The organism is Robertmurraya massiliosenegalensis JC6 (genome assembly GCF_000311725.1).
In the GTDB taxonomy this organism is placed as follows: domain Bacteria; phylum Bacillota; class Bacilli; order Bacillales; family Cytobacillaceae; genus Robertmurraya; species Robertmurraya massiliosenegalensis.
The window spans coordinates 831,214-888,884 of the sequence record NZ_HE978511.1 but is presented as its reverse complement, the minus strand read 5'-3'; the positions used below and the strand labels follow the sequence as shown (position 1 = coordinate 888,884).

The window sequence follows — 57,671 nt, the reverse complement described above, 5'->3', positions numbered from 1 at the left end:
CTTCGAAGCGATAAGGATGTTCAAGAGTTTCTTTTGCCGACGATCTTTGGACCATGGCAAACAGATGTATTTCTTTTTCAGCAAGCATTAACAAAGAAAAAAGACGAATGGAACCTGAGTGCAAGAGAATGGACAGCAGATGCACTGTACGTAGAAGATATGGTTAGGAAAGTATTAAAGCTAGTGGATGACGATAAGGAACGCTATTTATTAAGAAACGATCAGATAAATGGTTGGGAAGAGTGTGCAAACTATTTAAACATTAAGGATGTTCCTGTTAGGGATGTCCGAAGTGATGGTGAAGGAATTGAAGTGGTCGTTCCACTAGAAACATCCATTGAAACTGGTATAAAAAACCAACAAAAACTCGTACATTTTCAATGATTATTAAGAGCAAGAAAAAATTCTTTCCAATTATGTCGGATAAATGTAGAATTAAAGAGATTAAATCATTTCGACTAGGACGAAAGGTTGATCCTCTATTTTATCTGAGAGGCGGAAAAAGAATGCAAAGGATATTAGCTTGTTTCGGGATGATTCTTTTATGCCTTTTTACGCTTTCAGCGTGTGGACAAACATTAGGGACAGGCGAATTAAAAAAAGCAGGATTGTTAGTGCCTGAAACTGTTAATGATCAGGTTTGGGGTACAAAGGGCTATAAAGGTATGTTAAAAATCCAATCGCGCTTCAATGTGGATGTTTACTATAAAGAAGGAATGAATTCAGAAGCAGTCGTTCAAAGAGCAGTCAAAGAATTTGACCAAAAAGGTGTGAATCTTATTTTTGGTCATGGCAATGAGTATGCGGAGTATTTCAGCGAGCTTTCAAGTGACTATCCTCATATTCACTTTGTCAGCTTCAATGGCAACGCAACGCAAAAAAATACGACAAGCTTGAACTTCGATGCATACGCTATGGGCTTTTTTGGTGGTATGCTCGCAGGACATATGACAAAAACGAATCATGTTGGAATTATCGCTGCCTACGAGTGGCAACCAGAAGTAGAAGGTTTTTATGAAGGGGCCATATTTGAGAACAAAGATGTAGAGGTCGATATCCAATACGTTTGGCAGTGGGATGATGTGGAACGGGCACAAATGCTATTAGATGATATGATTGCAAAAGATATTGATGTCATCTATCCAGCAGGTGATGGGTACAATGTCCCCGTCATTGAAAAAATTAAAGAACAAGGTCTCTATGCAATCGGTTATATCTCTGATCAGTCAGATTTAGGTGAATCAACAGTATTGACGAGTACTGTCCAACATGTTGACACATTATATGAACTTGTCGCTGAACAGTTTAACAAAGGGAAGCTAGAATCTGGTAATCTTACTTTTGATTTTCAGGATGATGTCATTTCGTTAGGAGAATTCAGCCCGCTTGTGGATCAAAAGTATATCGATTCTCTCAATGAAAAGATCGAGACGTATAAGCAAACGGGGAAATTACCAAAGTAGCAATAGAAAACTGCCTGTTCAATGGATAGGCAGTTTTTTTATCCACTATTTTTTCGATAAAAAATTTTCTAGGAGTGGCTTTAGCTTAGTTAATAATGGTTTTAACTCCTTTGTTGAAGTCATTAGTGTATCGATATGGTTCATCACTTCCATATAGTCTACTTTTTGTAAAAACTCATCAATCGTTTTATTAAATCCATTTAATGTACTTTTGTTGTTCTGCTCTTCTTCTGTATGACTTTCCCTACTACCAAGAATCCAGTCCCAATCTTCTTTTTCCCTTTTTTCCGGTTCTTCGAAAGAGGAAGTGTGACGTTCTCCAAACATGAATCTTGAGAAACGATCAACTTCTTCACGTTGTACTTTGTCTTCCGCCATTTTAAGGCACCTCCCTCGATATAATTTATTCCTCAAATTAATAATTGTATAGACAAATGTGGAAAATGAAAGAAAGAGAGGGTGTCATAACTCTTAATCATCCACTCAAGATAAAGGATCAAATTAAAAAAGTTGCACGATTGAATCTCTCTTGATAAAATAATTAGTACCAAGTCATAATAATTGATAATAAAAATGATGAGACAAGAAATATCCCATCTAAGTGGGAGTTATTAAAAATCTTACATCTTTTTTTAAGATGAAAGGAGATTAGGGATGAACGCAGGAGTTGTAGGAATAGGTAGGTATCTTCCAGAAAATATCGTAACCAATGCTGATTTGGAAAAGAAAATGGATACCTCTGATGAATGGATCAGAACAAGAACAGGAATTGAAGAAAGAAGAATAGCAGATGATGATATTGACACATCTGATATGGCATACCGAGCTGCAAAAGCAGCAATGAAGGATGCTAACATTTCTCCAGAAGAGATTGGACTTATTTTAGTTGCAACGGTTACTCCAGATGCGCCATTCCCATCTGTTTCTTGCAGGATTCAAGAAAAACTTGGCGCAGTGAATGCAGCAGCAATGGACATTAGTGCTGCATGTGCTGGCTTTATGTATGGAATGGTGACAGCAAAGCAATTTGTTGAAAGTGGAACGTATAAATATGTCCTAGTAGTAGGTGTAGAAAAATTATCGAAGATTACAGACTGGGATGATCGTGGGACGGCTGTATTGTTTGGTGACGGTGCAGGTGCTGCAGTAATTGGCCAAGTTTCTGATAATCGTGGAATTTTAGCATTTGAATTAGGAGCTGATGGCACAGGAGGAAAATTCCTCTATCAAGACGAATATATTATTATGAATGGTAGAGAAGTATTTAAATTTGCTGTGCGTCAGATGGGTGAAAGTAGTGTAAATGTGTTAGCGAAAGCAGGATTAACGAAGGAAGATGTTGATATGCTTATTCCTCATCAGGCTAACATTCGAATCATGGAAGCTTCTAGAGAAAGATTGGAACTTCCGTTAGAAAAGATGTCAAAAACCGTTCATAAATATGGAAATACTTCTGCAGCTTCGATTCCGATTTCAATCGTCGAAGAGCTGGAGAATGGAAAAATCAAGGATGATGATGTTATTGTTATGGTTGGCTTCGGCGGTGGCTTAACTTGGGGCGCGATAGCATTAAGATGGGGAAAATAAATTCCTATTTTTTGTGCAAAGGAGATGGAAATAATGACGAAACGAAGAGTAGTTGTAACAGGAATTGGTGCCGTAACTCCACTCGGAAATGATGCGGAAACAACGTGGAAAAAGATTCAAGAAGGAGTCTCTGGTGTCGGAGTTTTAACAAGATTGAACCCAGATGATTACCCTGCGAAGGTTGTCGCAGAAGTGAAGGACTTTAATGTAGAAGAATATATTGATAAAAAAGATGCTAGAAAAATGGATCGTTTCACTCACTATGCTGTCGCAGCTTCAGTAATGGCTGTGAAGGATGCTGGTCTTGATATTAATGATGACAATTCTCATCGAGTAGGCGTGTGGATCGGTTCAGGGATTGGCGGAATGGAAACTTTCGAGAATCAGTTTGAAACATTTTTAAATAAAGGTTATCGAAGAGTAAGTCCCTTTTTCGTACCAATGATGATCCCAGATATGGCAGCAGGCCAGGTTTCTATCACACTGGGTGCAAGAGGATTTAATTCTTGTACAGTTACGGCTTGTGCAACAGGTACGAATTCCATTGGAGATGCTTTTAAAGTAATTCAAAGAGGTGCGGCGGATGCGATGGTAACCGGTGGCTCAGAAGCGCCAATTTCGAGAATGGCGATGGCTGGATTCTGTGCCAATAAAGCATTGTCAACTAATCCAGATCCAAGTACAGCAAGTCGTCCATTTGATTTAAATCGAGACGGTTTTGTCATGGGAGAAGGAGCTGGAATTGTTGTCCTTGAGGAACTAGAGCATGCGTTAGCTCGTGGTGCAAAAATTTATGCTGAAATCGTTGGCTATGGTGCGACGGGTGATGCTTACCATATCACTGCACCAGCACCTGGAGGAGAAGGCGGAGCTCGCGCAATGAAAATGGCGATCGAGGATGCTGAATTGAAGCCAGAGGATATTGGTTATATTAATGCCCATGGTACAAGCACGGATTATAACGATAAATTTGAAACATTAGCGATCAAAGAGGTGTTTGGTGAGCATGCTTATAAACTAGCAGTGAGCTCAACAAAATCAATGACAGGTCACTTGTTAGGTGCAGCTGGTGGTGTGGAAGCGATCTTCACAGTTCTATCCTTAAGAGATGCAGTATTACCACCAACGATCAATTTGCAAACACCAGATCCAGAATGTGATCTTGATTACGTACCAAATGAAGCAAGAAAGCAGGAAGTCCAGGCAGCCCTAAGTAATTCCTTAGGCTTCGGCGGCCACAACGCAACCATCGTTTTTCGTAAGTATGAATAGTCATCATAGAGAGACAAGAGGATGTCCTATTAGATAGGGCGTCCTTTTTTTGTGTTTAGAGACAGTATGTTTCATGAGTCGTTCTTTTAAATGTATCAAATTTTTATGTTATGTTGATTTTTGTATCGGTTACGATAACACGACTAGCTTACACAGATAGAGCGCAAATCGAAAGGCATCTTAAAAGCGGATATTATGACGGAGGATCCGATAATTAAAGGGACTGCAGTTTACTAAGTCGAGATTCATCAGGCTTAACTGCAGTCTCTTTTTGCATTTTAAATTCATAAACTAAAGAAAAAACGGAGGTGGAGGAATGGGAGTAGTGCGGACAGATAAATGGTTGGAGGAGAATTTTGATGACCCGAAAAAAATATGTCGACAAATCGATTCAAGTAAACCCCTCTTATATTCTTACTTAGTCCAGTTTGGTATGTATAGGCCGAATCGGCGAACATGGGGATATTTTCAAGACATTCAAGAGAACAAGGTTTGGGAAGAAGTAGCAAGGCTTTTCCGCAAATATCAAAAACGGTGGAAAGGACCTGAAGTTGAAATTTATATATTTCCTATTCAAAGCAACTTTGCAGATAAAGGTGGGGTATCTTTTAAAAAAAGCATCTTCCTTTTTCTTTCTCCACTAGAAGATATAAAAGAGATAGAAGCCCTATTTGTCCATGAATATCACCATGTTTGTAGAATCAATAAACATAGAAAAAAAATGAAGGAATATACTTTACTAGATTCGATTATTTTAGAAGGATTAGCTGAACACGCTGTGGAGTATTACTGCGGAGAAAAATATCTGGCAAAATGGTGTCAGTATTATTCTGAAAAAGAATTAGAACAATATTGGGATGAACTCCGAAATGAAATTATCGCAACCAAAAGAGAAGAAGGGCTTCATGACCAAATTTTATTCGGAGGAAGAGGATATCCAAGATTACTAGGATATGCAATTGGATATCACCTTACAAAAGTAATTCCTAAAGATGGAAGTTTTTCCGCAAAAGTAAATTTTTATTCGAATTCCGAATATTTCATAAAGTGAAATAAATGGAATCTATTGGAAATGATTGATTTAAAGGGATTTTAGAAAGTTACCAATTAAGAGAAATTTAATAATTGTAAAAAAACTCTTGCTATTTAAATAAGATTGTAATAATATTTTAATCAAACAAACGAATAAACAGAATAATTTGAATAGCCGGTACACGAAAGATTATAAATGTGCCTTCAAAAAATAACTGTTGGGTCTAAATCTATATTTTACTATTCAAATATAAGTTTCATGTGAAGGGTTAGGGGGATTAATTTGAGCGAGCCAATCTTAAAAATAGATAATCTTAGAACATCTTTTCGAATAAAAGATGACTACTATGCAGCGGTCGATGGAGTATCTTTATCCGTAAATAAAAATGAACTACTCGCCATTGTGGGTGAATCTGGATGTGGAAAAAGTGCTTTAGCTTTTTCAATCATGAATCTTCATAGTAGAGCGAAGATTGAAGGAGATATCCTTTTTAAAGGTCAGAATATTACGAACTTACCGATAAACAAATTAAATAAACTGCGTGGGAAGGACATGGGAATGATTTTCCAGGATCCTTTAACTGCTTTAAATCCACTGATGGTTATAGGGGAACAAATTGGAGAAATCCTACTGATTCACGGTACACAGTCTGCTGAAAAGAGAAAGACTAAAGTAATAGAATTATTGAATAAAGTTGGGATCCCTCGCCCTGAACATGTTTTTAATCAATTCCCTCATGAATTATCAGGTGGAATGAGACAAAGGGTTGTCATTGCCATGGCGATCGCTAATAATCCTGAGTTGTTGATTGCTGATGAACCAACAACAGCGCTTGATGTTACGATTCAATCGCAAATTCTTGATTTAATTAAGGATTTAAAAGAGGAATCAGGAGCGGGCGTTATTCTTATCACCCACGATTTAGGGGTAGTTGCAGAAATGGCTGATCGAGTAGCGGTTATGTACGCAGGTCAAATCGTTGAAATCGCTGATGTCTATACATTATTTGAAAATCCATTACATCCGTATACAAGGTCACTCTTGAATTCAGTACCTACAACGGAAGAACAATCAACACTGCATGTCATTCAGGGAGTGGTTCCAGCATTGCAGAACCTGCCGAGAGAGGGTTGTCGCTTTGGTGCGAGAATTCCGTGGATTCCAGATTCTGCGCATGAAAAGAATCCAGAATTGCACGAAGTAAGTCCTGGTCACTTTGTTCGCTGCACCTGCTATAAGGATTTTCATTTTCCTGATGGAGATAAGGAGGGTAAGCAGCATGTCATATCTTGAAGTAAAGGACTTGAAGGTTCACTTTCCTGTTAAAGGAGGCCTTTTTGGCAGGACGCTAGGCCATGTCAAAGCGGTAGATGGGGTCAATTTATCGATTGAAAAAGGCAAAACGTATGGTTTGGTTGGTGAATCTGGCTCAGGAAAAACAACGACTGGTCGTGCCATTATTGGATTAAATAAGATTACTTCTGGACAAGTTTTATTCGAGGGACAAGATATTACGAATATAGCAAGTGCAAGTAAGGATGTTCGCAGAGATATTCAAATGATTTTTCAGGATCCATATTCTTCATTAAATCCAAAAAAACGTGTAATTGATATCATTTCTGAACCGCTACGAAACTATGAAAAACTTACAAAGGGAGAAGAGACGAAGAGAGTCCAAGAATTATTGGAACTAGTCGGATTAAGTCCTGAAAGTATCCTCAAGTATCCGCATGAGTTTTCAGGTGGTCAAAGACAAAGGATTGGAATTGCAAGGGCGATTGCGTTGAAACCAAAGCTCATTATTGCGGACGAGCCAGTATCAGCACTTGATGTATCGGTGCAAGCTCAAGTTTTGAACTTTATGCAGGAGATACAGCAGGAATTAGGATTGACCTATTTGTTTATAAGTCATGACTTAGGTGTTATCAAACATATGTGTGACCAGATTGGCATCATGTATAAAGGTAGATACGTAGAGGCTGGGACTAAAGAGGATATTTTTAATAATCCTCAACACATTTACACGAAGCGACTAGTTGCGGCGATTCCAGATATCAATCCGAGAAATCGAGACAAGCATTTGCAATTCAGACAAGAAGTAAAGAACGAGTATGAACAGGCATATAATCAATACTTTGATGACGAGGGCTTAGCCTATCCATTGCAGCCCGTATCCGATACACATCTAGTGGCTTTGCCTGAGAAAGGTTGATTGTTATGTGGAAATTTTCTATACGGCGAATCATAATTATGATTCCACAAGTGATTTTACTAAGCCTTATTGTATTTATTCTAGCGAAAATGATGCCGGGGGATGCCTTAACTGGAATGATAGACCCGAATATAGACCCAAATACAATTGCTGAAAAACGTGAAGCATTAGGATTAAATGACCCATGGTATGAGCAATATACTAGATGGGTAGGGGGATTATTTACAGGGGATTTAGGTCAGTCCTTCCATTTTAAAATGCCAGTTACAGAGTTGGTTTGGCAAAGAATTATTAATTCATTCTGGCTATCTGTGTTAACGCTGTTTTTAACATATTTAATTGCAATTCCTCTTGGAATAACAAGTGGTCGTTATAACGATTCATGGGCCGATCGTTTAATTACAGGCTATACGTACATTGGTTTTGCAGCACCGTTATTTATCTTTGCATTGGTGATGTTATGGTTTTTTGGTTTCTATTTGGATTGGTTCCCTACTGGTGGTAGTGTCAAACCAGGATTGGTTCCAGGGACGTTTGAATATGTGATGAGTAAGATTTATCATATGTTGCTTCCTGCCCTTTCTATGGCTTTAATTACTACGGTATCGACCGTTCAATACTTACGTAGTGAAATTATTGATACAAAACAAAAAGATTTTATTTTAACAGCAAGAGCAAAAGGAGCTTCAGAATCTCGAGTATACAATCGTCATATTTTAAGAAACTCACTGTTACCGATTGCTGCTTTTTTTGGATATGAAATTACTGGATTGATCGGAGGCTCAATCTTTATTGAAAATATCTTTGGTTATCCAGGAATGGGACAACTTTTCTATAATTCTATATTAATGCGTGACTATAGTGTTGTAACTTCTCTTGTACTATTATTTGGAATCTTGTCGATTCTAGGGGCATTACTATCAGATATTATTCTTAGTCTAGTTGACCCGCGTATTCGGATTAAATAAGCATCGTAAATTGTGAGGTGATCAAAATGGAAACGAACAAAATAGAACTTGAGAAAGAACATGAAGTGGTAAAGAGTCCTTCTGGTTGGAGAATTATAGGACGAGAGATTGTACGTGATAAATTAGCATTAAGTTCATTAATTCTACTCATTATCATAATGGTTATAGTATATGGTGCTTCGGTTTTACTGGATGTGAGAGAAATCGTAAAGGTTGACTTGTTCTCCATTCATCAACCACCTTCCGAGGAATTTCTTCTTGGGACTGACTATGGTGGAAGAGATGTATTTGGACAGTTAATTATCGGTACACGTAACTCTCTAACAATAGGGATTCTGGTAACGTTAATGACAGGAGTAATTGGTATTATTTATGGATTGGTAGCAGGGTATTTTGGTGGAACTGTTGACAATATTATGATGAGAATTTTGGATTTTTTCCAAGTTTTACCTTTTTTAATGATTGTTATCGTGTTTGTTGCGATTGTGCCAAAGTATAGCATCCTATCATTTTCATTAATCATGACCGCATTTTTGTGGATGGGGATTGCTCGATTAATTCGTTCAAAAGCTCTCCAGGAAAAAGAACTAGATTATGTACAAGCTTCTAAAACGCTTGGTACATCAAATTTGAAAATTATGTTTACGCAAGTCCTGCCAAATTTAAGTTCGTTAATCATCGTAACGATGACATTGAATTTGGCGGCAAATATTGGGTTAGAATCTGGATTATCCTTTTTAGGGTTTGGTTTTCCAGAGAGTACACCAAGTTTAGGGACTCTTGTAAGTTATGCAAGAAACCCGCAAACACTTGAATTTAGATGGTGGGTTTGGGTACCTGCATCATTACTAATTTTAGTCTTGATGTTAAGTATAAATAATGTTGGCCAAGCGCTAAAGCGTGCGACTGACGCAAGACAAAGAAGAGGATAAAAGGGAGGCAACAAGAATGGAGAAAGCTAAATTTAGCAAACTTCTATTAGCGATGATGCTAGTACTTGTACTTGCATTGGCTGCTTGCTCTGGTGGCGAAAAGGATTCTACTAAAGATTCCGGCGACGATACAGAGAAGAAAACAGAAGAAAAAGAGGATGGACAATATTCCATCGATGATTTCAGCCAAGTAAAAACAAATGAAGGAGAAGCTATCGAAGGTGGAAATCTTAACTTCGGATTGGTTTCTGATACAGCATTTGAAGGGACTTTAAACTGGAACTTCTATTCTGGTGACCCTGATGCTCAAATTTTATCTTGGTTTGATGAAGGTTTACTAACTTGGGATGCTAACTATGTGTATACAAATGATGGTGCTGCTACTTATGAGCCATTAGATGAAGTATCTGCAGATGTACTTGCAACATTACCTGCTGACAAGGCTACTGAAGTGGCTGATAAAGGGGTAACCATCAAATTCCAAATTAAAGACAATGTAAACTGGCAGGATGGAGAGCCTGTAACGGCTGAAGATTGGTTATTTGCTCACGAAGTTATTTCTCATCCAGATTATGACGGTCCTCGTTACGGATCCGATTTCACAAATATCGTAGGAGTTGAAGCATATCACGCAGGTGAAGCTGATACGATTTCAGGTATTGAAGTTTTAGATGACAAAACATTACAAATCACATACATTGAATCAACACCTTCTTTAGTAACAGGAAGTATTTGGACATATCCTTTAGCTAAGCATATTTTTGGTGATATGGCAGTAGCTGATATTTCTTCATCTCCAGAAGTGCGTCAAAAGCCAATCGGTTTTGGTCCATTTATTGTTGACAGCATCACTCCTGGGGAAGCGGTTGTCTTAAAGAAAAACCCAGATTACTGGCGTGGAGAACCAAAACTTGACACTGTAACAATTAAAGTAATCAACAACAGTGTTGTTGCTCAAGCTCTACAAAAAGGTGAAGTAGATTTAGTCAGCGCATTTGATGTAGATCAATTCCCAGCAAATGCTAATTTATCAAACGTTGAATGGTTAGGTAAAATTGACCGTGCTTATACGTATATTGGATTTAAATTAGGTACTTGGGATAAAGAAGCTGGAGTAGTTAAACCGAATCCGGATGCGAAAATGGGTGACGTGAAATTACGTCAAGCTATGTGGCATGCAGTAGATAATGATACAGTTGGTCAAAAGTTCTATCATGGTCTTCGTTGGAATGCGACGACGTTAATCCCGCCTTCGCACCCAGAGTTCCATGATGATTCAAATGCTGGTCTTACGTATGACCCAGAAAAAGCGAAAGAATTGCTTGATGAAGCAGGATATGCTGATGTTGATGGTGATGGAATCCGTGAAGATAAAAATGGTGAACCGTTAGTAATTAACTTTGCTTCAATGTCTGGTGGAGATACTGCTGAACCACTTGCACAATACTATATCCAAGCTTGGGAAGCTATTGGTCTTAAGGTTGAATTATTAGATGGACGTTTACAAGAATTTAACTCTTTCTATGAGAGAGTAGGACAAAATGGTGATGATGATCCAGCTGTTGATATTTATCAAGCTGCATGGGGTGTTGGTATCGACGTAGACCCACGGGGATTATATGGCCGTGATGCACTTTATAACTTCTCACGCTATGCAAGTGATGAAAATGATGCATTATTAGCGGATGGTGTTTCTCAAGAAGCATTTGATGTAGACTATCGTAAAGAAGTATACGATAAGTGGCAACAATTAATGGTTGATGAAGTACCAGTATTCCCAACTTTATACCGTTCCATTTTAGTACCGGTGAACAACCGTGTTCAAAATTACTCAATTGAAGAAGGTTGGGCTAATCTTCAGGACCTAGCTGTAACACAAGAAGAAGGTCTTAAAGCCGAATAAACTAATTTGTTCAGAAAGGATCTGCATTTGCGGATCCTTTCTTTTTCTTTTGGGTTGATGAATTATGAAGGGGTGGAAAATGGTTTATATAAGGAAATTGGTTTAAGGTGGGATTTTTGGGAATAAATTGACCTATGACTGCCCATACTGAGTGACAAATAGTTAACTTTATTCAGCATAAGTACTTCACATTTATATGTGTTGGCGTATTTGATTGAAGGAGTGAGGGGTAGATTCATGTTATATCTTCATGATGTTTGGGTCAATTGGTTTGAAGGTGAAGAGAATGGATATAATGTATGTCACTTCCATGAATGGCGTAAGGATGACGGTGTAGAGCTACTCGATCAGGTGCCATTATTGAAAGTTAGTTCGGTGTTATTTAATTACATAGAAAATGACTTAGCAGAATTGCCACAGCAGCTGTTAGATGACATCTATCAAAAGGCGTATTTGCGAAAAAATCATGAGCGGATTCAGCTTGAGTATTGCTTTATTGTAACCGATGGCATGAACATTCTTGTCGTTGATACGATCGGATATAACATTCCGATCCGAAAAAGTAGACTGATTCCAAGGCAGGAGCAATTGGTATATGAAATGATCGAAAATCATGAGCCAATTGATTACTCCTTTAACCTTTCTACATCCTTAAAGGAATTTCACATTTTATCACCGGCGCCTGAATTAATGAACGGCTTAACTAGGAAGGAACGGCAGCTTAAACAACTGTTGTTTATGGCACTTGATCAACTTCGTGCTTGTAACAATGTGGCGGAAATTCGCTATTGGTATACGGAATGGTGTCCAGAGCGTTATGGAGAAATTCAAGAATGGGACTTTGAGGAAGTTTGGCAGCAATTATATGAAGAAACACGTTATGGCTGGACGCATAAACATGAACAGTTTTGTGAAAATATAATTAAGGGACAACCCTTCTTCGAAAAATTATGGGAGATGGAGCACGGTCCTAGGGTAAACTAAAATAACCGCTTGTCCGATTGGGCAAGCGGTTATTTTAGTTATCTTTTTCTTTTTCTCCCAAGACCCATGGCATTCTCCATTTTCTTGAGCATTTTACTTGCAACAGCATCAGCCTTTGCTGCTCCACGATCTAATATTTCATCTAATTGTGGAGAATCAATCAATTCGTAGTATTTCTTCTGGATTGGTTCGAGTGCTTCAACAACAACTTTAGCTAAATCACCTTTGAAATCACCATAACCTTTTCCTTCGTACTCCTTTTCTAATTCAGCGATGCTTTTATTGGAGAAAATGGAGTAAATCGTCAATAAATTAGAGACTCCTGGTTTCTTTTCTTTATCAAATTTTACGACACCTTCTGAATCTGTCACAGCACTTTTAATCTTCTTCTCAATTTGTTTTGGTTCGTCCAATAATGAAATAAAAGCTTTCTGATTCGGATCGGATTTACTCATTTTTTTCAATGGATCTTGAAGAGACATTACCCTAGCGCCTTCTTTTGGAATGCGTACTTCGGGTACGGTGAAAATGTCGTTATATTTTTTGTTAAATCTTTCAGCGATATCTCTTGTGAGCTCTAAATGCTGTTTCTGGTCTTCGCCAACGGGAACTAAATTTGTCTGGTATAGCAAAATATCTCCTACCATTAATGGTGGATATGTAAGTAGTCCAGCTACAACAGCGTCCTTACCTTGTGATTTATCTTTAAATTGAGTCATTCTTTCTAATTCCCCGATATATGTGACGCATTGGAGCATCCAGCCTGCCTGTGCGTGAGCTGGTACTTCTGATTGGATAAAGAGCGTCGCTTTTTCTGGATCGATTCCAACTGCTAAGTAAAGAGCTGCAAGGCTTCTGATGTTTTTTCGTAGTTGTACTGGGTCTTGGGGTACGGTGATGGCATGTTGGTCGACAATACAGAAATAACAGTTATATTCTTCCTGTAATTCAACGAATTGCTTCAACGCCCCAATATAATTTCCAAGCGTAATTGTACCACTTGGTTGTATGCCTGAAAAAATGGTTTCCATTCATGTTTCCTCCTATTACTCGATTATTAAATTATACCATTTTTATTTTCGTCTTAAAACTATAGAAGGAGTTAATCAGTTTCTTTTAAAGCTGACTAAAAATTGTAGTGAATGTATAATGCTGCCATCATAAAAGCGAGGATGATGAGTCCGTTCATTAGAAAAGGAAGGACCTGAATTGAAATGCTCTGCGACGGCAATGTCATTTCTTCAATCTCTTTCTTTGTCGTGTTTTTCCCTGCAAACACCTTTCGAAAGGACTTTGTCACTTGATCGAAAAAACCGCTTTTTATGGTTAATAATAGTAAAGATACAAATATGAATAAAGCACCTATATAAAAAGAGATATTAATATAGAGCAACAAAGAGATTGACCGATACATTAGCAAGGAAAGAAGGAAGATAATCATATTAGATATTAAAAATAATTGAAGAACTTTCGTGATTTGATTTTTCAAAATATCAACTCCGGAATTAAATACTATTCAATTTATGATAATATTTATACAGCGATCTGTAAAATGAATTGTTAAAAACCATATAAACTCTTATATAACAGTATTTGTAAAAAAATACAAAAAATTATAAACATAAAATACAGATATTTCTGTAATGTAAAATTTTTTTACAAAAATAATTTACAAAAATAATATTATCTGTATAATAGTCATTGTAACTATTTTTCTGAAAATATAGAAGGGGAGGTCTACTAGTGAAAAAGTCGAAATTTTTTCTACTTTTATCTTTAGTACTCGCAATTAGCACATTTTTAGCAGCTTGCGGTGGCGGAGATAATGCTGGTAAAGAAGATGAAAAGGCTGCTGATGAAACTGTAGCTCAAGAATTAACAATGTTGGAGTCACAAGCTATTCCTTCCATGGATAGTGTAATGGCTCAGGATACAGTGAGTTTTACGACATTAAACAATGTGAATGAAGGTTTGTACCGTCTTGATCCAAATCAAGAAGTAGTTGAAGGTATGGCTGAAGGTGAACCTGAAGTAAGCGAAGATGGTACTGTGTATACGTTCAAATTAAGAGATGCAAAATGGTCTAACGGTGATCCTGTTACAGCACATGATTTTGTCTATGCTTGGCAGCGTGCGATTGACCCAGAAATGGCATCTCCATATGGTCCATATATGATGGATGGCAAGATTAAAGGAGCAGCTGATATTACTGCAGCAGCGGCAGAAAAGAAAGAGTATGACATTACAACTTTAGGTGTTAAAGCCGTAGATGATAAGACACTTGAAGTAACTTTAGAAATACCAATTCCTTATTTTAAATCTTTAATGGCTTTCCCGACGTTCTATCCATTAAATCAAAAATTTGTTGAAGAACAAGGTGAAAACTACGCTACTACTGCAGATACAATACTATACAATGGTCCATTTGCTCTAACTGAGTGGGATGGAAGCACAGATTCTGAATGGTCTTATGTGAAGAATACAGAATATTGGGATGCAGACTCTGTAAAATTAGAAAAGCTTACATGGAACGTATTAAAGGATTCTCAAGCTGCAGCTAATGCATTTGAGACAGGTGAAGTTGATATCACAGGAAAGCTTTCATCTGATGTTGTACCTCAATATGAGGGTGACGAAAACTTAGTTAAATGGTTAGAGCCTACTATTTTCTGGTTAAAAATGAACCAAAAAAATAGCGATGCTTTAAAGAATGTAAATGCCCGTAAAGCAATTGCTCAAGCGATTAATAAAGAAGACTTTGTTAATGGTGTATTAGCAAACGGTTCGATTGTTGCAAATTACGCTGTGCCAAATGAATTTGTTACAAATGATGAAACAGGTGAAGATTTCCGTGCGATCAACGGAAATGAATTACTACCTTACAATGTTGAAGAAGCAAAAAAATCTTGGGAGACTGCTTTAGCAGAACTAGGTACTGATACTGTTGAGTTAAGATATTTAACTGATGATACTGAAACGGCTAAGAAATCTGCTGAATATGTAAAAAATCAGCTAGAAACAAATCTTCCTGGAATCACAATTACAGTTGAAAGTGTACCATTCAGTGTACGTTTAGACCGTGAAAATGCCCAAGATTATGATCTGCAAATGGCTGGTTGGGGACCTGACTATTTAGACCCAATGACATTCTCAGATCTTTGGTTAACTGGTGGCGGAAATAATAAGATGGATTACTCGAACGAAAAGTATGACCAACTTATTAAAGATGCCCAAACTACTTTAGCTCAATCACCAGTAGAGCGCTATGAAGCTCTTGCAGAGGCTGAAAGAATTCTTCTTGAAGAGGACGCAGCAATTGCACCACTTTATCAACGTTCTTCAAACCTACTTGTAAGTGACAAAGTGGATAACTTTACTTATCACTTAGTAGGACCTGAGTACAGCTTTAAGTGGACTTCAGTTAAATAATAGGGTTTATAACAATATTTTAAATTGTTGTAAAAAGAGAGTATATTGTTCTTCAATATACTCTCTTTTCCCTTTGCGTGAAAACTATCAAATTTTTTTGAGATTTTGAAATATTAGGGGGTGCACAAGATGGCGAAATATTTAATTCAACGTATTATTTACATGGTGATAACTCTATTATTAATTGCCTCGTTTACCTTTTTCCTCATGAAAATTATTCCGGGTACGCCTTTTGCTAATGCGGACAAACTGTCTGATACACAGCTAAGCATTATGATTGATAAGTACGGCTTAAATGAGCCAGTGCCAGTTCAATATGCGACCTATATGCTGAACCTTTTAAAAGGAGATCTAGGTGTTTCCTTTCAATTTAACAATGTTGGGGTAACAGATATTTTAATGAATAGCATTGGACCTTCCGCTACACTTGGATTACAAGCCATGATTGTTGGAACGGTGTTAGGGATCATTTTAGGGGTAATTGCAGCATTATATCAAAATACATGGCTTGATTACGGTTCGACCTTTATTGCTGTGCTCGGTAAATCAATTCCATCATTTGTATTTGCTGGGTTGCTCCAATATTACATTGCCGTTAAACTTGGCTGGTTCCCGGTTGCTTTTTGGCGTGGGCCTGAATACACGGTACTGCCAACAATTGCACTTGCGATGTTCCCACTCGCAACTGCTGCACGATTTGTGAGAACGGAAATGATTGAAGTATTAGAGTCGGATTATATTATGCTAGCGAAAGCCAAAGGGGCAAGCTGGTTTGAAATAGCCTTCAAACATGCACTAAGAAACGCACTTATTCCAGTTGTGACCGTTTTAGGACCATTGGTTGTTAGCTTAATGACAGGATCACTTGTTATTGAAAAAATCTTTGGGATCCCTGGTATCGGTGAACAGTTCGTTAAATCGATTCAAGTAAATGATTACCCAGTTATTATGGGTACTACTTTATTATTTGCTGCTTTATTTGTAGCAGTTATTCTAATCGTAGATCTCCTTTATGGTGTGATTGATCCGCGAATTCGTCTAGCGGGAGGGAAAAAGTAATGGCGCAAGAAAAAATTGCAAAAGAAATGTTTTCACCCGTTGAAATGGACGCGACGAAAAGTGAAGTAATTTCAAAGCCAAGTCTAAACTATTGGCAGGATGCTTGGCTAAGAGTGAAGAAAAATAAAGGCGCAATCGTCAGTATGATTATTTTAGCGATCTTAACGATTATGGCGTTAATTGGCCCGCACTTAAATGGTCACACGTATGATGCGCAAAATATTAAACACAACAATTTACCACCGCGTGTACCAGCTTTGGAAAATGTAAGTTGGTTGCCGTTTGATGGTGAATTGGAGAGAAAAAACGGCGATAAGTATGATGCGTATGAAGCAAAAGGAGTAGATGCTTATTATTGGCTTGGGACGGACAGTCTTGGTCGTGACATCTTTACTCGCCTTTGGAAAGGTACACAAGTATCTTTATATATCGCTTTCTTAGCAGCTGCCATTGATATGGTCATTGGTGTTATTTACGGGGCTATTTCAGGATTTGTTGGTGGAAGAACCGATAATGTCATGCAGCGGATTACAGAGATTTTAGTCGGAATCCCGAACTTAGTTGTCGTGATTTTGATGATTATTGTACTTGACCCTGGTATTCTTTCGATTACGATCGCTTTAACGATTACCGGATGGGTCGGAATGGCCCGGGTGGTGCGTGCCCAAGTACTAAAGCTAAAAAACCAAGAATATATTTTGGCGGCACGTACGTTAGGGCTTTCCAATGGAAAAATTATTAGTAAGCATTTAATCCCGAATTTAGCGGGTGTTATCATTATTAATACGATGTTTACGATACCGAATGCGATTTTCTTTGAAGCATTTTTAAGCTTTATTGGTCTAGGATTACAAGCACCGCATGCTTCTTTAGGAACATTAATAGATGATGGATTTAAGGTGTTGCAGCTTTATCCATATCAAATGGTTATACCAGCGATTGTCATCAGTTTAATAATGGTTTGTTTCAATTTAGTTGCTGATGGTTTACGTGATGCGTTAGATCCGAAAATGCGTGATTAGAAAAGGTAGGTGAAAGAAAATGAAAAAAGTACTAGAAGTGAAGGATTTGCATATCTCATTCCATACTTTTGCTGGAGAGGTCCAGGCAATCCGCGGTGTCAATTTTGATTTACACAAAGGGGAAACTTTAGCGATTGTTGGAGAGTCAGGTTCAGGAAAGTCAGTCACGACAAAAGCGATAATGCGTTTATTGCCTGAATCCAACTCAAAAATAAAAGAAGGCGAAATTCTTTTTGAAGGTAAAGATCTCACCAAGCTTTCAGATAAATCGATGCAAAAGGTACGTGGAAAAGACATTTCAATGATCTTCCAAGATCCAATGACATCATTAAATCCGACGATGAAAATTGGCAAGCAAATCATTGAGCCGATCGTTAAACACCAAAAGCTTAGTAAAGCGGCAGCGAAAAAAAGAGCTATTGAAATATTAGATCTAGTTGGAATTCCTAACCCTGAAGAGCGCTTTGAACAATATCCGCACCAATTCTCAGGTGGAATGCGTCAGCGTGTTGTTATTGCGATTGCTCTTGCTTGTAATCCGAAAGTATTGATTGCTGATGAACCAACAACAGCACTCGATGTAACGATTCAAGCACAAATCCTTGAATTAATGAAGGAATTACAAAAGAAAATTGATACATCGATTATTTTTATAACCCATGACCTTGGGGTTGTAGCAAATGTTGCTGATCGGGTCGCTGTTATGTATGGTGGGAAAATTGTTGAAATTGGGACTGTTGATGAGGTGTTTTACAACCCACAACATCCATATACATGGGGACTAATTAGCTCGATGCCTACCCTTGATACAGAGGAAGAAGAGTTATATGCAATTCCTGGTACGCCACCAGATTTACTTCATCCACCAAAGGGTGATGCGTTTGCACCTCGTAATGCATACGCGATGAAAATTGATTTGGAAGAGCAGCCACCAATGTTCAAAGTATCAGATACACATTATGCTGCTACTTGGTTATTGCATCCAGATGCTCCTAAGTTTGAGCCTCCTGCAGCTGTACAACGACGTCAGCGGGAATTCCTTGAAATGAAGGAGGGAAACTAAATGGCGACACAAGAAAAATTAGTTGAAATCAAAAATTTAAAGCAATACTTCAATATTGGAAAAGCAAATGAGGTTAGAGCGGTTAACGATATTTCATTTGATATATATAAAGGTGAAACATTGGGCTTAGTTGGAGAGTCCGGTTGTGGAAAATCGACAACGGGCAGAACGATTATTCGTCTCTACGATGCGACTGATGGGGAAGTAATTTTCAACGGAGTGAATGTTCATGGAAAAAAATCAAAAGCAGAGTTGAAGGAATTCAACCGTAGTATGCAAATGATTTTCCAAGATCCACAAGCTTCTTTAAACCCAAGGATGAAGGTATCTGATATCATTGCAGAAGGTATTGATATCCATGGACTAGCAAAAACAAAAGAAGAACGCATGAACCGTGTGGTGGAATTATTAGAAACAGTAGGTTTGAATAAGGAGCATGCAAATCGTTATCCTCATGAATTTTCAGGTGGTCAAAGACAGCGTATCGGTATCGCTCGTGCCCTTGCAGTTGAACCAGAATTCATTATTGCAGATGAGCCGATTTCTGCCCTTGATGTATCGATTCAAGCGCAAGTTGTCAATCTAATGAGAAAGCTCCAAAAGGAAAAAGGGTTAACGTACTTATTTATTGCACACGATCTTTCAATGGTAAAATACATTAGTGATCGAATTGGGGTTATGTACTTTGGAAGATTAGTGGAATTAGCCCCAGCAGATGATCTTTATAACAACCCAATTCATCCTTATACACAATCGTTATTGTCTGCGATTCCATTACCAGATCCAAATTATGAACGCAATCGTAAGCGTAAAACCTATAATCCAAAAGTTCATCAATATACGGAGCAAGATGACGTCCAATTCCGTGAAGTGAAGCCCGGACATTTTGTTCAATGTTCCTTAAAGGAATTTGAACAATACAAAGCTCAATATGCGAAATAATAAAAAACGATCTCACCATTTGAGATCGTTTTTAATTTTGGGGGTAGAAAGCCGTTTTTTTGCAATTTGACAAAAACAAACAATGGAAGGGAAAACAACCACGTTAAAATGAATTAGTTTTACTTAAAATAAGGGTGTAAGGAATCCCACTTTTTAAGCGCTATTTAGCTCTTATGGGAGTGCCCATTCTATTCGTAAAATATACAAAAATGAAAAAAAGTTAGATGATCTAGTCCAAGAAAAGCGTTAAAATAAGAATAGAATGAGAACTCCTCACTTACGGGAAAGTCAGCGAGGAAAAGGGGATAAAAATGAAATTTCTTCGTACTATTTTTGTTTTAACCGTTTTATGTTTTTTTATTGGAAGCAATGTCCCGATGGCAAAAGAGAGAACAGAACATGTTCCAAAGTATCAATCTGTGCGTGAACATGTGTCTTTAGTGAAAAATTTACCCGAACAAATGAAGCGTTTTGAATTCAACAGTGGCTACCATTTTGAGTATCCTGATGCAGTCAGAGGCATTTATGTAACTGGTCACTCTGCTGGAGGGAGTAAGTTTAATCAGTTGGTGAGTCTTACTGAAAAAACCGATTTGAATTCAATGGTGATTGATATAAAAGATGACTGGGGATATCTTACCTATATGCCTGATGATTCATCTTCTTACAAAAACATAGGAAAACCGTATATTAAGAATCCAAAGCAGATGCTTAAAACGTTAGAAGAAAAGCAGGTCTATCCGATTGCTCGCATTGTTGTCTTCAAAGACACAGCGTTGGCAAAACAAAAGCCAGAGTTGTCTTTTAGAGAGGGCTCAAAGGTTTGGACAAACGGACGTGGTGAATCCTTTGTTAATCCATTTTTAAAAGAAGTGTGGGATTATAATGTAGGAATTGCCATTGAAGCAGCAGAAATGGGCTTCCAAGAAATCCAATTTGATTATGTGCGTTTTCCTGAAGGATTTGAAACGAGAGATAATTCTTTGAAGTATTCCATGGGAGATTATGAAAAGTTAGATTTGGATAATTCACAAAAACGAGTACAAGCAGTAACAGATTTTGTCGCATATGCGAAAGAAAAACTTGAACCATATGGAGTAAAAGTATCCGTTGATATTTTCGGTTACACAGCTACATTGCCAGAGGCACCGGGCATTGGACAAAATTTTTCTAAAATTGTAGAGCATATTGATGTTATTTCATCGATGATTTATCCGAGTCACTGGACAGCGTATTTTGGTATCAGTAAGCCTGATTTAGAGCCATATAAATTGGTATCCGAATATGCAAAGGTTGAATCCAATATTCTTTCCAAAGCTGAAAATCCACCCGTATCTAGACCTTGGCTTCAGGATTTTACAGCAACTTGGTTAGGAAAAGGCAATTATAAGAAATATGGAAAAGCTGAGGTTGAAGCTCAGATTAAGGCTTTAAATGACCAAGGAATAAATGAATTCCTTCTATGGAATGCAGGAAATAGTTATAGCCAAAATGTAGACTACACACCGAATAACTAAAATTGTGATTTAGGGCGTTTATGCCAAAAGAGTATCCATTATGATGGATACTCTTTTTTTGAGCATTTGGAGAGGCTGCTAAGTAATGGTATGTATCATGGAGTGCTCATGAGGACAAAGTCGAAGGGTTTCAAAGGAAGTTTGTCCTCATAGAGAGTTCATGAGGACATTATATTTCAAACAAAAAAACTGAAGGCAGCGTAGCCCTCAGCTTATTTCTTAAATCCACCGACACTTTTCCAGCCAGTTTGAATTTTTTCTGATTTATCAACGAACTCCGACTTATTTTTACCACCAAAGATTTTGGTACCGATTCCATTTAAAATAACACCCATCAATGCTGTGATTCCAATAATGAGAACTGCAACAATTGTTAAGTCCATTATGTACCCAGGCATGATAAACCCCCAGTTTTTATTTCACTATTTAAAAAAACAGTGATATCCCCTAACTTCATTTTAAAAGAAGTTCTTATCAATGAAAAGAGAAAAATTCAATAATGACGTAATAAAAAGGGTTTATTGGAAAAATAATAGGGAAAGTTGAAAAAAGGGAAATAATTTAAAAAAGGAGATGAACCATGCATTGGTATGAAAAGCTGAATCAGTACTTTCCGATAGAGGAAATGAAATCAAAGGAACATATGGAGACATTATTGAAAGAACGTTCAGAGGTTTATCATAAGGATGAGAGTCCACTACATGTTCTAATGTATGCTGAGTTTGATTATTTTGTGTTTATCGATTATTTATTCGTTTCCAAGGATGCCAGGGGTCAAGGTCTTGGACATAAACTGTTAGAAAAGCTAAAAAATAAAGGCAAACCGATCATTCTTGAAGTGGAACCTGTAGATTATGAAGATAGTGATTCTGAGAAACGGTTGCGTTTTTATAAAAGAGAAGGATTTCAACATTCACAAGCGATTGGATATCGGAGAAGATCGCTTGCGACGAAAGAAATTAACCAGATGGAAATTTTATATTGGGCTCCGAATGGTGAAAGCGAAGAGATGATTTATGAAGCAATGCGAAAAACATATGAGTGGATTCATACGTATAAAGACAAGGAAATTTACGGTTCCTCTTATCAACCGGTGGAGGAAGTATTAACATTTCAGGACGATAAGGATCGAGAAGATCTGCTAAGGGATCTTTAAAACGATCTTTTTCATTTTCATGAATTTAATTGAGAATAGGCTATTAAGAATGAAACAGGAGAAGGAGTTTCTAGAAAAATTTTTGTTGTTTTAATAAAAAAATGAAACTTTTCAGCAACTCATACGTCTTATATAGAGAGTGCTATAAAACAGGCTTTAAATCAAAAGTTTTCCACAAAAAACTATACCTTTTTAGTGAGAATTAGTGTATAATAAAATAATAGAAATTACTTATTTATAGTAATTTTAATTTAGTACTCAAATGAGAATGAATCTAATATAGATTTTTCGATTTTGTCGAATCTGAAGGAGTGTGAATTAAAATGGTTACATTATACACTTCACCTAGTTGCACATCTTGCCGTAAAGCAAAGGCTTGGCTTGAAGAACATGAAATTCCTTATACTGAGCGTAATGTTTTTTCCGAACCTTTGACGATTGAAGAAATTAAAGAAATTCTTCGTATGACAGAGGATGGAACAGATGAAATCATTTCAACTAGATCTAAAACATTCCAAAAATTAAATGTGAATTTGGAAACAATGCCACTACAAAATTTATTGGAGCTCATTAAGGATAACCCAGGTTTATTAAGACGTCCTATTATTATAGACGAAAAGCGTCTTCAAGTGGGGTATAATGAAGATGAAATTCGCCGTTTTCTACCTAGAAAGGTGCGGACATTTCAACTTCAAGAGGCTAGACGACTTGTTAACTAATAATTAACCTTCGATCATTGGTATCGAAGGTTTTTTTATACATTATTTTTATAAAAGTCTATTGATGAAACATCCAATTATTTCTAAAAATCAACAATATTGCGAACAGTGCTTTTTCCAACAGTATTAACAAGCTAAAATCATTGTGAGGAATGAATTTTTTTGTTAAGATACAACAAATAAGGTTTCTTATTTGATTATTTGAGGAAAACTAGGCATATAATGGTTTTTAGAAATCCATCATATTTTATTTCCCTTTATCTTCTTTTTATCATAAAATATAAGTACAAGGTAACAATTTCATTTGCTGGATAAAGGGTAACATGTTTCTGCATGGGGGTATAGATTCCCTTCCAATAATGCAAGAAGGGAGAGGTTACTTGATGGAAATAGAACGGATTAATGATCATACAGTTAAGTTTTACATTTCATACCTTGATATAGAAGAGCGCGGTTTTGACCGTGAAGAAATTTGGTATAACCGGGAACGAAGTGAAGAGTTGTTCTGGGAAATGATGGATGAGGTTCATCAAGAGGAAGAATTTATGATCGAAGGCCCACTTTGGATTCAAGTACAAGCATTAGATAAAGGACTTGAAGTGCTTGTGACAAAAGCGCAAGTATCCAAAGATGGACAGAAATTTGAACTACCCATTCCAGAGGATAAATTGAAGGATCTTCCGGTTGACGATAGAATCGAAGAATTACTCGATCAACATTTTACAACAAAAAGTACTGAGGGTGATGATAACGACAATTTCGACGGTACATTGGAGTTCTTAATTGCTTTCAATGATTTTGAGGATTTGATTGCTTTAGCAAATCGAAATATACTTGATGAAGTCGTTACTAAACTTTATTCTTTTAAAGGAAAATATTATCTATACGTTGAATTTCACGAGGATGAGTTTGAAGAAGACGAAGTTGATGATAGCTTAAGCATGCTTCTAGAGTATGGAGTGGAAACTCAGGTAACCATTCATCGGGTCGAAGAATATGGAAAGTTAATCATTTCAGAAGATGTTTTTAAAGAATTACGTAAGTATTTTAATTAACTACTACCGATTTCAGTTATGAGATCGGTATTTTTTTACCTTTGCCCCTTCACTTTTTAAACCAAAGCCGGAAGCTAATTGTGATAAAGGCTAGAGTGAAAAGGGTGGAGTTTTCTTGGAGGTGAAGGCACTTGAAAAATACGGTGAGAGTCCTCTTTTTTCTATGTATTCTATCCTTACTTTATTATGTATTTCGTGATCATATTGAAGGAGGAATATTAGGCTATATTAGCATCATTACGACTCTTTCTGTCATTTTTATTGGCTTTGTCATCTTTTTAGAAAATCGTCATCCAAGTCAAACTTTAACTTGGTTAGTGGTGTTGGGTAGTTTTCCGCTTATCGGATTTATTTTTTATTTATTGTTTGGGAGAAACCATAGTAAGGAGAAAATGTTTCGCAAAAAGTATTTACTCGATAAACAGACCTTTCTTAAAATCGAAGGAGATATTGATTATTCGATTGTTGAAAAAGTGGAAGAAATGGCACCTGATGAAAGGAAGCTCTTCTATCTCGCTCATAAATTAGGAAATAGCCCGATTTCCTTTCGAACAGAAACGAAAATTTTAACAAATGGTGAAGAGACTTTTAGAGCGATCATCCATGCTTTAAAAGAGGCGACCCACCACATTCATCTCGAATATTATATTGTTCGTAATGACCAGATCGGGGAAAAGATAAAGGATATCTTAATTTCAAAAGTTCAAGAAGGTGTGAAGGTACGCTTCCTTTACGACGCCGTCGGTTCTTGGATGTTATCAAAAAGCTACATAAAGGAAATGCGTGCAGCAGGTGTTGAAATTATCCCCTTCGGTCCGGTTCGAATACCAGTATTGAACAATAAGTTTAATTTTCGGAATCACCGTAAGATCATAGTTATTGATGGAAGTATAGGGTTTGTAGGTGGTCTTAATATTGGTGATGAATATTTAGGTAGAAGCAAGCATTTTGGGCATTGGCGCGATACCCATTTATGGGTGAGGGGAGAAGCTGTACGTTCCTTACAACTTATTTTCTTGCAGGATTGGTATTATATGACAAATCAGAGTTTGTTGACGGCAGAATATTTGTCTCCGCTTTTAATTGAGAATCACCATGGTGGTGTGCAACTTATCGCAGGTGGCCCTGATACAGAATACAGTGTCATTAAAAATATCTTTTTTTCCATGATTACCTCAGCAAAGAAATCAGTTTGGATTGCTTCGCCCTATTTTATCCCAGACGAGGATATTTTCAGTGCGATTAAAATTGCCGCTTTGAGTGGAATCGATGTTAAATTATTAATGCCAAATAGACCTGATAAACGGATCGTTTTTCATGCCTCCCGCTCCTATTTTCCTGCACTTCTTGAAGCAGGGGTGAAAATATATCAATATGAAAAGGGATTTATGCATAGTAAGTTGATGATCGTCGATGATTCAATTGCTTCCATTGGTACCTCGAATATGGACATGAGAAGTTTTCATTTGAATTTTGAAGTCAACGCTTTTCTCTATCATACAGGGAGCACGCAAAAACTGGTGAAAGAATATGAAAAAGACTTAAAAGAGGCAAGTTTAATTAAATTGGAAGAGTTTAACAAAAGACATCTTGGTTATCGTGTATTGGAATCATTATCACGGCTAATGTCACCGTTTCTTTAGAAAGGATCCCATTTGTTTGGGATTTTTTTTTTGAGAATTTGAAGGGTTTTTCCAACAAATAGAGAAATGCTTATGGAGAAAGGAGAGGAGATATGCGTGCTTACAGCAAAACTCCAGTCGGGTGAAGTAATATCACTAGCTGAAAAAAAGAATAAACGATACTTGCAGAATTTAAGGGAGAAGGAGGTGTTTTATTGTAGAACATGTGGTGAAGAGGTGTTATTGAAACTAGGAGAAAAGCGAATTTACCATTTTGCTCATCTTAAAGATTCTAGCTGTACGGAAGAATATGAACGAGAATCTGAGTATCATATGACTGGAAAATTAAAGCTCTATGAGTGGTTAAAGAAACAAGGGTTATCAGTTGAACTCGAATGCTACTATCATGAGATTAAGCAGCGTGCAGATATCGCTTTTGAATATGAAAATCAAAAGTATTGTATTGAATTTCAATGCTCGACTATTTCTGATGAGGTATTTCGCAAGCGAACGAAAGGATATGAAAAAATAGCGATTGAACCGATTTGGATCTTGGGTGGAAAGAATATTCAGCGAAAACATCGTAATAAGGTATCTTTAACCGCTTTTCACTACCGATTCTTAAAAGAAAATAGACTCCGGCAATTTTATCTTCCAGCCTATTGTCCTCAAACCAATCAGTATATACAAATGGATAATGTATATACGCTCTCCACGCGAAAGGCCTTCTGTCACTTTTCGATCAGTCCGTTGCAGAAAATGAAAATCAGTGATTTATTGAAACCACCCATTCCAAAATTCACACCCATCCATGATTGGACAATCGAATTGTATCGCTTTAAAGCAACTCTCCTAGGTAGTCCTCTTCATAGCCATTTTTTAACAGAACTCTATGCAAATTCTATTAATCCTTATTATCTACCTCCATATGTTGGAATCCCCCTGAAAGGAAGCTTGGCAATTGAGACACCCCCATTGATTTGGCAAACCTATATATTCATTGACCATTTTCACGAACAAGACCGAGGAAAACAAATCTATTTTCATGACATCTATACGACTATTTTAAAAAAACAGAGAGAGGGACACATCATCACTAGAAGTTTACCTACTATATCTCGAAATATGCTACCTTTTGTGATAGAAGAATACTTGGAACAATTGTCGATGAATGGGATTTTAAAGAAAATAAAAAATCATCATTATAAAATAGATAAATCGATGAAAATAGCGAACAATATGGAAGAATGGGTGCAAGCGGAAAAGACATTTTATCAACAGTTTTCGTAAAATTTTACAGCAGGTTTTATTGTGAAATAGCTATTTAGTGGATCGCAACTGGTTTGCAAACCCTTTGTTCATTGTTTTTTCGACCAGTTGTGATACACATTCATTAGTTTTTGCTCCAAAAACAATAAAGTTTAAAAAAAGAGCCTAATGGAAAATCATCATTCAATTTAAAAGATTGGGTTATTATTTGTGAAATGACCTTTATTAAGATAGAATAAAGAAGAAAAAATATTTTTCGAATTGCGAAATAATTGTCGAATGGAGGATGTGCGATGTCGAATGAAACAGCAGTTAAAAAACTTCCAGCACGAAGTGAAATAAAAGTTGAAGATACTTGGAGACTTGAAGATATTTTTCCTACAGATGAAGCTTGGGATAAGGAATTTCAAGAAGTTTCAGCTCTAATTCCTGGGGTTAGTGCTTATCAAGGAAAGCTAGCTGAAAGTGCTGATACCTTATATGAAGCATTGCAAAAGCAAGACCAAATTTTAGAACGAATTAGCAAGCTCTATACATATGCCCATATGCGTTATGATCAAGACACGACAAATTCCTTCTATCAAGGGCTAGATGGACGTATTAAAGCACTATACTCCCAGGTTGCAAGTGCCCTAGCGTATATTGTGCCTGAGCTTCTTTCTATCGAGGAAGACAAAATACAATCCTTTTTACAGGAAAAAGAAGAGCTTAAGCTCTATGAACATGCATTAGATGAAATCAATTTACAACGACCACATGTATTGTCTGCGGAACAGGAAAGTCTTTTAGCAGAAGCTTCAGAAGTGATGGATGCTTCCAGCAATACATTTGGCATGCTCAATAATGCCGATTTAGAATTTCCAAGCATTAAAGATGAAAATGGGGAAGAAGTTGAAGTGACTCATGGTCGGTATATTCGATTCCTAGAAAGCACGGATCGTCGTGTTCGCGAGGATGCTTTTAAAGCGGTGTATGGAACATATGGAAAGTTCAAAAATACGTTTTCAAGCACTTTAAGCGGCCAGGTGAAAAAGGATAATTTTAATGCGAAAATTAGACATTATGATTCGGCTCGACATGCTTCATTAGCTGCGAATAACATACCAGAAGCAGTCTATGAAAATCTTGTTAACACGGTTAATAAATATCTTCCGCTCTTACACCGTTATGTAAAGCTTAGAAAGAAAGTGTTAGGTCTTGATGAACTTCATATGTACGACTTATTTACACCTTTGGTTAAAGATGTAAAGATGGAGATTCCGTATGAGGAAGCGAAAGATCTTATTTTAAAAGGTCTTGAACCATTAGGTGAAGATTACTTAAATGTTCTTAAAGAAGGTTTTGAAAATCGCTGGGTAGATGTTCATGAAAATAAAGGGAAGCGAAGTGGAGCATATTCTTCAGGTACTTATGGAACAAACCCTTATATTCTCATGAACTGGCAGGATAACGTCAACAATCTCTTTACTCTTGCTCATGAATTTGGACATTCTGTTCATAGTTACTATACAAGAAAATCGCAGCCTTTTCCGTACGGAAACTATTCGATTTTTGTTGCAGAGGTAGCATCAACATGTAATGAAAATCTTTTAAATGATTATTTATTAAAAACGATTGATGATGAGCAGAAGCGTTTGTACTTGTTAAATCATTATTTAGAAGGTTTTAGAGGAACGGTCTTCCGTCAAACAATGTTCGCTGAATTTGAGCATTTAATTCATCAAAAAGCGCAAAACAATGAGCCGCTAACAGCCGAAATGTTGACACAGGAGTACTATAACTTAAACGTGAAATACTTCGGTAGCGACAACATGGTGATTGATGAGGAAATCGGCTTAGAATGGTCCAGAATTCCACATTTCTATTACAATTATTATGTCTTCCAATATGCAACTGGCTTTAGTGCTGCCACTGCATTAAGCAAGCAAATTTTAGAAGAAGGGCAACCGGCAGTAGAGCGCTATATTGAGTTCTTAAAGTCTGGAAGCTCCGATTATCCAATCGAAGTATTGAAGAAGGCTGGAGTTGATATGACAAGCTCAGAGCCTATTGAAGAAGCATTAAAAGTATTTGAAGAGAAGCTAAATGAAATGGAAAGCTTATTAGGATAATGAAAAAGAAGATGGCCGCTCTTTTGCAGAGGTCATCTTCTTTTGGTGTGTGAATTTTTTTGTTAGATCGATATCTTTCTAGACCAAAAAAATCCAAAAGACCGATATATGAACTTAAAGTCGATTTTTCAGCACCCGAGGAAGCCTCAGCCAGAAGTAATTGGAACTAATCACTACGCAATCAACATAATTTTCACGAAAAATCTCTATCAGAACCCTCGAAAACGATTTCGTTCGTTTAAGTAAATAACAAATATAAGCAAGGATACAAATAAAAGTGGAGCGGTAATAAAGATAGATACTAAATCCATGAGACCAAGAATATTTAAGCAAAAGGAAAATAAGATAAACATCAGCATGAGTGAAACTTGTACCTTTTTCACGATGAAAACTCCCCTATGTTAGAATGCAGTGAGACAGATCATGCATAGCCTGTACAGACTGATCTATTAAATCATATTCTATAAAATGGAGTAGTATACATAGTTTTTGACAATATTGTGAAAGGAGACACAAACTTATTGTTGAATGGGCGAAAGCGTGTTATATTTATGTCGTGAAGTTAATCACAAGCAAACATACCCCTTGTTTGACCGTGAAAAATTTCTCCCATCCCCTTTGTTCGTTTTATATAGGAAAAGACCGTGTAAACATGAGGTTTACACGGTCTTTTCGTTCTTCATCATGTCTATTTCGAAAGATAGCGCCAAAAGACACCATACTTCGCAGGGAGCTGCTCCACTAATTGCTTGAGTTTCAATTTTTTCATTTCTTTTTCCACTTCTTGAATGGTCATGCTGTAAACGACTGCAATTTCCTTAGATGCTACTAGCTTAAAGTATTTTAAAAAGTCTTCGATCGGTGGTGGATACGATTTTTCGGGTGAGCATGGAAGCATTTCAATTAGAATTTGTTCATATACTTGATAAGGGTAGACCCCAGTAATTTTAATGCCTTCTTCCTCGATATTTTCATTAAAGAAAACGAGTGTGGGGATTTCCTGTACTTCCATTTCTGATGTGATCTTTAAATCACATTGGAATGCTTTTGCCGCACTGTCTGAATGGACATCAGAAATAAATTCCTCCACATCTAAACCAGCATCTTGTGCACAATCTTGTAAAACTGCTAGATCGGATATATTTTGTTTCTCTAAGAAGAGACACTCCTGAACTTTTCGTAAAAAGCGGATACCAGCTCTTCTCCCTTGCAATTCAGCGGACTTAATTGCAACTGAGACAATATGTGGAGAGGAGATGGGATTCTCAAACCATAAAGAGCCATCACAAGACATTCCGGTGCGAGTCGCAGTTTTTTCCCAAAGATCAGCTATGTTTTCATAATGCTGCTTTTTATTTAAATTCAGCATTGCGAGCCTTCCACTTAATACATGTTTAATTGAAAAATAGCGTCCATATTCGATTTGTAGTTTTTTTAGAATTGGTTCAAGGGCCCAACATTCTGGACATAATGGATCAATGAACATATAGATTTCAATTGGTTTTTTTTCGGCTCCATGACAATGATGAGAATTGGATGTCGTAAAAATTTTTTCTTTCACAAGTCTTCACCTTTCATGTCTTCCTTTTCAGGGGTGTTAATCATATGCTGTGCCGTTAAAACAAGCCTTGAGAAAAATGCTTCACGAATCATTCCGTCAAGATTTACTTCGTCCATGGCCTCATTCATACAAGAAAGCCATGCTTTTGCCCTTGACTCCGTTATCTTAAATGGCATATGCCTTGCTCGAAGCATAGGATGCCCATGCTCTTCAGTATATATAGGTGGTCCGCCTAAAAATTGTGTCATAAATTGCTTTTGTTTTCGAGCTGTTTCAGATAAGTCATCCGGGAAAATAGGCGCCAACTCAGGATGGTCACTTACTCGGCTATAAAAGGCATCTATTAGCCTCTCTAATTTTTCTTCACCAATTGCTTCGAAAGGTGTAGGCATATTGTCCATAGTGAAAACTCCTTTTAATTTTGGCTTCATGCCTAAAATGGTTATTTGAAGATGACTTTTGTACCAGCCAAAATTAATCTGTGTTAATCATTTACTCAATGTCAATATAAAAGAAAATATATAGCATATGGTAATGAAAAAAGATAGGTGCCAACGTACTATTCATTTCGTAAGCTTACTTTATTTTAACAATGAGTTTGTCATATCTCAAACAATTGGCTTGAAGAGGGTGCAATAAGGGAACATTTTAAATAAACGTTGTTTTCATCACGCTGTTTTCGTAATGATTGTGGTTTTTTCGTAAATGAGGTTTTAGAATATACATTGTATTTGCGCGGCGCTTCCATAAGCAATAATGTTTGCGAAAGGAGCGTAATGAAAAAAGAGGTTAATCATAAGAAAAACCTGTCTGAAATTCAGACAGGTATGTTTAAGCCAAAAATTGACTTGTAATTTTCTTTACATAGTTTTGTGTTTCTTTAAATGGCGGGATACCACCGTATTTATCGACATTGCCTGGTCCGGCATTATAGGCTGCCAAAGCGAGTTCTACATTGTTATCGTATTTATCGAGCATTTGGCGCAAATATTTACTTCCACCAAGGATGTTCTCTTTCGGGTCAAATACGTTAGATACACCAAGATGTTTCGCTGTTCCAGGCATTAATTGCATTAAACCAGAAGCACCAGCAGAACTTACAGCATTAGAATTGAAATTGGACTCTTGTTTAATGACGGATTTAATCAGATCAACAGGAAGATTATACGTATTTGCTGCTTCTTCAATCAACTCATCAAAATTCGTTTTTTCTCCTGTTGCTTGTGCCAACTTCGTGAGTTGAATGGGTGGAAGGGAAGTTGACATCGTAAAAGGAGACGATGTGCTATTACTGCTGTCAGTCATCCCATTTCCTAAAAGGCTTTGTTGACTATTTATAAATAACTCGTTCATCATTTCTTGAAATATAGAATTTCCAGACGAAGATGAAGACGTATTATTAAAGTTTTGTAATGCTTGAAGTTGAAGCATGATCTTTAATTGTTCTACATTCATCATAACGATTCTCCTCAAGAATGGTTCGTTTTAGTCTTTAAACTTTGCTTGATAAAAGCGGCGAATCTTGTTATCAGTAGGTCTTTGAGGAATATCAAGCTGCTTCAAAAGCCTTTCGAAGCGTTCCTTGCCTAATTGATAATCATGTACTTCATATTCTAACTCATAATCGTATTGATTTAAATAGGTACTATAATCTAAAACGATTAAACCGTCCTCAAAAACCTTTTCAGCCCTTTCAGTCGTGAGTGTGCCAAATAATGTAAGCTGTTCTAAAGGGATGTGTAAGCTTACTAATCGTTCTTTAACAGGACCATCTTTTATATGGAGATTCTCAAGGATCTCTTTCGCTTCAGGGGCGGTCAGAATTTGATTCGTTTCCAGCAAACCTTCTGAATGTGGTTCCTTTAAAGTGAATTCATATTTCCCATTTTTGGCTCTGATCCTTAAAGCGCATCCTCTTTCTTTTAATAAGAATTGAGGCGTATCAAAATAGTGATTGTCCTGCTTTACAAACATCGACTCGTCTATGTTTAAGAACTCTTTTAAAAGGGTAAATTCTGTTTCTGTTAAAAGATTTTTAAATTCAATTTCAATGTTTTGCGACATATCTTTCACCTTTCCTTGCAGATGTAATACAAGAATAACATGTTTGTTCCATTATGTGATAAATCTTCGTTTATGATAGAATATGTTTGTATAGGAGTTGAAGATATGAGAGAAAAAATAAACGTAGTTAGTGCTACAATCAAAAATGAGAAAGAGCTTTATTTGAAGGTAAACCCAGAAATTAAGATTGAACCATTACAGCCTTTAGGGCAAATGCTTGTCGATTCAGATGAGACTTCTTTTATTTACTTGCTTGAAAAAGATGATGAATATACATATTTAGGCATAAAAGAAGAGATTTGGACCTTATTAAAAAAGGGCATGGAAGAAAAGTACACAGTATATTTGACAAATGATTCTGGTCAATGTGAACTCTCCTCTTTTTATGATGAATTGGAATATCTGGTTGAGAATATAAAAGGGAATGGCAACTATGGTGAAGAAATGGTCACGAAGGTAGAAGCTTGTTTTTAAGTCTTCTATTCTTCATCCGTCAAGTAGAGAAAGAGAGTGTCCTATATTAGCACTCCGAGTAGAAAAATATCGGATGAGGTGAGACATACTGTGAAGCACTGGGATCAGTTTTTAGCACCCTATAAGCAAGCGGTGGACGAATTGAAAATCAAATTAAAGGGAATGCGTGGGCAATTTGACTTAACTTCAAATCATTCACCTATTGAGTTTGTTACAGGAAGAGTAAAGCCGATTGCTAGTATACTTGATAAGGCGAACCAGAAGGGGATCCCTTTAGATAAATTAGATACGGAAATGCAAGACATAGCTGGTTTAAGAATGATGTGTCAATTTGTTGATGACATTGAGCCCGTCGTGGAATTACTTCGAAAAAGAAATGACTTTGAAATCGTAGAGGAACGCAATTATATCTCTCATAAAAAAGCGAGTGGCTATCGCTCTTACCATGTCGTGATTCGGTACCCTGTTCAAATGATTTCAGGCGAAAAGAAAATTCTCGTTGAAATCCAAATTCGTACGTTAGCGATGAATTTTTGGGCGACGATCGAACATTCGTTGAATTATAAATATAAAGGGCAGTTTCCAGAGGATATCCTCCATCGCTTACAAAGAGCAGCAGAGGCGGCTTTTCGCTTGGATGAGGAAATGTCTCTTATTCGTGGAGAAATCCAAGATGCTCAAGCTTTTTTTACAAGAAAAAAAGAACTAAAGCACGACGGTAAGTGAGGCAAGGAATAAATGGAATTACCTTGAAATTGACTAAGGCTTTGCGAAAGCACTAATCCTATCAAAAGAGGAGCCAGTAAAAATGAATTTTGCCATTACTTCAAAAGGGGATTCAAAATCAAATACATTGATGCATAAGATGAGATCCTATTTGCTCGATTTCAAGCTCGTCTATGATGAGGATAATCCTGATATTGTCATCTCTGTTGGCGGTGATGGAACCCTATTATACGCATTCCACCGCTATAAAAGTAGATTACATAAGACAGCGTTTGTTGGGGTCCATACAGGCCATCTAGGATTTTACGCTGACTGGTTGCCAGATGAAATCGAAAAGCTTGTGATCGCCATTGCGAAAACGCCATTTCAGGTTGTAGAATATCCTCTTCTTGAGGTGATCATTCGTTATTCCCATGGCGGAAAGGAAAATCGCTACTTAGCTTTAAATGAATCGACGGTTAAAAGTGTGGATGCCACTTTAGTGATGGATGTAGAAATACGGGGGCAGCATTTTGAACGATTTAGAGGCGATGGCCTTTGTTTATCAACTCCATCTGGAAGTACAGCCTATAATAAAGCATTAGGTGGGGCGATCTTACATCCTTCCATACCGGCGATACAGCTTGCGGAAATGGCTTCGATAAATAATCGAGTCTTTCGTACGGTTGGCTCTCCACTTGTGTTACCTGCCCATCATACTTGTATGCTAAAGCCTGTTAACGGAGCAGATTTTCAGATTACGGTTGATCATTTAACCTTGCTTCATAAGGATGTAAAGTCGATTCAGTTTCGAGTAGCAGATGAAAAAATTCGCTTTGCCAGATTTAGACCATTTCCTTTTTGGAAACGGGTGCGCGATTCATTTATTTCAGATTAATGGAAAGTCTTCTTCACGGAGAAGACTTTTTTTTAGATAGGAGCCATTACATTGTCCAGGTTTACCCTTCATTGGAAAATAGAAAGCGTGAATCAAGGAAAGTTAGTGAGAGATTTTTTAAAGGAAAAATCGATCTCAAAAGCGGCCCTAACAGATATTAAATTTGCTGGTGGACGGATTACCGTGAATGATATTGAGGTCACGGTACGTAAGCCGCTTCAAGAAGGAGACCGCCTTACAGTAGAGTTTCCAAATGAAAATAGAAGTGAGTCTCTCGCTGGAGAGGAGATTCCATTGGAGATCGTTTTTGAGGATGAGTATGTTCTCATTGTCAATAAACCGGCTGGAATTGTGACGATTCCATCAAGAGAGCATCCAACTGGAAGTCTTGCCAACGGAATTGTCGGCTATTATGAGAAAATGAACCATGTTGCAACTGTCCATATTGTCACAAGACTCGATCGGGATACGTCTGGTCTCGTTTTAATAGCTAAGCATCGTCATATTCATCATTTATTAAGTACGCAGCAAAAGCAGGGACTTGTCAAAAGAACGTATGAGGCTTTGGCAACAGGTGTGTTTTCACAGAAAAAAGGGACGATAGAGGAACCGATTGGACGAAAAAAAGATAGTATTATCGAAAGGGAAGTACAAGTTGGTGGGCAATATGCCTGCACGCATTATGAAGTATTGCAGCAACAAGAAAGCTTCGCCCATGTAAGACTTAGGTTAGAGACAGGTCGGACACATCAAATTAGGGTCCACCTATCTCATCTTGGTCATCCGTTAATAGGAGATGATTTGTACGGAGGGGCTGTCGGACAAATGTTTCGCCAAGCTCTGCATTGTCGGAGTTTATCTTTTATCCATCCGCTAAAGGAAGAACCTTTGTTTTTTCAATCATCCCTTCCTGAAGATATGACAAAGCTTCTTTAATCGATTTCTTTGAATTTTTCAGCGATATATGGCATTGAAGATGGGACAGATACGATCGACATCTCTGGATATCGTAGAGCCGTAAGTTTGCCACCAAAAACAGCTCCAGTATCGATGTTATATGTATGATTGAGAATACGAGGCTCACGTACTGGAGTATGACCATAAACAATCGTTGCCTCTCCTTGATATAGTTTTGCCCAGTCAAGCCGCACGGGAGAGCCATCTGGATGTTTCTCGCCAGTTATATCCCCATACAAAACAAAGGTTTTTACCTTTGAGTGATATTTCCCGATATAATCAGCACGAATTCCAGCATGGGCAATGACAAGCTTCCCATTATCTAATACATGATATAACGGATTTTCTTCGTATAACTCGATAAACTTCCTGCGAATTTGTTGCTGTTCCTTCTTATCAAGCTCTTCGTATTCAGCTACCGTTGTTTCTAAACCATGGGTGACTTGAACTTTATTGCCGAGAAAATACCGGTATAGTTTATTACAATGATTGCCTGGCGTATAGTAGGCATTTTTCTCCTTCATGACAAGTTTCCAGACGACTTCGATCACTTTTAATGACTCGGGACCTCGATCGGTTAAATCTCCAACAAAGGCAAGCTTTCGTTTGTGAGGATGATCGGGAAATCCTTCCGTCCAATCATATCCCAGCTTTTTTGTTAACTCTTTAAATTCCTGATAGCAGCCATGAATGTCACCAATCATATCAATATTCATCTTCGTACTCCTTTATTTAAAAAAAGCTCTTACTAGATAGTATGAACAAAACGAATAGATACATAAATGAAATAAGAAAATAAGGGTAACTAAACAAGCAATGTAAAATGTAACAACCTAAATAGTTGCATCATCTGTAAAAGCTTTAGTAACATTTATACATGCATCAGTCATATGTTTGAACGTTCACAAGGTTCCATACATTAAAAATTCTTTTTTTAAGAAAGTGGAGAATAAATGGGGGCGCCATTCAATTATTTTAAATGTTTAGGGGGAGTGTAAATGGAACATGGTGCGTCCGTAGCATCTTTAGTTATTGTTATCATTGTCGCATTTTTAACACCGCTGTTTTTACATCGGTTAAAGCTAGCCTTTATACCCGTTGTTGTTGCGGAAATTATAGTGGGACTTGTAATAGGAAAAAGTGGATTTAATCTCGTTCAAGATGATATGTGGCTAGAAACGTTATCAACACTTGGATTTATCTTTTTAATGTTCTTAAGTGGTTTGGAAATTGATTTCTCCGCATTTTCAGGGAAAAAGAAAAAAGAAAAGCTTCCGAATGGAAAAGATGAGCCAAACAGCTTTCTCGTTGCGTCGATTGTCTTTATCGGTATATTCGCTGTGTCTTATGGTCTATCTTATTTATTTGTACTCGCTGGCATTATTGAAAATGCTTTTCTAATGACGTTAATCATTTCTACGATTTCATTAGGTGTCGTGGTGCCAACGCTTAAAGAAGCACATTTGATGAAAACAGGGATCGGACAAATTATCCTTTTAATAGCAGTGATTGCCGATCTAGTAACAATGGTGTTACTGGCTGTCTTTGTTTCTCTTTATGATGGGGGACAAGGGAATACATGGTTATTGCTCGTATTATTTGCGGCAGGAATGTTGCTGTTCTTTGTTGGAAAGAGGTTCAAAAATAATAAGCTACTTGAAGCAATGTCTACAGGTACCATTCAAATTGGGACAAGAGCTGTGTTTACGCTCATTATCTTACTTGTAGCCATTTCAGAAACAGTGGGTGCGGAAAATATTTTAGGAGCCTTTTTAGCGGGTGTGCTAGTATCACTGCTCGCACCAGATCAAGAGTTAGTACATAAGCTTGATTCCTTTGGATACGGCTTTTTAATCCCGATCTTCTTCGTAATGGTTGGGGTAGACTTAGATATTTGGCAGTTATTTGGCGATCCGAAGATGCTGATGCTCATTCCGCTTCTTTTAATTGCTTTATTAGTGTCAAAATTAATCCCAGTTGCTGTATTGAAAATATGGTTTAATACGAAAACAGTCATTGCTGCTGGATTTCTATTAACTTCCACTTTGTCATTAGTCATTGCGGCAGCGACGATTGGGGAGAGAATGGGTGTGATCACATCTGAAATGAGTGGAACGCTCATCTTGGTAGCTGTTATTTCATGTGTCTTAACACCGATTCTCTTTAAAAATTTTATGCCAAAAGAAACAGTTACAGAGAAGAAGTTAAAAATCGCTTTTATTGGGGCAAACCAATTAACATTACCCATTTCACGAGAGCTTAAATCCTCTCTCTATGATACGGTTATTTATCATACAAAGCAGGAAAAATCTGAATCGCAAATTGCAGATTCATTGTTCGAGGTAAATGAAATTGGGGATTTTACCATTTCTGCATTAGAAAATACGGAAGTCTTTTCTGCTGATATTGTGGTCGTTTCAACTGGTGATGATAAAATTAATGCAACACTTGCGATTGCCGTCAAAGAAAAAGGCATTGAACGGGTGATCGTCCGAATCGAAAGCCCAGACTTAGAAGAAGGACTGAGAGAAAAAGGGGTAGAGGTTTACTCTGTTTTTAATTCTTCAAAGGCATTATTACGTGCATTGATTGAGTCACCGAGAGTGATGAATATTTTAACGAATCAAGATACAGCCTTATACGAAATTCGCTTGTTGAACGAAGCATTTGATGGGATGACGGTGAGAAGATTTCCATTTACCGGCGATATCATTTTTGTCCGTATCTTCCGTGGCAAGGATTCTATCGTTCCACATGGAGATACAGAATTACAATTAAATGACCGTCTCATTGTTACTGGGACTAAGGAATATGTCGATGAATTAAAACGAGAATTAGAAATGTTGTAAGGGACAAGAGAAGGGCAGTAATACGAGAAATTGGTATTGCTGCTTTTCTTTTTGGAAAAAATCAGTTAGAATTAGTATCAGGTTCTAATAACTTGTAATAATGATACAGGAGGTAACAAAATGACTCTTTCATTAGAAGGAAAAAATATAGTGGTTATGGGAGTAGCAAATAAACGAAGCATCGCTTGGGGAATTGCTCGTTCATTACACAATGCTGGAGCGAGATTGATTTTTACATATGTAGGGGAAAGACTTGAAAAAAGCGTAAGAGAATTAGTGGACACATTAGAGGGAAATCAATCTCTTATTTTACCTTGTGATGTAACTGTTGATGAAGACATTGCAAAATGCTTTGCAACGATTCATTCTGAAGTAGGAACCATTCACGGGGTAGCTCACTGTATCGCGTTTGCGAACAAGGAAGAATTACAAGGTGAGTATATGAATACAACACGTGATGGCTTTTTACTCGCTCATAATGTTAGCTCCTATTCGCTAACTGCAGTAGCAAAAGTGGCTAGAGAGTACATGACAGAAGGCGGAAGCATTGTTACACTTACTTATTTAGGTGGGGAAAGAGTCGTCCAAAACTACAATGTGATGGGCGTTGCGAAGGCTTCGTTGGACGCAAGCGTGAAGTACTTAGCCAATGACTTAGGACCACAAGCAATTCGTGTAAATTCCATTTCTGCTGGTCCAATCCGTACCCTTTCTGCAAAAGGGGTAAGTGATTTTAATTCAATTTTAAAAGAGATTGAAGAACGCGCTCCATTACGTAGAACGACAACACCTGAAGAGGTTGGAGATACAGCATTATTCCTTTTCAGTGATTTATCAAGAGGAATGACTGGAGAAAACCTTCATGTTGATTCTGGATTCCATATTTTATAATTAAAGGCTGACTGCACCTTATTGTTGGACAAGTTCTGACAAACAGAGGGTGCAGTTTTTTTGTTCATACGAACAAGATGTAACAGCGAAATTGTTACATTCATATCTATCTTTCTTTCTTGGAAACGAAATCAACGCTTTGGCATACATATAAAATGAATCAATTGTATGTGGAGGTGTAATATTTTGAGCAAGGAACAGAAGAAAAAGGATCCTCTACTCTTTATACAGCAGTCACCATTTAAACCGCTAAAAGGGAATATGCAGGAAACGTTCTCTTTAAAACAAGCAATGAAGAATGACTCAAAACCTAGCGGAGAAAAGATGCCAGCTGAAGGTGGGGAAAAGAAAAGAAGAAGTAAAGGTTCGTTTGAGCAAGAAGAGGAAGCCATCTTTGGAGCACCAAGTCATGATGAAGTAGGATTATCAGCTAAGGAAGTACAGCAAACAATCGAAGGCTATGAAAGGAAAGCAAAGGGACATGAACATGGTTTTTCTTTTCAAAGGCTGAAGCCATTTAAAGAAATGGACGTAGAAGAAAAGCTAGATTACTTAGCCAACTTTCCTCGACAATTGCCACCAGTGCCGTGTTTGTTTCAAACGGAAGGGAAAGCAGTACGTGGGATATTGAAGGAGAAGAACAATCGAGAAGTAATCGTTAAGCTTTTTGATCAAACAGAATCTACTATCCTTATTAAAGATTTGGTGGAAGTAAGAATGGTCGGTCTGTAAAAAAACGCATTCAATATGAAATGGAAGAAGTGTCTAGCCTAAAGACTAGACACTTCATTTCAACAAATCCATATGCCATCTTAATCATTAGTCTTCGCAAATGTCTAAGTCAACATCAGCAACGCATTGGATAGCGCAGAAGCAGCTTAAGTCAACAGTAACACAGTCATTTGTTGCTCTAAAGCCTTCTACTTGGCAAATCTTACCTAAATCGATGCAGCTACCATGAGTTAAATCTACTGCTTCTCCGTTTTTAACCGGTTTAATGACACGTAATGTTGCACAGCAGTTGTCAAAGACCTCTTCAACTCGGAAAAAAATGGATACGCATGCACATTCGTCATGTCTGAAGAATGCATGGAAAGGAGACCCATCCGCTGTTTTTAATGAGAAGACACGAGTATCTACTCTTTGTCTTTTACCCGGTTTAATTAAAGAACCAAGTGGTTCCTGGAAACAGTTAGTAGGACATTCACAAACATCTTCGGCAGCATCTTGGATGTCTTTTATAGCGCGGACAACTTCGCATACACAATTGCCAGTGCTAGTGCCTAGTACGTCGTCTTTTTTTCCACAACCCATTCGTTATTCCTCCTTATTTTCTTTAGAAGTAATATTACATTAATAACATATTGCTATAGAGGCATTTGGGTAACGGACAAACGCCTTATTTCCTAAAAATAGGCGGGAAAATATCATGTTGAAGGATGGATGAAATGCTTATATCCTGGATGGAATTAATCGTTATTTCACTTGCTAGCTTTCGTCTGACCCGTTTAATTGTCTTTGACAAAATTACGGAATTTATCAGAAGTCCTTTTTTTGTGGAAGAGGTTGAAGTAAATGAAAATGGGGAGGAAGAACTTTACTATGTTCCAAAAAGTGGGGGAATCAATCACTTTATCGGAGAATTATTAAGTTGTTATTGGTGTACGGGAATATGGTCTGCGGCAGGATTATGTCTTTTTTATCTGCAATGGCCAGCATTTGCCACTCCATTTCTCCTCATCTTAGCAGTTGCTGGTATTGCCGCTATTATCGAAACGATCATTCAGCGTTATTTGTGAAAGAATTCCTAACTTTTTTTCGAAATTAGGTCATGCACATATACAGGCATTGCAAATTTGCATAGATTATCATAGTGGTACCCACATATGCTCGATATAAGGCCCCTTTAGACGTGGTGAAATACATTTATGATGGGAGAGAGAATGAATGAGAATACAAAGTACGAACCCAAATCTTACATTGAAAAAACAGCAACCGAAACCGACGAAAAGAAAAAAAGGTTGTGGCTGTGGAAAGAAAAAAACAAGATAAAACAAGACTTTATTTACAGTCTGCTAATGGATATTAGCAGGCTTTTTTAATGTTACAGATATTGGAAGTGTGCAACGATTCATAAATTAAGGGGAAGTCGTGGAAAATAAAAACAATATAAGATGATGTAGAGGATGGGGATGGAATGAGGAAAATACTGCTTACATATTTTCTCGTTATGGTCACGTTTTTATGTGCATGCAACAATGATGGACCGAAGGGAAGTGGGATTGCATTAGTAAAAACAACAAATCCTGCTCCACTTTCTTTTGAAAGAAATACAAAAAAGGAAATGGATTTGGTCAAGTCCATTGAGCAAGACGTTGAAGGGTTTAAGGAGCTTTATGATGTTTCTGTCTTAAAAGGGGAAAAGGATATCCTCGTCGCCTATAAAGTAAGACATTTACATCGATATCATATGAAGGACATTGAAAAAAGAATGAATAAAAAGCTTGAGGAAAAATACCCTGATGAAAATTTCATTGTCTCAAGTGATTATAAGATATTCCTTGAGGCAGTGGAGCTTGAAGATAATTTAAAAGATCCGAATTTTTCTCAAGAAAAAGCGGAGAAAAAACTTCAAGAAATTATCAAAATGAAGAAAGAGTTAACTTGAAAGGGGCTTAGTTCATGGGGGAGAAGACAAAAGAACAACAACAATATCAATCCCTAGAAAAAAAACATGAAGTAAAAAGACCGGTATTAAAAAATTGTATAAAAGCGTTTATTGTTGGTGGGCTTTTTTGTGTAGTAGGACAAGCGATTACCTATTTTTATATTTATTTCTTCAATTTCACTGAACAAACGGCTGGGAATCCGACTGTGGCAACGATGGTTTTTATCTCCATGCTTCTAACTGGATTTGGCATTTATGATCATATTGGTCAATTTGCAGGTGCTGGTAGCGCGGTTCCTGTTACTGGTTTTGGTAATGCGGTCATCTCGGCAGCTATTGAACATCGTACAGAAGGCTTCGTGTTAGGAGTAGGAGGAAATATGTTTAAATTAGCAGGTTCGGTCATTCTATTCGGTGTTTTTTCTGCTTTTATTGTCGCATTAATCAAAGTCCTACTCATGAAATGGGGGGTGATCTAATGCGTAGAGGAAAGCAGTCTTGGGTGTTTCCGAACAAACCGGTTATCGCCTCTACTGGAGTGTCCGTTGGTCCATTTGAAGCAAAAGGAAAATTGGCAAAAGACTTTGATATTATTCATGATGATCTTTGGATGGGGGAAGACTCCTATGAAAAGGCCCAACGTGTATTGATGGAAGAAGCGGCACAAACAGCTCTTCAAAAAGGCAATAAAACAAAAGAGGATGTACAATTTTTTATTGCCGGTGATTTAATTAATCAGATTACCCCTTCGAGTATGGCGGCAAGAACAATTCAATTACCGTATATCGGGATCTTTGGTGCTTGTTCCACGTCAATGGAAGGACTTGCACTTGCCTCTTTTTTCATTAATTATCAAGGGGCTGATTACGTCTTAACTGGTGCATCCAGTCATAATGCTGCGACAGAAAAGCAATTCCGTTATCCAACAGAGTATGGGGGACAAAAGCCACCAACTGCTCAATGGACGGTGACTGGGGCCGGGGCTGCATTAGTGAAGAAAAACGAAAATGAAAAAGGGATGCCTGTTACGACCTCTGCCACCTTGGGTAAAGTCATTGATTTAGGAATGACAGACCCCTACAATATGGGCGGAGCGATGGCACCAGCAGCGGCAGATACCATTACTGCTCATTTTAATGATCTCAATTTGGATCCTTCTTATTATGATTTAATTGTTACAGGTGACCTTGCAAAAATAGGCAGAGAGGTCACGTTTGAGTTACTGCAAAAAAATGGCTTAAATATCGAATGGGAGAAATTTCAGGACTGTGGCTTAATGATTTATAACGATGAACAGCCCGTTCAAGCTGGAGCGAGTGGAGCTGGATGCTCTGCCAGCGTTTTATATGGACATCTTCTTAATGAAATGCAAAAAGGTACCTATAAAAGAATTCTCATGGTAGCGACAGGAGCGCTGTTATCCCCGTTAACCTATCAGCAAAATGAGAGTATTCCATGTATAGCACATGCAGTATCAATAGAAATGAATGGATAAGAAAAAAAGGAGGTTATCTTCTTGTTACCAATGTTTTTTTGGGCATTCGTGGTTGGAGGGCTCTTTTGTGTAATCGGCCAATTACTATTTGATGTGGCAAAATTAACGCCGGGACATACATTAAGCTTGCTTGTCGTCTTCGGCGCCATACTTGATGGCTTAGGTTTATATGAACCATTGGCAGATTTTGCTGGTGCAGGAGCAACTGTTCCGATTACGAATTTTGGCAATACGCTTGTACACGGGGCATTACAAGAAGCTGAAAAACATGGCTTAATCGGAGTGTTAACAGGGATGTTTGAAGTAACAAGCTCTGGAATTTCTGCTGCGATTGTCTTTGCTTTTATCGGGGCGTTAATTTTTAAACCAAAAGGATGAGCATATTACATCAGCGGAATCTATTAAACAGCCTATACACTTTTTAAGTCCTGTACATATGTTACTAGTGAGACCGTATAAAGCGAGGTGACATATATGGGCTTCGGATGTGGCTTTGGTGGCTATGGCTATGGCGGTGGTTACGGAGGTGGATACGGCGGATCATCTTTCGTTTTAATCGTCGTGTTATTTATCCTATTAATCGTAGTAGGCGCTAGCTTCTATAACTAATGAAAAAAGAAAGAAATGCCGTTTCATACAGAAGCGGCATTTCTTTTATTTGTATTTAACGAATGAATATTATGAATTTTCAGCAAAATAATTGAATAATTTGATGAAAGGAGTATAGTAGAGATACAAAATTGGTTATAAAAGGGGTGCTGGGTAAAATGAGATTTTCTCAAACGATTGCCCTCATTACAGGGGCAGGAAGTGGTATTGGCAAGGAAGTTGCGCTCAAACTGGCAGAAGAAGGAGCAAGAGTTGTATTAGTGGGACGAACGAAATCTAAGTTGGAAGCGGTTGCGGCTGAAATTAATCAAAAGAAGAGAATACCGATGGCTGAAATTTTTCAAGCGGATGTAACAGATGAGGAAGATGTACAAGAGCTTTCTGACTATGTCCGTATTCATTTCGGAGATCTTCATATTCTAGTAAATAACGCAGGTGGTCTGCAAAATTCAAAAATACTAGAAACAACGGAGGATGACTGGGATTATATTCAAAATGCTAATTTAAGGAGTGTTTTTCTTGTTTCGAAAATATTAGGGAATTTCATGGTCACGAAGGCAAAAGAAGAAAATGGTTTACAGGGTCGTGCAATTGTAAATGTAGCATCCCTCTCTGGACATCAGGCAGGTGCTCTTATGCCTCATTATAGTGCAGCAAAAGCAGGAGTGATTAATTTTACAAGGTCACTTGCCTTAGAAGTAGCTCCATATGGGATTCGAGTAAACTCCGTTTCTCCAGGATTTGTCGATACTCCTTTAACAGAGAAAGGCTTGGAAAATGAGAAATTTGTGAAGACGATTAAGGAAAATACAGCTCTAGGGAGAATAGGGAAAGCTTCTGAAATTGCCAATGTCATTGCTTTTGTTGCATCCGATGAAGCATCCTATATGACAGGTAGTGATGTGCTTGTGGACGGTGGCTGGCTTATTAAATAGCTTTTAAGCAAAATGGATGAAATCTATAAATCTATGAAATATGCCTTTCTTTTACTTTTCATATCACCCTTCTGTAACTACATTCATAAAATGTAAGTAGCTTAAAAAGGAGGCGTAGTTTCACAAAATGGATAATCAATTCTTTAAAAATATCGAAAAGAAGACGGGCGTAAATATGAAGGATGTCTTTGACTTAGCTAATTCGTTACAAGGGGCAAACTTCAAGGATGAAAAAACGGTACGTAACGTGATCAGAAGAGTATCACAAATTGCGAATAAACCAGTAAATAAGGAAACAGAGGATAAAATTGTTAAGTCAATTGTCAGTGACGGGAAGCAGTTGGACTTCAATACGATTTCAAAAATGCTTAACAAGAGATAGTACAAAAAAGTCGCTCAAAAATAGGAGCGACTTTTGTCTATTTCACTGGACTTAAAAAACGAGAAGGATGAGCACTTTTGCTGCGCCGTTTTTGTGGGACAGAGAGATATAATTGTTCCATTGCTCTAGTGATGGCGACATATAGCAAGCGTCTTTCTTCTTCTAAAGGAGCAAGATCACCGTTGCGGAAAGAATCGAGTGCGAAATCATGGGGGAGACTTCCATCGACTGTACTAACCACGTAAACAATTTTATACTCCAAGCCCTTTGAACGGTGTATTGTACTCAAAGTAAGAGCATTATTTAGTGTTTTACTGATATTCTTCATTTCTTTATTCATCGCTGTCATATGGTTAACATGGTCTAAAAACTCAAGAATCGTTTTGAAACCACGTGCGGCAACCTTTAAATCACGAACATCGTCAGAACCCTTGTCAAGCTTATTTCCTTCATTGCCTCTTTTCTTAATAAAGTCCCCATAGCCTAGTTCTTTTTCAAGGATTTCCATTGCTGTGAGTGGTGATAGCTGATGCAAAGAACGAATGACAGGAACTAGTTTTTTTAACTTCTTTTCCTGAAAAGCAAAGCCTGTTTTTAATTGACTGACACATTCAAGTAAAGAACAGTCGTTAAGAATGCTCTCAGCCTTTAAATCCTGGAGTACATTATTTTTCACGAAAAGGACGGGAAGGATGGAGCGAATGGCCTCTTGATCATCCTCATTTAAGGCAAGCCTGAGAAAAGAAAGCATTCCTTTGACGATAAAGCGTTCATAAAATGGTTCCACATCCTGATCTATTTTGAACGGAAGACTGGAATTGGTTAATCTTTCAAAAATCGCCCTGCTGCTTGTATTGGTTCGAAATAAAACCGCAAAATCGCGGGGCTCGTAGCCTTGTTCAATTTTTTCTTGAATATCTTGAACGATCATGGTTGCTTCTTCTTCCTCATCATAAGGGAAGAATAAAACAGGGGATCTTTCAGAAGAAAATTGGGCATGCATTTCCTTATATCGACGCTCTTTATTCTTTTTAATGATCGTATTAGCTGTTGTCACGATTTCATGACTTGAGCGATAGTTTTCACTTAAGACAATGAGCTTTGAATTCGGAAAATCTTTTTCAAAATCAAGCAGGTAATGAGGGTCACTGCCTCGAAATGAATAAATAGACTGATCGTCATCTCCAACTGCACAAATATTTTTCGAAGATGATAGCATGCGAATCAATTCGTATTGCACCTTATTGATATCCTGAAACTCGTCAATAAGGAAATAGCGAAAACGCTTTTGGTAACTTTCAAGAAGGGAAGGGTTCTCTTGAAGAAGTTGATAGCAACCAAGAAGCATATCATCGAAGTCAAATAAGCCTTTTTCACGTTTCGTCTGTTCATAAAACTGAAAGAGAAAGGCGACCTTTTCCTCCCATGGGGTTTCAGGCTTAATTTGCGAAGGAAGGACTAATGAATTTTTCCAAAATCCAATTTGTTGCAATGCTAGATCGTAAGCAAATTCCTTTTCATCTAACGCCAACTCCTTACCACCCAATTTTATGATTTGTTCCTTTTGCCACTCTTTTTTTAATAATTTTTCAGAACTCCATTTATTTCGCTCATGAAAAGACAAAATGCGATAAAAAATACTGTGAAATGTACCAGCCAATAAAGACTGACTTTGTTGCTGATTGACGCCTGGATATTGTTTTAAACGGTTTTTCATTTCCAGTGCTGCTTTAGCGGTAAATGTGACAAGCATGATCGAGCGCGGATCGACATTTTTCTCTTGAATCATGAAGGCTGTTCGCGCCGTTAATACTCTCGTTTTGCCACTTCCGGCTCCGGCAAGGACGAGCAATGCTCCTTCCATATGGGAGACGGCCTCCATTTGATTGGCATCTAGGGAAAAACCGTGTTCTTTCAAGGTTTGAATATAAGAACTAGATGTTGAGAGATCAGCTTTCGTTTCTTTTATAAATATTGGAGCCGTTTTGACTTGCTGAGGAGATTTGAACTCTGTTTGCTGTTGGACCGTTGTAATTGTGCGGGAAACGGGAATTTTAAATCCATTCCGCTCTACGTATTCCATTTCATCTTTAGTGGATTCGCGTTCTGGCAGCTCTGGTTCCTGACAGTTTGTATGTTTGGTCATATGGAAAAAGTGAGGCTGCTTTTCAATGCCTAAGTAGAAGCGAACAGGGTCACCACAAATTGGACAGTGGAGCTTCCCTTTTTTTCCTTCATCATGAACCCATTGAAAATGTTCTCTATTTAGTTGTTCTGTGGCGATTAACTTGTTCTCTAATACAGCTGTTCTCATCATTTTCCCCTTTAATCTAACTTTCTTCATGTCCATTTTTATAAAGTACAGACAAAATTTATCATAACAAATCGTATATATATTCTAAAGAGGTTTTCGTGAATTTTATTGAAAGAGGTGATTAATATGGGTTATATCCCTCCTACAACGAACTATCAATATACGCAGTATGCCGAAAGAGAAGTAAAAACGAATTATGATCCGTTTCAGATTTTTCCCGTTGGGAGAACAAGAGCTACAGCCAACACAAGTGAAGAGAAGAGACTTGATAAAGGGAAAAACTTAAGGAAAAGATTAAATAAAAATAGCTCCTCGGTTCAGGAGCTAGCAAAAGAAAATATGGTCGAAGAAATTTATAGCGAACTCACTGGCAAAGGCCGTTATTTTAATGAAGTAGTCTAGGAGAAGTTAGTACTTTTGAATAAGTAATTCTTCTCCTTCTTGCCATTCGGCATAAAGGACTTCCTTTGAGGAGTGAAATCCCAATTTTTTTATTTCAGATAAAAGTTTGTCTTCATCCCATTTAATGAACTGAAGATTATCCTTTTCAATTTCTCCATCTAAAATTAATGTAACGGGCAACTTGACCGGTGAGTGAGGCAGGTTCATGTCTCGAATGGTGACGTTAGAATAGCCAGATTTTTTTAATACACTAATGGAGCCATCGGTTTCTAAAATGGCATACTCGCACTCGCGAATGGAGAAGATCTCTCTTGAGCGAAGCAAATGTTGAAGTTGATTGATATCTAAGCGCGTTTTCTTCAATGCAACGTAATCAATTTTTCCCTTGCGAATGACAATGGTTGGCCGTCCCTCTAATAATTTTCTAAGCCCTTTCTTTTTCTGGGTTAATACTTCTGTTAAAAAAATGAGAAGCCCCCAAACGACGACAGCATAGATGACTTTTTGAAATTTAATGTCATCATCGTAGATAGCATTTCCAACTAACTCTCCCAAAATTAAGGCAGAGATAAAGTCGAAAGGGGTAATTTGTGTAATTTGTGTCTTCCCCATTACTTTGGTCAAAACGAATAGAGCAATATATCCTAGAATCAGTTCAACGAGAATTTGTATATAATCATCCACGAGATTCCCTCATTCCCCATCATAATCATTCATTAGTATGAGAAACAAGAAGGAGAAATATAAAAAAAAAGAGCCTTTTAAGCTCTTTTATGTTCAAAAATGTATTTCACCATTGATTTATGAGGAATACCTGCATCAAGAAATTCTTCTGATACGACATCATATCCTAAACCTTCATAAAAAGGGATGGCATGTGTTTGGGCATTTAGTTTAAGTTTTTCGATGCCTTCTTTTTTTGCGTATGCTTCGATGCCTTCCATGATGGCTCGTCCAGCCCCGCTTTTGCGCTTGTGTTTGAGGACGCAAATTCTTTCCACTTTGCCGTAACCTTCTACGACACGAAAGCGTCCAGCACCAATAGACTCCCTGTCATCCTGAAGAAGAAAATGTGCCGATTCTTCTTCAAGATCATCAATTTCTTCTTCTAGAGGTACATTTTGCTCATCAACAAAAACGACTTTTCGAACTTTATAAACTTCTTCTAATTCTTCATTATTCGTTACATGTATTAAATTCAAGATTCTCTATTCCTTTCCTAAACGAAATGTTTCATATACGGTCCAAGAGCCGTTTTCAAGCTGATAAAGAAGGTGAAAGCGATCCACTGTTTCTTCGTGATTGACTGCTTGAAGTCTTAGTGAACCAAATACATCTGAATGTTCATCATTAGAGAGATTTTGTCCAACCGTGATATGTGGAACAAACGCATATTCAGATGTGCTATTGCCAACGATAGAAGTTACTGCCTCTTGAAGATCGACAATTTCAGGTTCTGGCGTCACTTTCATATAAATGACATTATTAACGGGTTGAAATGAACTAAACTTCGTTACCTTTATTTGAAAAGGTGAAAATCTTTGTGCGGTTTGATGTAATTGTTCAGCAATTTCCTTGATATCCGTATCATTCACTTCGAACGTACTTTTTAACGTGATATGAGGGGGAATCAAGGCGTAATGTGGATCATATCTTTTTCGAAAAGAATTTGCTTTATCTTGTAAAGCTTTGGATGGGAAAATAACAATTCCGTATTTCATTGCATAACCTCCAAAATTTGATCATTTATCAGGAACATACGCTACTACCATTTTCTTGAAAACGTTTCATATTTTTATTATAGCAAACAATGGGGGGCATTTCTCAAATAGAATGTTTGCTCTATTTAAAAATTAGGTAGGAAGCATCAACTTAAGGGCACGTTTTAGATCTGGTTGCCAATAGGTCCAAGTGTGACTTCCTTCGAATTCTTCATAAAAGTATGGAAAGGCTTTACTTTCAATCACAACATTCAAATCCCGATTCGGAGTGAGGAAATCTTCTATTTTGTCTGCTGTTGTTTTCACTTCAGTCTCTTGCTTGCCAATGATATGATAGATCGATAGTAAATGAGGCTGGTCAAAATTTGTCACTTCTTCTAAGACCTTTTCATTGACGTATGGTGACTGCAGCATCACTTTTCCAAATGTATGAGGGAATTTTAATGCCGCTCTTAATGAGACAGTTGCAGCAAGCGAATCTCCGATTAACGCACGCCCTTGGCCCATTTGATAGGTAGGAAACTGTTCGTCGAGAAAGGGCACAAGCTCTCTAGCAAGAAAACGTATGTATGCCTCATTTTGCTCTCCATTTGGATGATACTTTTTGCGTCGGTCTTTTACATCATGATAGGGGATTCCGACAACAATGATATTTTCAATCTCTCCATTCTTTAGAAGTTCTTCAGTTGTTCTTCCAATACGACCAAGCTGGAAGTAATCTCTTCCGTCTTGTGCAATGACTAATGTATATTTATATAAAGGGGAGAATGATGCTGGTAGATAAATTAAGATTGGAATCGTTTCATGTAACTCCTTACTCTCAAATGAAATTTCTGTAATTCTCCCTTTGGCAAATTCCATGCGAGTCCCTCCTTTTTTTACCTTGAACAATTCAGAAGTAATTACAGAAAATTGTACCATAGCTGATAGAGAAATACATTTTTAAAAGAATTAGAGCTGGATCATGAGGGGGGTGTGTTATATAAGTTGACAATAATAGATAATTCTGTGATAAAATAAAATCGATTAACTCTAAATAAAAAAAGGGGGAAAACGAATGAAAAAGAAGCAATTTCTTTTACTGACAGTTTTAATGTTGGCGTTATCAATGTTTTTAGCCGCATGTGGTGGTGGAGACAGTGAAGAAGGTAATGGCACTGATAATGGTGGAACGGATTCAGGTGATCAAGCTGGTGAAGAAAACGCAGATCTTCCAGATTTCATGAGTATTTTAACAGGTGGAACTGGTGGTACATACTATCCACTAGGTGGGGCGTTTGCGAGTATTATTAAAGAAGAAACTGGTATTGATACAAACTCAGAAACATCTGGTGCTTCTGCTGAAAACATGACAACATTAAAAAATGGTGATGCAGAAATTGCCTTTACACAAACTGATATTGCTTCTTACGCAGCGGAAGGAAAAGCGATGTTTGAAGGAAATGCAGTAGAAAATGTCCAAGCAATTGGTACATTATATCCTGAAACCATCCATATTGTTACGACTGCAAAAACAGGTATTAAATCTGTTGAAGATTTAAAGGGTAAGAAAGTTTCCATCGGTGCTCCTGGTTCAGGAACTGCGTTAAACGCAGAACAAATTCTTGAAGTGTATGGATTATCGATTGACGACATCGAAAAGCAAGATCTTGATTTCGCTGAATCTACTGATGGAATCCAAGATGGAGCAATTGACGCTGCATTTGTTACAGCAGGTTCACCTGCTGGTGCTGTTGAAGGTTTATCAGCTACTTCAGATGTTGTTATCGTGCCACTTGACGAAGACAAGATTGAGGCATTAAAGGAAAAATATCCATACTATGTCAATGATGAAATCCCAGCTGGAACTTACGGCTTAGCAGATCCTGTTCCAACGGTTGCGGTTTCAGCCATGCTTGCAGTTGTGGATAGTTTGTCTGAAGATGCTGTTTATCAAATTACAAAGGCCATCTTTGAGAACTTAGATAAAGTACAACATGCAAAAGCGGAAGTAATTGATCCTGCTAAAGCTAAAGAAGGTACTGGTATCGAGATTCATCCAGGTGCTCAAAAGTATTTTGATGAAAAAGGATACTAAAGCTAAATAGGACTTTGTTTAGCAGCTTCAAATAATTTAAAAAATGACCGGCTGTATAATCTCTTTTCGAGGTTCATTAGCCGGTCAACTTATCTTTTAGAGAACAGTTTTCTCTAAAAAAGACACCATTTTATAGGTGGGGTTTACGTGAAAAAGAAACACAGAAAAGGTATCATCTTTTTAGTACCCCTCATAATTTTGTTCATCACAATTCTTGTATTCATTCCATTTAAGCAGGTACTCGTATTTGAATACGAAAATACAAAAGAAGTACTTGCCTACATCCCTTTAAAAAAGGAACAAGCTTTTAAAATTAAATATACCCATTCGATCCATCTTTCTGACGTTCTCGAAAGTTACAAGATTATAAAAAATGGGAATATTCAACAATATGAATTGATGTTCGAAGATTTTGCAATCGGAATGCCGTCTAATGCTTCAGAAGGTGAGACTTTTGAAGAGATTGATGGGAAATATTATATAAGAAATATGAAACAAACTTTTCCTTATATTGATCTTCGCACCGGTCAGGTTCGAGCAAATCATCGAGTGATCTTTCAGTCCAATGAATATTCTCTTTCAGACTATATAGAACCAGGGACATGGGTGCGTATTAAAATGAGGAAGCTGAGCGTTATTCAGCAATTGAAAGGAGTGAACATCATTGAGTCATAATGGGGAAACATTGTCACAGGAAGAACAACAGAAATTACTAGAAAAATATGATCCTGAATCGAATACGAGAAATTTAAGTGGAATATTTAAGTGGATCGTTTTTCTTGGGTTATTATCCTTTTCATTATTCCAGTTGTATACGGGAATCTTTGGTGTGTTAACGGCTCAATTACAGCGTTCTATCCACCTAGGATTTGCTTTATCTCTTATCTTCTTGCTATTTCCAGCAAGAAAGAAAAATCGTGGAATTCAAACAAAACCAGCATGGTACGATATCGTTTTGGCGATTGCCGCCATCGTCGTTGGTGCTTACTGGCCACTGATGATCGATGATTTAGTTTCAAGGGTCGGAATTATTACACAGTTAGACTTTTATGTTGGGGTTGCAGCGGTGCTACTCGTACTTGAAGCAACGAGGCGAGCTGTTGGAATGCCGATTACGATTATCGCAGGACTCTTTTTGTTATATGCTCTTTATGGACCACAAATGCCTGGTTTCTTAGCACATAGAGGGTTGTCACCAGAACGTTTAATTCAAACAATGTTCTATACAACAGAAGGGATTTTGGGAACACCATTAGGCGTGTCCGCTACATTTATTTTCCTGTTCTTATTATTTGGAGCATTTTTAGTGAAAACGGGAGTAGGACAATATTTTAATGACTTAGCTGTTTCGATTGCAGGAAAGCAAACAGGTGGTCCAGCGAAGGTTGCGATTTTCTCCAGTGCCTTGCAAGGAACCATTAGCGGAAGTTCTGTGGCAAACGTTGTTACTTCCGGATCATTTACCATTCCAATGATGAAAAAGCTTGGTTATAAGAAAGAATTTGCTGGTGGAGTTGAGGCAGCTGCTTCAACAGGAGGCCAGTTAATGCCACCAATCATGGGAGCAGCTGCGTTCTTGATGGTGGAATTTATCGGTGGAATTACGTATTGGGAAATCGCTAAAGCTGCTGCGATTCCTGCGCTATTATACTTTACTGGAATTTGGATCATGACACACTTTGAAGCAAAGCGAATTGGATTACGAGGCTTAAAGAAAGAAGAAATGCCAAATCGTAAAGAAGTGTTGAAGAAGATCTATTTATTAACACCGATATTAGCAGTTATTGTTCTTTTAATGACTGGAATGAGTGTCACGCGTGCTGCTCTTTGGTCGATCGTGATCACGATTTTAGTAAGTGCGATTCGTAAGGAAACTCGAATTGGCTTTAAAGATATGATTAATGCACTAGTAGATGGCGCAAGAACGGCCCTTGGCGTTGCTGCAGCCACTGCCGCAGCGGGGATTATCGTCGGAGTCGTGACAAAAACTGGCTTAGGATTAAAGCTTGCGAATGGTTTATTAGACTTAGCAGGCGGTGCCTTAATTCCAACTTTAATGCTGACAATGGTAGCCTGTATTGTACTAGGAATGGGTTCACCAACTACAGCAAACTATGTCATCACATCTACGATCGCAGCTCCAGCTATCATTTTACTAGGAGTTCCTGATTTATCTGCTCACCTTTTCGTATTCTATTTCGGAATCGTCGCAGACATAACGCCTCCAGTTGCATTAGCAGCGTTTGCTGCAGCAGGGGTGTCAGGAGGAGAACCGATCAAAACAGGGGTCAACTCGGCAAAGCTGGCGATAGCCGCATTCATCATTCCATATATGTTTGTGCTCTCACCAGAATTGCTGATGATCGATACGGTTTGGTATCATCTAATCTGGATTGTCTTTACAGCGATTGCTGGTATGATGGCCATTGGTTCAGGGATTATCGGATTCTGGCAAAGAAAGTTACACTGGCTAGAACGAATTCTTGGGGTTGTCGGTGGTCTCATGTTGATTTATCCTGAGGGAATGTCCGATGTTATCGGAATGGTGTTATTTCTGATCCTAGTTGCTTTACAATTTTTTGTTAAAGGAAAAGGTAAAGCAAAACCAGAAATGGCAAACTAATTAATGCAAAGAAAGGAAGTTCTCGATTTGAATGAGAGCTTCCTTTTTAGCTAATTTCTCGTTGAAATGTCCGTACGGGCATCACGGATAAAATCTGCTCTGACTTAAAAATACGAGTTTGCTTTCGTAAATAGCAATATGCTCGGATTTTTGACCCGATTATTTCTTTCACAATAATTTTTCGTTGTGTAATTTGATTGGAAGAAGAAATATAAATCATTTCAACAGGAATCTGCTCATTTAGAGATTTCGTTAGTAAATGACTCATGAAGTTTCACCACTTTCTGTTTAAATGCAAATTGCATCTTCTTGTTCTTATTATATGCGAACTTATGTTCTTTATTCAAGAAAATTAGAATATACGTTCCAGTTTTGTGAAAAATAAAACCTATTGACAAATTATTTTAGACAAGTATAATAATATCTATACTTCATCAAACGATCTGTTAGCTCAGCTGGGAGAGCATCACCTTGACAGGGTGGGGGTCGGGGGTTCAAGTCCCTCACAGGTCATCTATTAAAAAGGCTCAAACCTTTGTGTATCAAAGGTTTGGGCCTTTTAATGTACAGAGAATTTTAGTTCGAAATAAAAATTTCTAAATTAAATGAAGTAGAGAAAACATTAATCCACCGTTTATTTAAATTGCTCAAATTCTTCATACATATAGTTAAAAATTAAAACAACCTCACCTTGTAGCGGTCTGTAGGTTGTTTATGTAGTTATTTTTACATTTCTCGTAAGATTGGGAGTGTACAGCAGCGGAAGGAGCCGCCAGATTTAATGATTTCTGTGATATCCACTTCTATAACTTCAAATCCTCGGTTACGAAGCTGTTTGTTTACATTCCTATTGACCGGCAAACTTAATACCCGTTTGTTGCCAATACTCAATACATTTGTTCCCAGTTGAAATTGTTCTTCTTCCGACACTTCAATTAATTCATATCGTGAAGCAAAAAGTTCGATGTCATCTTTCGTTAAGGCATTTGGATAAATAAGGGCAACTTCAGATGAAACTACATTGAATACACAATCTAAATGCAGGTATTTTTCCTTAAATGGGATGGGAATAACATTGAATTGACTTAAAAGACGCTGTAATTGTTCAACGGCTCTTTGGTCCGTCCGATTGCTCAAGCCTACGTAAATTGTTTCTCGATCAATCACAACATCTCCGCCTTCAATCCGTTCTTCTGCTAAATTATAATAAGAGATTTCTTCATCTTCTAGCCATTGTTTTAAAACATTTTCTTCTCCTGCACGAATATCCGTTGCCATCTTAGCAACAAAGATTGTTTGCCCTAATGTAAATCCAATATCCCGAGTAAAGACCTGCTCAGGATACTTTTTATGATAAGGCAATAATATAACGTCGATGTCATTTTTCTTTAGTGTTTTGACAAATTCCCCGTGCTGTTCGAGCGCACGTTCAATATGGATACCTTCATTCTTAAAATGCTCCTGCGTCTCATTAATTACTTCGCGGATCGTCATGTATTGTGGCTGACAAAGGATTACTCGTTTCAATACGTCGTATTCACTCATGCATAAAGTCTTGTTGTGTGTCTCTGGGTTTTCTGTCATTGTTTTACTTCCTGTCTTCTTTTTTAAGAATAGGTTTTCCTAAACGATCGTTATTATTTATAAACATGAAGATAAAAACGAATAATGGGGAAGGTAAATAGAATGAATTTGAAATCTACTGTTGAATAATGTGAATGAAGATATAGAGGTTGTTGTTTTTCAAAAAGATATCAGTAACAATAAAGGGCAGTACCCATAAGGGCACTGCTCCATCACGAAACGGATTTCTTTTGTATACTAACGGATTCTGTTCTATCTTTTCGTGTCAAATTGCTCGAGGCAATCCCAATTAATATGATGACAACTCCGAGCCATTGTGAAAAACTTACATACTCAACTAAGATTAATGCAGATAATGTTACAGCTACTGGAAGCTCAGAGGCAGTTAAGATTGTGCCAAGCCCTGGCCCGATATGAGGCATTCCAATTGAGAATAAAAGTGGTGGTAAAGCAACTCCAAACAAGCCGAGTAATAAACCATATGGCGCTATCCCCATTAAGACAGGCAAATCAAATAGAAACATTGGTGGATATACTATAAGCACGACCATTAATCCACCAGTAGATAAGAAAGCACTTTTCATGACAGGTGGAGTATTTTTTCCGACAGAACTGCTTAGAAATATAAAAGTTGTAAACGTCAAAGCCGAAAGTAGCCCCCAAACAGACCCTTGCAAAGATAGTACAACTTCACTTTTTGTAATTAAGCCTGCTGCTAGAAGTGAGCCAATTATAAGAATGCAAATTGAGGTGATTTTCCCTTTTGTTGGTTTTTTCTTATTGAAAATCCACTCGAAAAGCGTTCCGATCCAAACAAATTGAAATAAAAAAATGATTGCTAGTGATGCATTTAGCGTCTGTAGCGCTTGATAATAAAATACACCAGTCAAACCAAACGGAATTCCAGATAATAGTAGTCTGAAAGCTTGCTTTAAAGTTATTTTTTGCTTCTTTGTAAACAAAACTAACACCCAGGTAAGTAATACCCCAAATAAATATTGGCTACCAGTTACTACTGTCACCGAAAAATTTGCTGCATAAGCAAGCTTGACAAATGTAGACAACACCCCATAGCAGCATCCACCTAAAAAAACAATTAGTGCATATTGCCAAGTTTTCATTTTTTCTCCCCCTTTTTTACACA

At 37.5% G+C, this 57,671-nt stretch carries 61 protein-coding genes and 1 tRNA gene (1 of these 62 running past the window's edge); 43 read left to right on the top strand and 19 right to left on the bottom strand.

Features of this window, described 5'->3' with window-relative positions; all coding sequences use genetic code 11:
* Both BMSHG_RS04520 and BMSHG_RS04515 read left to right on the top strand, forming a co-directional pair.
* Window positions 1–384: the final stretch of a hypothetical protein gene (locus tag BMSHG_RS04520; RefSeq protein WP_019153252.1), read on the top strand. 396 nt of this gene lie to the left of the window's left edge; 384 of the gene's 780 nt are visible here — the last part of the coding sequence; the start codon falls outside the window, past its left edge; it ends in the stop codon at window positions 382–384.
* Between the two features lie 122 nt (window positions 385–506).
* A complete protein-coding gene (locus tag BMSHG_RS04515) occupies window positions 507–1,463 on the top strand; it encodes a BMP family ABC transporter substrate-binding protein (protein WP_019153251.1) in 957 nt (318 codons plus the stop codon).
* Between the two features lie 45 nt (window positions 1,464–1,508).
* Here the strand turns inward: BMSHG_RS04515 and BMSHG_RS25710 are convergent, their stop codons facing one another.
* On the bottom strand, window positions 1,509–1,841 hold the full coding sequence (locus tag BMSHG_RS25710; protein ID WP_019153250.1) for a hypothetical protein: 333 nt from the start codon (window positions 1,839–1,841) through the stop codon (window positions 1,509–1,511).
* 276 nt (window positions 1,842–2,117) lie between these two features.
* Between BMSHG_RS25710 and BMSHG_RS04505 the strand changes: the two genes are divergently transcribed.
* From BMSHG_RS04505 to BMSHG_RS04465, 9 genes are all read left to right on the top strand, one after another.
* Window positions 2,118–3,050: a beta-ketoacyl-ACP synthase III gene (locus tag BMSHG_RS04505; RefSeq protein WP_019153249.1), complete on the top strand. Its 933-nt coding sequence runs from the start codon at window positions 2,118–2,120 to the stop codon at window positions 3,048–3,050.
* 33 nt (window positions 3,051–3,083) lie between these two features.
* The gene (fabF, locus tag BMSHG_RS04500) at window positions 3,084–4,322 is read left to right on the top strand and encodes a beta-ketoacyl-ACP synthase II (RefSeq protein WP_019153248.1); all 1,239 of its coding nucleotides are present in this window, start codon (window positions 3,084–3,086) and stop codon (window positions 4,320–4,322) included.
* A 316-nt stretch (window positions 4,323–4,638) separates the two neighbouring features.
* Window positions 4,639–5,373, top strand: a complete 735-nt coding sequence (locus BMSHG_RS04495) for a DUF2268 domain-containing protein (RefSeq protein ID WP_019153247.1) — start codon at window positions 4,639–4,641, stop codon at window positions 5,371–5,373.
* Between the two features lie 264 nt (window positions 5,374–5,637).
* The gene (locus tag BMSHG_RS04490; protein ID WP_019153246.1) at window positions 5,638–6,648 is read left to right on the top strand and encodes an ABC transporter ATP-binding protein; all 1,011 of its coding nucleotides are present in this window, start codon (window positions 5,638–5,640) and stop codon (window positions 6,646–6,648) included.
* Window positions 6,635–7,567 (top strand): ABC transporter ATP-binding protein, encoded by a 933-nt coding sequence (locus BMSHG_RS04485; protein WP_019153245.1) that lies wholly within the window; start codon window positions 6,635–6,637, stop codon window positions 7,565–7,567. The genes BMSHG_RS04490 and BMSHG_RS04485 overlap by 14 nt, the downstream gene beginning before the upstream one ends.
* 5 nt (window positions 7,568–7,572) lie before the next feature.
* On the top strand, window positions 7,573–8,535 hold the full coding sequence (opp4B, locus tag BMSHG_RS04480; protein ID WP_019153244.1) for an oligopeptide ABC transporter permease: 963 nt from the start codon (window positions 7,573–7,575) through the stop codon (window positions 8,533–8,535).
* 26 nt (window positions 8,536–8,561) lie between these two features.
* On the top strand, window positions 8,562–9,467 hold the full coding sequence (locus tag BMSHG_RS04475; protein WP_019153243.1) for an ABC transporter permease: 906 nt from the start codon (window positions 8,562–8,564) through the stop codon (window positions 9,465–9,467).
* Window positions 9,468–9,483: 16 nt separating this feature from the next.
* The gene (locus BMSHG_RS04470; protein WP_019153242.1) at window positions 9,484–11,370 is read left to right on the top strand and encodes an oligopeptide ABC transporter substrate-binding protein; all 1,887 of its coding nucleotides are present in this window, start codon (window positions 9,484–9,486) and stop codon (window positions 11,368–11,370) included.
* Between the two features lie 237 nt (window positions 11,371–11,607).
* Window positions 11,608–12,354, top strand: a complete 747-nt coding sequence (locus BMSHG_RS04465) for a YjbA family protein (protein WP_019153241.1) — start codon at window positions 11,608–11,610, stop codon at window positions 12,352–12,354.
* A gap of 38 nt (window positions 12,355–12,392) precedes the next feature.
* On the opposite strand, the gene trpS is transcribed toward BMSHG_RS04465, so the two are convergent.
* On the bottom strand, window positions 12,393–13,385 hold the full coding sequence (gene trpS / locus BMSHG_RS04460) for a tryptophan--tRNA ligase (protein WP_019153240.1): 993 nt from the start codon (window positions 13,383–13,385) through the stop codon (window positions 12,393–12,395).
* A gap of 95 nt (window positions 13,386–13,480) precedes the next feature.
* Complete coding sequence (locus BMSHG_RS27010) at window positions 13,481–13,843, bottom strand: DUF3899 domain-containing protein (protein ID WP_019153239.1); 363 nt, start codon at window positions 13,841–13,843, stop codon at window positions 13,481–13,483.
* A gap of 254 nt (window positions 13,844–14,097) precedes the next feature.
* Between BMSHG_RS27010 and BMSHG_RS04450 the strand changes: the two genes are divergently transcribed.
* The 6 genes from BMSHG_RS04450 to BMSHG_RS04425 all read left to right on the top strand — a co-directional run bounded on the left by BMSHG_RS04450 (window position 14,098) and on the right by BMSHG_RS04425 (window position 21,386).
* The gene (locus tag BMSHG_RS04450) at window positions 14,098–15,783 is read left to right on the top strand and encodes a peptide ABC transporter substrate-binding protein (RefSeq protein ID WP_019153238.1); all 1,686 of its coding nucleotides are present in this window, start codon (window positions 14,098–14,100) and stop codon (window positions 15,781–15,783) included.
* Between the two features lie 129 nt (window positions 15,784–15,912).
* Window positions 15,913–16,842 (top strand): oligopeptide ABC transporter permease, encoded by a 930-nt coding sequence (gene opp3b, locus BMSHG_RS04445; protein WP_019153237.1) that lies wholly within the window; start codon window positions 15,913–15,915, stop codon window positions 16,840–16,842.
* Window positions 16,842–17,864 carry an oligopeptide ABC transporter permease gene (opp3C, locus tag BMSHG_RS04440; protein WP_019153236.1) on the top strand — a complete coding sequence of 341 codons (1,023 nt, stop codon included), beginning with the start codon at window positions 16,842–16,844 and terminating at the stop codon, window positions 17,862–17,864. The genes opp3b and opp3C overlap by 1 nt, the downstream gene beginning before the upstream one ends.
* Before the next feature lie 19 nt (window positions 17,865–17,883).
* Window positions 17,884–18,927, top strand: coding sequence for an ABC transporter ATP-binding protein (locus BMSHG_RS04435; RefSeq protein ID WP_019153235.1), 1,044 nt, complete (start codon window positions 17,884–17,886; stop codon window positions 18,925–18,927).
* Window positions 18,928–19,869 (top strand): ABC transporter ATP-binding protein, encoded by a 942-nt coding sequence (locus BMSHG_RS04430; protein WP_019153234.1) that lies wholly within the window; start codon window positions 18,928–18,930, stop codon window positions 19,867–19,869.
* Between the two features lie 311 nt (window positions 19,870–20,180).
* Complete coding sequence (locus tag BMSHG_RS04425) at window positions 20,181–21,386, top strand: putative glycoside hydrolase (RefSeq protein WP_019153233.1); 1,206 nt, start codon at window positions 20,181–20,183, stop codon at window positions 21,384–21,386.
* 212 nt (window positions 21,387–21,598) lie between these two features.
* On the opposite strand, the gene BMSHG_RS04420 is transcribed toward BMSHG_RS04425, so the two are convergent.
* On the bottom strand, window positions 21,599–21,784 hold the full coding sequence (locus tag BMSHG_RS04420; RefSeq protein ID WP_019153232.1) for a hypothetical protein: 186 nt from the start codon (window positions 21,782–21,784) through the stop codon (window positions 21,599–21,601).
* Window positions 21,785–21,966: 182 nt separating this feature from the next.
* Between BMSHG_RS04420 and BMSHG_RS04415 the strand changes: the two genes are divergently transcribed.
* The 6 genes from BMSHG_RS04415 to pepF all read left to right on the top strand — a co-directional run bounded on the left by BMSHG_RS04415 (window position 21,967) and on the right by pepF (window position 29,318).
* Window positions 21,967–22,542 carry a GNAT family N-acetyltransferase gene (locus BMSHG_RS04415; RefSeq protein WP_019153231.1) on the top strand — a complete coding sequence of 192 codons (576 nt, stop codon included), beginning with the start codon at window positions 21,967–21,969 and terminating at the stop codon, window positions 22,540–22,542.
* 323 nt (window positions 22,543–22,865) lie between these two features.
* On the top strand, window positions 22,866–23,261 hold the full coding sequence (gene spxA / locus BMSHG_RS04410) for a transcriptional regulator SpxA (protein ID WP_019153230.1): 396 nt from the start codon (window positions 22,866–22,868) through the stop codon (window positions 23,259–23,261).
* Between the two features lie 383 nt (window positions 23,262–23,644).
* The gene (mecA, locus tag BMSHG_RS04405) at window positions 23,645–24,316 is read left to right on the top strand and encodes an adaptor protein MecA (protein ID WP_019153229.1); all 672 of its coding nucleotides are present in this window, start codon (window positions 23,645–23,647) and stop codon (window positions 24,314–24,316) included.
* A gap of 131 nt (window positions 24,317–24,447) precedes the next feature.
* Entirely contained in the window at window positions 24,448–25,959 is a 1,512-nt protein-coding gene (gene cls, locus BMSHG_RS04400; RefSeq protein WP_019153228.1) for a cardiolipin synthase, read from the top strand.
* Between the two features lie 96 nt (window positions 25,960–26,055).
* On the top strand, window positions 26,056–27,228 hold the full coding sequence (locus BMSHG_RS04395) for a competence protein CoiA (protein WP_019153227.1): 1,173 nt from the start codon (window positions 26,056–26,058) through the stop codon (window positions 27,226–27,228).
* Window positions 27,229–27,500: 272 nt separating this feature from the next.
* A complete protein-coding gene (gene pepF, locus BMSHG_RS04390; RefSeq protein ID WP_019153226.1) occupies window positions 27,501–29,318 on the top strand; it encodes an oligoendopeptidase F in 1,818 nt (605 codons plus the stop codon).
* A 209-nt stretch (window positions 29,319–29,527) separates the two neighbouring features.
* Here pepF and BMSHG_RS28585 read toward each other — a convergent pair whose 3' ends face one another.
* From BMSHG_RS28585 to BMSHG_RS04365, 5 genes are all read right to left on the bottom strand, one after another.
* On the bottom strand, window positions 29,528–29,701 hold the full coding sequence (locus BMSHG_RS28585) for a hypothetical protein (RefSeq protein WP_019153225.1): 174 nt from the start codon (window positions 29,699–29,701) through the stop codon (window positions 29,528–29,530).
* Window positions 29,702–30,006: 305 nt separating this feature from the next.
* Window positions 30,007–30,879 carry a ClpXP adapter SpxH family protein gene (locus tag BMSHG_RS04380; RefSeq protein ID WP_019153224.1) on the bottom strand — a complete coding sequence of 291 codons (873 nt, stop codon included), beginning with the start codon at window positions 30,877–30,879 and terminating at the stop codon, window positions 30,007–30,009.
* The gene (locus BMSHG_RS04375) at window positions 30,876–31,280 is read right to left on the bottom strand and encodes a globin domain-containing protein (RefSeq protein ID WP_019153223.1); all 405 of its coding nucleotides are present in this window, start codon (window positions 31,278–31,280) and stop codon (window positions 30,876–30,878) included. The genes BMSHG_RS04380 and BMSHG_RS04375 overlap by 4 nt, the downstream gene beginning before the upstream one ends.
* Window positions 31,281–31,710: 430 nt before the next feature.
* The gene (locus BMSHG_RS04370) at window positions 31,711–32,334 is read right to left on the bottom strand and encodes a lytic transglycosylase domain-containing protein (RefSeq protein ID WP_026073326.1); all 624 of its coding nucleotides are present in this window, start codon (window positions 32,332–32,334) and stop codon (window positions 31,711–31,713) included.
* A gap of 30 nt (window positions 32,335–32,364) precedes the next feature.
* Entirely contained in the window at window positions 32,365–32,943 is a 579-nt protein-coding gene (locus BMSHG_RS04365; protein ID WP_019153221.1) for a CYTH domain-containing protein, read from the bottom strand.
* A 105-nt stretch (window positions 32,944–33,048) separates the two neighbouring features.
* On the opposite strand from BMSHG_RS04365, the gene BMSHG_RS04360 reads away from it, so the two are divergent.
* The 4 genes from BMSHG_RS04360 (at window position 33,049) to BMSHG_RS04345 (ending at window position 35,956) form a co-directional block, all read left to right on the top strand.
* Entirely contained in the window at window positions 33,049–33,417 is a 369-nt protein-coding gene (locus BMSHG_RS04360; RefSeq protein ID WP_019153220.1) for a UPF0738 family protein, read from the top strand.
* A gap of 90 nt (window positions 33,418–33,507) precedes the next feature.
* On the top strand, window positions 33,508–34,143 hold the full coding sequence (locus BMSHG_RS04355) for a GTP pyrophosphokinase (protein WP_019153219.1): 636 nt from the start codon (window positions 33,508–33,510) through the stop codon (window positions 34,141–34,143).
* An 82-nt stretch (window positions 34,144–34,225) separates the two neighbouring features.
* Entirely contained in the window at window positions 34,226–35,020 is a 795-nt protein-coding gene (locus BMSHG_RS04350) for an NAD kinase (protein ID WP_019153218.1), read from the top strand.
* A 51-nt stretch (window positions 35,021–35,071) separates the two neighbouring features.
* Window positions 35,072–35,956 carry an RluA family pseudouridine synthase gene (locus BMSHG_RS04345; RefSeq protein WP_019153217.1) on the top strand — a complete coding sequence of 295 codons (885 nt, stop codon included), beginning with the start codon at window positions 35,072–35,074 and terminating at the stop codon, window positions 35,954–35,956.
* On the opposite strand, the gene prpE is transcribed toward BMSHG_RS04345, so the two are convergent.
* Window positions 35,953–36,693, bottom strand: a complete 741-nt coding sequence (gene prpE, locus BMSHG_RS04340) for a bis(5'-nucleosyl)-tetraphosphatase PrpE (protein ID WP_019153216.1) — start codon at window positions 36,691–36,693, stop codon at window positions 35,953–35,955. The genes BMSHG_RS04345 and prpE overlap by 4 nt on opposite strands.
* A gap of 282 nt (window positions 36,694–36,975) precedes the next feature.
* On the opposite strand from prpE, the gene BMSHG_RS04335 reads away from it, so the two are divergent.
* The 3 genes from BMSHG_RS04335 (at window position 36,976) to BMSHG_RS04325 (ending at window position 40,449) form a co-directional block, all read left to right on the top strand.
* The gene (locus BMSHG_RS04335; protein ID WP_019153215.1) at window positions 36,976–38,826 is read left to right on the top strand and encodes a monovalent cation:proton antiporter family protein; all 1,851 of its coding nucleotides are present in this window, start codon (window positions 36,976–36,978) and stop codon (window positions 38,824–38,826) included.
* A gap of 120 nt (window positions 38,827–38,946) precedes the next feature.
* The gene (gene fabI / locus BMSHG_RS04330) at window positions 38,947–39,717 is read left to right on the top strand and encodes an enoyl-ACP reductase FabI (RefSeq protein ID WP_019153214.1); all 771 of its coding nucleotides are present in this window, start codon (window positions 38,947–38,949) and stop codon (window positions 39,715–39,717) included.
* Window positions 39,718–39,903: 186 nt separating this feature from the next.
* Window positions 39,904–40,449, top strand: coding sequence for a CotO family spore coat protein (locus BMSHG_RS04325; RefSeq protein ID WP_019153213.1), 546 nt, complete (start codon window positions 39,904–39,906; stop codon window positions 40,447–40,449).
* Between the two features lie 87 nt (window positions 40,450–40,536).
* Here the strand turns inward: BMSHG_RS04325 and BMSHG_RS04320 are convergent, their stop codons facing one another.
* Window positions 40,537–41,031 (bottom strand): CotY/CotZ family spore coat protein, encoded by a 495-nt coding sequence (locus tag BMSHG_RS04320; protein ID WP_019153212.1) that lies wholly within the window; start codon window positions 41,029–41,031, stop codon window positions 40,537–40,539.
* A gap of 134 nt (window positions 41,032–41,165) precedes the next feature.
* Here BMSHG_RS04320 and BMSHG_RS04315 point away from each other — a divergent pair, with 134 nt between their 5' ends.
* From BMSHG_RS04315 to BMSHG_RS04275, 8 genes are all read left to right on the top strand, one after another.
* Complete coding sequence (locus BMSHG_RS04315; protein ID WP_019153211.1) at window positions 41,166–41,516, top strand: DUF1360 domain-containing protein; 351 nt, start codon at window positions 41,166–41,168, stop codon at window positions 41,514–41,516.
* Window positions 41,517–41,914: 398 nt separating this feature from the next.
* Window positions 41,915–42,385: a YhcN/YlaJ family sporulation lipoprotein gene (locus BMSHG_RS04305; protein ID WP_019153209.1), complete on the top strand. Its 471-nt coding sequence runs from the start codon at window positions 41,915–41,917 to the stop codon at window positions 42,383–42,385.
* Between the two features lie 14 nt (window positions 42,386–42,399).
* Window positions 42,400–42,864, top strand: a complete 465-nt coding sequence (spoVAC, locus tag BMSHG_RS04300; RefSeq protein ID WP_019153208.1) for a stage V sporulation protein AC — start codon at window positions 42,400–42,402, stop codon at window positions 42,862–42,864.
* Entirely contained in the window at window positions 42,864–43,880 is a 1,017-nt protein-coding gene (gene spoVAD / locus BMSHG_RS04295) for a stage V sporulation protein AD (protein WP_019153207.1), read from the top strand. The genes spoVAC and spoVAD overlap by 1 nt, the downstream gene beginning before the upstream one ends.
* A 21-nt stretch (window positions 43,881–43,901) precedes the next feature.
* A complete protein-coding gene (spoVAE, locus tag BMSHG_RS04290) occupies window positions 43,902–44,258 on the top strand; it encodes a stage V sporulation protein AE (protein WP_019153206.1) in 357 nt (118 codons plus the stop codon).
* Window positions 44,259–44,354: 96 nt separating this feature from the next.
* Window positions 44,355–44,489 (top strand): YjcZ family sporulation protein, encoded by a 135-nt coding sequence (locus BMSHG_RS27355; protein ID WP_019153205.1) that lies wholly within the window; start codon window positions 44,355–44,357, stop codon window positions 44,487–44,489.
* Window positions 44,490–44,647: 158 nt separating this feature from the next.
* On the top strand, window positions 44,648–45,424 hold the full coding sequence (locus tag BMSHG_RS04280; protein WP_019153204.1) for an SDR family NAD(P)-dependent oxidoreductase: 777 nt from the start codon (window positions 44,648–44,650) through the stop codon (window positions 45,422–45,424).
* A 127-nt stretch (window positions 45,425–45,551) separates the two neighbouring features.
* The gene (locus BMSHG_RS04275) at window positions 45,552–45,806 is read left to right on the top strand and encodes a stage VI sporulation protein F (protein WP_019153203.1); all 255 of its coding nucleotides are present in this window, start codon (window positions 45,552–45,554) and stop codon (window positions 45,804–45,806) included.
* 37 nt (window positions 45,807–45,843) lie between these two features.
* Here BMSHG_RS04275 and BMSHG_RS04270 read toward each other — a convergent pair whose 3' ends face one another.
* On the bottom strand, window positions 45,844–48,120 hold the full coding sequence (locus BMSHG_RS04270) for a UvrD-helicase domain-containing protein (RefSeq protein ID WP_019153202.1): 2,277 nt from the start codon (window positions 48,118–48,120) through the stop codon (window positions 45,844–45,846).
* Between the two features lie 126 nt (window positions 48,121–48,246).
* Here BMSHG_RS04270 and BMSHG_RS04265 point away from each other — a divergent pair, with 126 nt between their 5' ends.
* Window positions 48,247–48,522 (top strand): hypothetical protein, encoded by a 276-nt coding sequence (locus BMSHG_RS04265; RefSeq protein WP_019153201.1) that lies wholly within the window; start codon window positions 48,247–48,249, stop codon window positions 48,520–48,522.
* A gap of 6 nt (window positions 48,523–48,528) precedes the next feature.
* On the opposite strand, the gene BMSHG_RS04260 is transcribed toward BMSHG_RS04265, so the two are convergent.
* The 4 genes from BMSHG_RS04260 to BMSHG_RS04245 form a co-directional block, all read right to left on the bottom strand.
* Window positions 48,529–49,206: a DUF421 domain-containing protein gene (locus BMSHG_RS04260; RefSeq protein WP_019153200.1), complete on the bottom strand. Its 678-nt coding sequence runs from the start codon at window positions 49,204–49,206 to the stop codon at window positions 48,529–48,531.
* A 77-nt stretch (window positions 49,207–49,283) separates the two neighbouring features.
* On the bottom strand, window positions 49,284–49,724 hold the full coding sequence (locus BMSHG_RS04255) for a GNAT family N-acetyltransferase (RefSeq protein WP_019153199.1): 441 nt from the start codon (window positions 49,722–49,724) through the stop codon (window positions 49,284–49,286).
* 6 nt (window positions 49,725–49,730) lie between these two features.
* Window positions 49,731–50,243, bottom strand: coding sequence for a YjcG family protein (locus tag BMSHG_RS04250; RefSeq protein ID WP_019153198.1), 513 nt, complete (start codon window positions 50,241–50,243; stop codon window positions 49,731–49,733).
* Window positions 50,244–50,375: 132 nt separating this feature from the next.
* Complete coding sequence (locus BMSHG_RS04245) at window positions 50,376–51,104, bottom strand: alpha/beta hydrolase (RefSeq protein WP_019153197.1); 729 nt, start codon at window positions 51,102–51,104, stop codon at window positions 50,376–50,378.
* 196 nt (window positions 51,105–51,300) lie between these two features.
* Between BMSHG_RS04245 and BMSHG_RS04240 the strand changes: the two genes are divergently transcribed.
* The 3 genes from BMSHG_RS04240 (at window position 51,301) to BMSHG_RS04230 (ending at window position 54,943) form a co-directional block, all read left to right on the top strand.
* Complete coding sequence (locus tag BMSHG_RS04240) at window positions 51,301–52,320, top strand: TAXI family TRAP transporter solute-binding subunit (RefSeq protein ID WP_019153196.1); 1,020 nt, start codon at window positions 51,301–51,303, stop codon at window positions 52,318–52,320.
* 147 nt (window positions 52,321–52,467) lie between these two features.
* A complete protein-coding gene (locus BMSHG_RS04235; protein WP_019153195.1) occupies window positions 52,468–52,995 on the top strand; it encodes a DUF1850 domain-containing protein in 528 nt (175 codons plus the stop codon).
* Window positions 52,985–54,943 (top strand): TRAP transporter permease, encoded by a 1,959-nt coding sequence (locus BMSHG_RS04230; protein ID WP_019153194.1) that lies wholly within the window; start codon window positions 52,985–52,987, stop codon window positions 54,941–54,943. The genes BMSHG_RS04235 and BMSHG_RS04230 overlap by 11 nt, the downstream gene beginning before the upstream one ends.
* 46 nt (window positions 54,944–54,989) lie before the next feature.
* Here BMSHG_RS04230 and BMSHG_RS04225 read toward each other — a convergent pair whose 3' ends face one another.
* Entirely contained in the window at window positions 54,990–55,211 is a 222-nt protein-coding gene (locus BMSHG_RS04225) for a hypothetical protein (protein WP_019153193.1), read from the bottom strand.
* Between the two features lie 172 nt (window positions 55,212–55,383).
* On the opposite strand from BMSHG_RS04225, the gene BMSHG_RS04220 reads away from it, so the two are divergent.
* A tRNA-Val gene (locus tag BMSHG_RS04220) sits at window positions 55,384–55,456 on the top strand.
* A gap of 213 nt (window positions 55,457–55,669) precedes the next feature.
* On the opposite strand, the gene BMSHG_RS04215 is transcribed toward BMSHG_RS04220, so the two are convergent.
* The gene (locus BMSHG_RS04215; RefSeq protein WP_019153192.1) at window positions 55,670–56,527 is read right to left on the bottom strand and encodes a dimethylarginine dimethylaminohydrolase family protein; all 858 of its coding nucleotides are present in this window, start codon (window positions 56,525–56,527) and stop codon (window positions 55,670–55,672) included.
* Window positions 56,528–56,739: 212 nt separating this feature from the next.
* On the bottom strand, window positions 56,740–57,648 hold the full coding sequence (locus tag BMSHG_RS04210) for an EamA family transporter (protein WP_019153191.1): 909 nt from the start codon (window positions 57,646–57,648) through the stop codon (window positions 56,740–56,742).
* Between the last annotated feature and the right edge of the window lie 23 nt (window positions 57,649–57,671).

What these genes read in the sequence shown, in the direction of transcription:
- BMSHG_RS04365 (WP_019153221.1), bottom strand. Translation starts at nt 32,943, where the DNA reads ATGTCGCAAAACATTGAAATTGAATTTAAAAATCTTTTAACAGAAACA.
- BMSHG_RS04280 (WP_019153204.1), top strand. Translation starts at nt 44,648, where the DNA reads ATGAGATTTTCTCAAACGATTGCCCTCATTACAGGGGCAGGAAGTGGT.
- spxA (WP_019153230.1), top strand. Translation starts at nt 22,866, where the DNA reads ATGGTTACATTATACACTTCACCTAGTTGCACATCTTGCCGTAAAGCA.
- BMSHG_RS04270 (WP_019153202.1), bottom strand. Translation starts at nt 48,120, where the DNA reads ATGAGAACAGCTGTATTAGAGAACAAGTTAATCGCCACAGAACAACTA.
- BMSHG_RS04240 (WP_019153196.1), top strand. Translation starts at nt 51,301, where the DNA reads ATGAAAAAGAAGCAATTTCTTTTACTGACAGTTTTAATGTTGGCGTTA.
- BMSHG_RS04435 (WP_019153235.1), top strand. Translation starts at nt 17,884, where the DNA reads ATGAAAAAAGTACTAGAAGTGAAGGATTTGCATATCTCATTCCATACT.
- spoVAC (WP_019153208.1), top strand. Translation starts at nt 42,400, where the DNA reads ATGGGGGAGAAGACAAAAGAACAACAACAATATCAATCCCTAGAAAAA.
- BMSHG_RS04505 (WP_019153249.1), top strand. Translation starts at nt 2,118, where the DNA reads ATGAACGCAGGAGTTGTAGGAATAGGTAGGTATCTTCCAGAAAATATC.
- BMSHG_RS04495 (WP_019153247.1), top strand. Translation starts at nt 4,639, where the DNA reads ATGGGAGTAGTGCGGACAGATAAATGGTTGGAGGAGAATTTTGATGAC.
- BMSHG_RS04375 (WP_019153223.1), bottom strand. Translation starts at nt 31,280, where the DNA reads ATGGACAATATGCCTACACCTTTCGAAGCAATTGGTGAAGAAAAATTA.
- BMSHG_RS04210 (WP_019153191.1), bottom strand. Translation starts at nt 57,648, where the DNA reads ATGAAAACTTGGCAATATGCACTAATTGTTTTTTTAGGTGGATGCTGC.
- BMSHG_RS04305 (WP_019153209.1), top strand. Translation starts at nt 41,915, where the DNA reads ATGAGGAAAATACTGCTTACATATTTTCTCGTTATGGTCACGTTTTTA.
- BMSHG_RS04360 (WP_019153220.1), top strand. Translation starts at nt 33,049, where the DNA reads ATGAGAGAAAAAATAAACGTAGTTAGTGCTACAATCAAAAATGAGAAA.
- fabF (WP_019153248.1), top strand. Translation starts at nt 3,084, where the DNA reads ATGACGAAACGAAGAGTAGTTGTAACAGGAATTGGTGCCGTAACTCCA.
- opp3C (WP_019153236.1), top strand. Translation starts at nt 16,842, where the DNA reads ATGGCGCAAGAAAAAATTGCAAAAGAAATGTTTTCACCCGTTGAAATG.
- BMSHG_RS04475 (WP_019153243.1), top strand. Translation starts at nt 8,562, where the DNA reads ATGGAAACGAACAAAATAGAACTTGAGAAAGAACATGAAGTGGTAAAG.
- opp3b (WP_019153237.1), top strand. Translation starts at nt 15,913, where the DNA reads ATGGCGAAATATTTAATTCAACGTATTATTTACATGGTGATAACTCTA.
- BMSHG_RS04485 (WP_019153245.1), top strand. Translation starts at nt 6,635, where the DNA reads ATGTCATATCTTGAAGTAAAGGACTTGAAGGTTCACTTTCCTGTTAAA.
- BMSHG_RS04265 (WP_019153201.1), top strand. Translation starts at nt 48,247, where the DNA reads ATGGGTTATATCCCTCCTACAACGAACTATCAATATACGCAGTATGCC.
- BMSHG_RS04370 (WP_026073326.1), bottom strand. Translation starts at nt 32,334, where the DNA reads ATGAATGTAGAACAATTAAAGATCATGCTTCAACTTCAAGCATTACAA.
- BMSHG_RS04470 (WP_019153242.1), top strand. Translation starts at nt 9,484, where the DNA reads ATGGAGAAAGCTAAATTTAGCAAACTTCTATTAGCGATGATGCTAGTA.
- BMSHG_RS04215 (WP_019153192.1), bottom strand. Translation starts at nt 56,527, where the DNA reads ATGACAGAAAACCCAGAGACACACAACAAGACTTTATGCATGAGTGAA.
- BMSHG_RS04420 (WP_019153232.1), bottom strand. Translation starts at nt 21,784, where the DNA reads ATGCCTGGGTACATAATGGACTTAACAATTGTTGCAGTTCTCATTATT.
- BMSHG_RS04315 (WP_019153211.1), top strand. Translation starts at nt 41,166, where the DNA reads ATGCTTATATCCTGGATGGAATTAATCGTTATTTCACTTGCTAGCTTT.
- BMSHG_RS04415 (WP_019153231.1), top strand. Translation starts at nt 21,967, where the DNA reads ATGCATTGGTATGAAAAGCTGAATCAGTACTTTCCGATAGAGGAAATG.
- BMSHG_RS04250 (WP_019153198.1), bottom strand. Translation starts at nt 50,243, where the DNA reads ATGAAATACGGAATTGTTATTTTCCCATCCAAAGCTTTACAAGATAAA.
- BMSHG_RS04225 (WP_019153193.1), bottom strand. Translation starts at nt 55,211, where the DNA reads ATGAGTCATTTACTAACGAAATCTCTAAATGAGCAGATTCCTGTTGAA.
- BMSHG_RS04430 (WP_019153234.1), top strand. Translation starts at nt 18,928, where the DNA reads ATGGCGACACAAGAAAAATTAGTTGAAATCAAAAATTTAAAGCAATAC.
- opp4B (WP_019153244.1), top strand. Translation starts at nt 7,573, where the DNA reads ATGTGGAAATTTTCTATACGGCGAATCATAATTATGATTCCACAAGTG.
- trpS (WP_019153240.1), bottom strand. Translation starts at nt 13,385, where the DNA reads ATGGAAACCATTTTTTCAGGCATACAACCAAGTGGTACAATTACGCTT.
- BMSHG_RS04335 (WP_019153215.1), top strand. Translation starts at nt 36,976, where the DNA reads ATGGAACATGGTGCGTCCGTAGCATCTTTAGTTATTGTTATCATTGTC.
- BMSHG_RS04515 (WP_019153251.1), top strand. Translation starts at nt 507, where the DNA reads ATGCAAAGGATATTAGCTTGTTTCGGGATGATTCTTTTATGCCTTTTT.
- prpE (WP_019153216.1), bottom strand. Translation starts at nt 36,693, where the DNA reads ATGAATATTGATATGATTGGTGACATTCATGGCTGCTATCAGGAATTT.
- BMSHG_RS04350 (WP_019153218.1), top strand. Translation starts at nt 34,226, where the DNA reads ATGAATTTTGCCATTACTTCAAAAGGGGATTCAAAATCAAATACATTG.
- mecA (WP_019153229.1), top strand. Translation starts at nt 23,645, where the DNA reads ATGGAAATAGAACGGATTAATGATCATACAGTTAAGTTTTACATTTCA.
- BMSHG_RS04275 (WP_019153203.1), top strand. Translation starts at nt 45,552, where the DNA reads ATGGATAATCAATTCTTTAAAAATATCGAAAAGAAGACGGGCGTAAAT.
- BMSHG_RS04425 (WP_019153233.1), top strand. Translation starts at nt 20,181, where the DNA reads ATGAAATTTCTTCGTACTATTTTTGTTTTAACCGTTTTATGTTTTTTT.
- BMSHG_RS04245 (WP_019153197.1), bottom strand. Translation starts at nt 51,104, where the DNA reads ATGGAATTTGCCAAAGGGAGAATTACAGAAATTTCATTTGAGAGTAAG.
- BMSHG_RS04465 (WP_019153241.1), top strand. Translation starts at nt 11,608, where the DNA reads ATGTTATATCTTCATGATGTTTGGGTCAATTGGTTTGAAGGTGAAGAG.
- pepF (WP_019153226.1), top strand. Translation starts at nt 27,501, where the DNA reads ATGTCGAATGAAACAGCAGTTAAAAAACTTCCAGCACGAAGTGAAATA.
- BMSHG_RS25710 (WP_019153250.1), bottom strand. Translation starts at nt 1,841, where the DNA reads ATGGCGGAAGACAAAGTACAACGTGAAGAAGTTGATCGTTTCTCAAGA.
- spoVAD (WP_019153207.1), top strand. Translation starts at nt 42,864, where the DNA reads ATGCGTAGAGGAAAGCAGTCTTGGGTGTTTCCGAACAAACCGGTTATC.
- fabI (WP_019153214.1), top strand. Translation starts at nt 38,947, where the DNA reads ATGACTCTTTCATTAGAAGGAAAAAATATAGTGGTTATGGGAGTAGCA.
- BMSHG_RS27355 (WP_019153205.1), top strand. Translation starts at nt 44,355, where the DNA reads ATGGGCTTCGGATGTGGCTTTGGTGGCTATGGCTATGGCGGTGGTTAC.
- BMSHG_RS04320 (WP_019153212.1), bottom strand. Translation starts at nt 41,031, where the DNA reads ATGGGTTGTGGAAAAAAAGACGACGTACTAGGCACTAGCACTGGCAAT.